This window comes from Micromonospora sp. I033, assembly GCF_053890995.1.
Genome location: NZ_JBSSLX010000007.1, coordinates 1 through 55,872, shown reverse-complemented (window position 1 = coordinate 55,872; position 55,872 = coordinate 1). Strand labels below are relative to the sequence as shown.

Below are 55,872 nucleotides of genomic sequence, written 5' to 3'. Positions count from 1 at the left end.
TCCCGGGCCGAGACGGCGTCGGACGCCCCGGCGCCCACCTCGCCCGCGCCGGACGGCCCGTTCGAGGGTGACCCGCCGGCCGAGTTCCTCTCCGCCGGGGAGGTCGCCCGGCTGGCCCGGCTCGACGGCGAGGTCCGGGTGGTCGACGGCCATCCCCGCTTCCACCTGCCCGGCTGCCCGCACCTGGTGGGCCGGGCCGACGAGCCGCTGCCGGTCGCCGAGGCGGTCGGGCTGGGCTTCACCTCGTGCGCCGGCTGCGCGCCGGCGACCACCCTGCTCGCCGAGGCCCGGCCGCACTGATCATGGTGACCATGGACGACACGCTCACCGTCGCCGTAAGGGTGAAGCCCGGAGCCTCGCGGGCCCGGGTCGGCGGCCGGTTCGACGGGCCGCACGGGCCGGCTCTGGTCATCGCGGTGAACGCGCCCGCGGTCGACGGCCGGGCCACCGAGGCGGCCCGCCGGGCCCTGGCCGACGCGCTCGGCGTCCGGCCGGCGGCGGTCGCCCTGCGGGCCGGCGCGGCCAGCCGGGACAAGCTCTTCCTGGTCGAGCACCCCGCCCCCGGGCTCGCCGAGGTGCTCCGGCGGCTGCGCGACGGATCGGCCGGGTGAGGACCCTCCGGGCCGGCCACGGATGACGCCGGGGCTCGATGTCGCGCTGCTGGTCGGCGCCGCCGTCCTGCTGGTCGCCGTGGGCGCCGTGCGGTTCTCCACCCGGCTCGGCGTGCCGAGCCTCCTGGTCTACCTGGCGCTCGGGGTGGCCATCGGCGAGGCCGGCCTGGGCATCCGGTTCGACGACGTCGAGCTGACCCGGGTGCTCGGCTTCTGCGCGCTCATCGTGATCATCGCGGAGGGCGGGCTGAGCGCCCGGTGGAGCACCCTGCGGCCGGTGCTCGGCCTGGCCGCCGTGCTCTCCACGGTCGGCGTGGCGGTCAGCATCCTGGTCGTCGGCGTGGTGGTGCACCTGCTGCTCGGCCTGGACTGGCGGCTGGCGCTGCTCTACGGCGCGGTGCTCTCGTCCACCGACGCGGCGGCCGTCTTCGCCACCCTGCGCCGGCTGCGCCTGCCGCCCCGCCTGGTGGCCACCCTGGAGGCCGAGTCCGGGATGAACGACGCCCCGGTCGTCATCCTGGTGCTGCTGCTGTCCCGGGCCGGGGTGGAGGCGGCCCACCCGTGGTGGTACGAGGTGTTCCTGGTCGGCTACGAGCTGGGCGCCGGCGCGGCGGTCGGGGTGGCCGCCGGGATCGCCGGCCGGTACGCGCTGCGCCGCGCCGCGCTGCCGTCCGCCGGCCTCTACCCGATCGCCGTGGTCGGCTTCACCGTGCTGGCGTACGCGGCCGGCTCGGTGCTGCACGCCTCGGGCTTCCTCGCCGTCTACGTGGCCGGCGTGCTGCTCGGCAACGCCCGGCTGCCGCACCGGCAGGCCATCCTGGGCTTCGCCGACGGGCTGGCCTGGCTGGCCCAGATCGGCCTGTTCGTGCTGCTCGGCCTGCTGGTGTCGCCGAGCCGGCTGGACGCGGCGGTGCTGCCGGCGGTGGTCACCGGGCTGGCCCTGCTGCTGCTCGCCCGGCCGCTGTCGGTGGCGGTCTCCGCGCTGCCGTTCCGGCTCCGGCTGCCCGAGCAGCTCTTCCTCTCCTGGGCCGGGCTGCGCGGGGCGGTGCCGATCGTGCTGGCCACCATCCCGCTCTCGCTGCGGGTACCGGGCGCCGACCGGCTCTTCGACGCGGTCTTCGTGCTGGTGGTGATCTTCACGCTGCTCCAGGCCGGGACGCTGGCGCCGGCGGCGCGCCGGCTCGGGGTGACCGCGCCGGCCGAGGCGGCGGAGATCCTGCTGGAGACGGCCCCGCTGGAACGGATGCGGGCCGACCTGCTCCAGCTGGAGGTGCCGCCGGGCTCCCGGCTGGGCGGGGTGCACGTGGACGAGCTGCGGCTGCCGGTGGGCGCCTCGGTGACCCTGGTGCTGCGCGACGGGGTGGGCTTCGTGCCCGGCGCGGACACCCGGCTGAAGGTGGGGGACAGCCTGCTCATCGTGGCCACCGCAGAGGTGCGGGACGAGGCCGAGCGGCGGCTGCGGGCGGTGAGCCGGCGGGGTCGGCTGGCCCGGTGGTTTGGCGAGTACGGCGAGGACCGGACCGGCTGATCTGCTAGCGTTCCTTTTGCCCCAATTGGTGGCTGTTCGGGGCTGAATCGCGGTGCGACGGTGCGGCACGTTGTCGGACGCCTGTACGTTCCGTATTCTTGCCACCCTCCGGAGTGCGCGGCCTCGTCGCCGCGCGCCCGTTCTGTACATGGGGGGACGCCGATGCCGGCCGTCCCCGCCCAGGCACGCTGACCGCCGCGGCACGCGGCTGAGGGAGCTGACGATGGCGAAGCCAGCCGATACCAGGACCGCCGGCCGCAAGCCGGTGGCGAAGGCCACCCGCAGCGCGGCGGAGACCGAGAAGATCCGGGCCGCCCTGGCGGCACGGCGGGACGAGCTCAGCGCCGAGTACGATCAGACGCTGAGCGAGATCACCGAGCTGCAGCGCGACCGGCTGACCGACTCGGCCGGGGACGACCAGGCCGACACCGGCACCAAGACGTTCGAGCGCGAGCAGGAGATCTCCCTCGCCAACAGCATCAAGGAGCGGATCACGCAGGTCGAGCGCGCGCTGGAGCGCCTCGACGAGGGTGGCTACGGCTGGTGTGAGAAGTGCGGCAACCCGATCCCGGTGGAGCGGCTCGCCGCCTTCCCGTCGGCGACCCTCTGCGTGAGCTGCAAGCAGCTGGAGGAGCGGCGCTGACGTCCGTTCCCCGGCGGCCGAACGGCAGACGGTGACCGCCACCGTCGCGAGCGTCGATGGGGAGCAGATGACCGCAGCACCGCCCGCCGGGTCCGGCACCGCCGAGTCGGGCACCGGCACGCCCCGCCGCAAGGCGACCGGCCTGCTGCTCGGCGTGGCCCTGGCCTCGCTCGTCGCCGACCTGGTCACCAAACAGCTCGCGCTCTCGGAGCTCACCGGGCGGGGGCCGGTGTCGCTGCTGGGCGGCGCCGTCTATCTCAGCCTGACCCGCAACAGCGGCGCGGCGTGGAGCATCGGCTCGGACCACACCTGGGTCTTCCCACTGATCACCATCGGCGTGATCGCCTGGATCGCCTGGATGGCGCTGCGGCTGCGGTCGGTGCCCTGGGCCGTGTCGCTCGGGCTGGTGCTGGGCGGCGCGCTGGGCAACCTCACGGACCGGATCTTCCGGGCCCCGGGGCACTTCGTCGGCCACGTGGTCGACATGGTCAGCCTCTTCGACCCGTACGGGCAGGTCTGGCCGGTGTTCAACCTGGCCGACAGCTCGCTGGTCTGCGGCGTGCTGCTGGCGGTGTTCCTGGAGCTGACCGGCCGGCAGCGGGACGGCTCCCGGGTCACCGCCGAGCGGTCCGGCGACGAGACCCCCGCCGAGCAGCGGGAGAGCGCGTGACCTCCGCCTTCGCCGCCGGCGGCGACCACCGGTCCCTGCCCGTACCGGACGGGCTCGACGGCATGCGCCTGGACCAGGCCGTCTCGCGGCTCTTCGGGCTGTCCCGGACGGCCGCGGCGGCGCTGGTCGACGCCGGGGACGCGCTGGTCGACGGCGCGGTCCGGCCGAACTCGCACAAGGTCAAGGCGGGCTCCTGGCTGGAGGTCACGCTGCCCGCGCCGGCCGCCCCGCCGACCGTGGTGCCGCAGGCCGTGCCCGGCCTCACCGTGGTCTACGCCGACGACGACATCGTGGTGGTGGACAAGCCGGTCGGGGTGGCCGCCCACCCCAGCCCCGGCTGGACCGGCCCGACCGTGATCGGCGGGCTGGCCGGGATCGGCCACCGGATCTCCACCAGCGGCGCCGCCGAGCGCCAGGGCGTGGTGCACCGGCTCGACGTGGGCACCACCGGGATCATGGTGGTGGCCAAGAGCGAGCAGGCGTACACCGCGTTGAAGCGGGCGTTCAAGTACCGCGAGGTGGAGAAGCGCTACCACGCGGTGGTGCAGGGCCACCCGGACCCGCTGCGCGGCACCATCGACGCGCCGATCGACCGGCACCCGCACCACGACTACCGCTGGGCCGTGGTCTCCGGCGGCAAGCCGAGCATCACCCACTACGACACCCTCGAGGCGTTCCCCTCGGCCAGCCTGCTCGACGTGCGGCTGGAGACCGGGCGCACCCACCAGATCCGGGTGCACTTCTCCACGCTGCGCCACCCCTGCGTGGGTGACCTGACCTACGGCGCCGACCCGACCCTGTCCGCCCGGCTCGGGCTGAGCCGGCAGTGGCTGCACGCCCGCTCGCTGAGCTTCCTGCACCCGCGCACCGGCGACGAGGTCACCTTCGTCAGCGACTACCCGGACGACCTGGCCCGGGCGCTGGAGATCCTCCGCGACTGACCCGCCGATGAGCACCGACACCGAGCCCCCGCGCCGGCCGCGCTCCGGCGCGCTCACCTGGCTCGCCCTGGCCTGCGCGCTGGTGGTGCTGGTGGTCGCCGTCGCGCAGCGGCGGGACGAGCCGGTGGGTGACCGGACCGTCGGCGAGGTCACCCGGGTCGGGGTGGCCGACGGCGACGCCATCCCGGCCTACCTGGGTGCCACCGCCGCCGAACTCGCCCGATCGGACGCCCCCGGCGCGTACGCCCTGGTCTCGTTCGACGCGTACCTGACGCCGGCGCAGGTGGCCACCGCGCTGGGCGGCGCCCCGGTCTCGGCGGTGGTGGCCCGGGTGCCGGTGCCCGGGCGGCAGACCGAGATCGTCCGGATCGCCGCGCTGCGCCTCCCCGACGACGTGGTCGCCGGCATGGCCGAGGTGGCCGTGCGCAAGGACCGGGAGGCCGCCGACTACCGGGCCCGCTCCGCCGCCCCCGCGGCCACCGCCGATCCCGGGCTGCGTCGGGTGTACGACACCGGGGCCGCCCTGGCGGCGCGGGAGGCGGCCAGCTACCGGGCGGCCTGCGCCTGCGTCTACGCCGCCGTGGTGCGGGACGCCCCGGACGCCCTGCGGGCGCTGGCCGCCCGCCCCGGCGTCCGCGCGGTCGACCCCGCACCGGAGGTGACCCGGTTGGACCGTGCGGTGTTCACCCCGCCGCTGCCGGAGCAGCGGGACGTGGCCCGGCCGCCGGCCGACACCGGACTCGCGCCGACCGCCGGTATGGGCGATTCGTCGGAAGCCGCACCGACGGTGACCGGATCTTCACCGGCCGCCGGCCGGCCCGCCACCGACCCGGGACCGCCCAATCCGGCTCCCACCTCCTGAGACGTGCAGGTGGGCGACGTCGGGCCCGGCCGGGCGGTGAGGAGGCCCACCGGGGGATGTGCGAACCGGGGTGTGGTCCGAATAGGGTTTCGTTCGTAGCCTGTCAGGCGGAGATCGATGGGCTGGGGGAGGGGCGAGGCCTTGGACGGCAGCGAGACCGGTTGGGGTCGGCAGGCTGAGCCGGCACCACGGTGGCGGGCGCTGCTCGACCGGGCCCGGCTCGGCGGTCGCGGCGCGGAGCACCCCGACGCCGACCATCGCGCCGAGGAGAGCCCGCCGCCGCCCCCGGAACCGCTGCCCCGGCGCGCCTCGGCCACCGGCTGGACGGGTCGGGCGCAGGCCGTCGCCCGCCCCGCCGACGGGTCGTTCGGCGCCGAGCCGGCCTACCGCGTCGAGGCGACCTACCGGGTGGAGCCCGCCTACCGCGTCGATCCGCGCTACGGCGCCGAGCCGGCGTACCGCGCGGAGCCCGCCTACCGGTCCGAGCCGGAGCCGCGTGGCGAGCCGTCCTGGCGGGCCGAGCCGGAGCCGCACGCCGAGCCTTCGTGGCGGGCCGAGCCGGAGCCGCACGCCGAGCCTTCGTGGCGGGCCGAGCCGGAGCCGCGCGCCGAGCGTTCGTGGCGGGCCGAGCCGGTGCACCAGCCGGAGCCGGGCTACCCCGAGCCCGAGGTGCGCGGCCGGGGCACCGCCGCGGTCGAGTCCCGGTACGCCCTGCTCGACGGCGGCTACCAGCCCGACCCGCCGCCGGTGGAGTCCCGCTACGCGCTGCTGGACCGCGGCCGCTACCGGCCGGAAGCCCTTCCGGCCCCGGAGCCGGCCCCGGCCCATCCGGCGCCGGTCGAGGGCTACCCGGCCCGGATCGAGGCGGCCCGGGTGGAGTGGCGGGCCCCGGAGCCGGAGACCGAGGTGGAGCGGGCCGCCGGGGTGCTCCGCCGCGAGCTGGGCGGGCCCCGGGTGCTGGCGTTCGCCAACCCGAAGGGCGGGGTGCACAAGACCACGGCCACCGTGCTGGCCGCGGCCACCGTGGGCAGCGTGCGGGGGCGCGGGGTGCTCGCCTGGGACGACAACGAGCTGCGGGGCACCCTCGGCCTGCGTGCCGGCAGCGCCCGGCACGCCCGCACCATCCGGCACCTGATCCACGACCTCGCTCAGATCGAGATCCTGGAGGGCGCCACCCTGCTGGAGCACCTCGACGACTACCTGCGGCACGCCTCCGACGGCTCGTACGACGTGTTGGCCGGCGAGGAGAGCCCGCGCTTCGCCCAGCGGCTGGACCAGTTCACCGTCAAGCGGGTGCTGGAGCTGCTGCGCCGCACCCACGACGTGGTCTGTGTGGACACCGGCAACAACGTGGAGAGCCCCAACTGGCGCACCGTCATGCAGGCCGCCGACCAGCTCGTGGTGACCACCGTGCCGCGCGAGGACGCCGCGTTCAGCGCGGACTGGATGCTCGACCTGCTGCACGAGGAGGGCATGGGCGAGCTGGCCGACAACGCGGTCACCCTGATCTCCTGCCCCACCCCCGGCCGCACGGCGCTCCAGGACGACCTGGAGCGCCACTTCGCCACCCGGACCCGGGCGGTCGCCGTGGTGCCCTACGACCCCGCGCTGGAGACCGGCTCCTCGATCGAGTACCACCAGCTCCAGGCGGAGACCCGGCAGGGCTGGCTCAAGGCCGCCGCGGTGATGCTGGAACCGTTCGCCCGCTGACCGCCACCGCCGCCCCGCGCCGCCCCGTCGCCTGAGAGGATCACCGGGTGAGTTCGGACACCCCTGATCCCGAGCGGGCCGTCGACGGCTCCGGCGCGCCCGGCGCCGCCGGCCGCCCGCCCGCCGGAGCGGAGAGCGGCACCGGCCGCCCGTCCGGTGCGGAGACCCCGCCGCGCCCCGACCGGCCGACCGACTCCGCCGCGCCCGACCGGTCCCCGGGCGAGGGGCGGGCGCCCGACCGGTCGCCCGGCGCGGGGGAGGCGCCCGGCTGGCCCGGCGGCCTGCCGGTGCCCGCCGGCACCCCGGTCACCGCGCCCGGCGCGGACCCGCTGGCCGGCTATCCCGGCATCGCCGGGGAAGTGCCCGGTGTGCCGCCCGCCACCCGGCGGGCCGGCGGGCGGGCGGCCGTGACCACCCTCGGCGGGGCGCTGCTGCTGACCCTGCTCGGCGCGCCCCTGGGTCTGCTCTGGGCGTTGGTGGCCCCCGGCACGCCCGTGCAGATGACCGCCGAGGGCGCCGTCTACGCGACGCCGCAACCGGAGCAGCCGATCGCCGCGGACGGCTGGTTCAGCCTGCTCGGGCTCTGCTTCGGGGTGCTCGCCGCGATCACCCTCTGGGTGGTGCTGCGCCGCCGGCGCGGCCCGGTCGGCCTGCTCGCCGGTACGGTCGGCGGGCTCGGCGCGGCGGTGGTGGCCTGGCAGGTCGGCCGCCGGATCGGGCTCGGCACCTACCAGCGGCTGCTGGACACCGCGCCGCCCGGGACCGACTTCACCAAGCCCGCCGACCTGCGCGCCGGCGGCATCGACTGGTACGGGCCGCTGCCCGTGCCGCACGGCACCCTGCTGCTCGCGGCGTTCGGCGCGGCCGTGACGTACACCCTGCTGGCCGGCTGGTCGCGGTGGCCGTCGCTGCGCCCGGAGCCGGAGTGGGACGGCGGCTGGGCGCCGGGCGGGCCGGGGATCAGTTCGGAGCCGGGGGACCAGCCAGCTCGCTGAGCGGCACCGGGACCGCCCGGACCTCGCGCAGCAGGGCGGCCTCCCGGTTGAGCAGGCGCAGCTCGGCCCGGAGCCGGCCGGCGGTGTCGTCGATGGCGAGCAGCCGTTGCCGGTCGTCGACGGTCAGCGCCGCGGTCGCGGCGACCAGGTGTGACAGCACCGTCGGATCCTCCGGCAGCTGCTCGGAGATCTCCTGCGGGTCGGGCCGGACCAGGCCCAGATATTGCCGGAAGACCGAGATGACCCGGGCGGCCAGCAGGCCGGTCACCTCGTCGGTGCCGGCCGGCTCGGGCAGCCACTCCACCTCGGCGGTCAGGTAGGGCGCGGCCGCGTCGTCGACCTCGGCGATGCGGAACCGCCGGCGCCCCACGGTGACGATGTCGAACCCGCCGTCGGCCAGCTCGGTGACCTGCCGCAGCTCGGCGGTGCAGCCCACCTCGTGCAGGGTGACCTCGCCGGTGCCGGCGGGACCGGACCGGCCCGGCGGCCCGGCCGGCGCGACCTCCCAGCCGGCCTGGATCGCCACCACGCCGAACTCGCGCGGCGCGCCCTCGGGCAGCCCGACCAGGTGGCGCACCAGGGCCCGGTAACGCTCCTCGAAGATGTGCAGCGGGAGGACCAGCCCCGGGAAGAGGACCGTCCCGAGCGGAAAAACCGGCAGCCGTGCGGTCACGTGATCGAGGGTATCCCGATCGCGTCCCGGCGGCGTGTCCCGGCTCACCGTCCCGGCGTACGGGCGGCTCCGGTCGGCGCGCGGGCCGGCCGCCTAGACTCTCAGGGGTGTTGAACCGGATCGACCTGCGCGGCGGGTCCCGTGACCCGCGCCGCCTGCTGCCCCGTGCCCAGCTCGACGTCTCCGTGGCCGTCGAGCGGATCCGCCCGCTCGTGGAGGCGGTCCGGGAGCATGGGTACCCGGCGATCCGCGAGGCGAGCGAACGGTTCGACGGCGTCTCCCCGGAGCGCCTGCGGGTGCCGGTCGAGGTGATCCGCGCCGCCGAGGACACCCTCGACCCGCAGGTCCGCGCCGCGCTGCTGGAGTCGATCACCCGGGCCCGCAAGGTGCACGCCGACCAGCGCCGCGCCGACCACACCACCCAGGTGGTGCCGGGCGGCACGGTGACCGAGCGCTGGGTGCCGGTCGACCGGGTCGGGCTCTACGTCCCCGGCGGCCTGGCCATGTATCCGTCGACCGTGGTGATGAACGTGGTCCCCGCCCAGGCGGCGGGGGTCCGCTCGCTGGTGGTGACCAGCCCGCCGCAGAAGGACAACGGCGGCCTGCCCGACCAGCGGGTCCTCGCCGCCTGCGCGCTGCTCGGCGTCGACGAGGTCTACGCCGTCGGCGGGGCCCAGGCGGTGGCCATGCTGGCGTACGGCGCGACCGTCGACCCGGAGGGCGCCGAGCGCTGCGACCCGGTCGACATGATCACCGGCCCGGGCAACATCTGGGTCACCGCCGCGAAGCGGCTGCTGCGCGGCGTGGTCGGCATCGACGCCGAGGCCGGTCCCACCGAGATCGCCATCCTGGCCGACGACACCGCCGACCCGGCGCACGTCGCCGCCGACCTGATCAGCCAGGCCGAGCACGACCCGCTCGCGGCCAGCGTGCTGGTCACCCCGTCGCCGGCGCTCGCCGACGCGGTCGACGCCGAGCTGGCCCGGCAGGTGCCGGCCGCCAAGCACGCCGAGCGGATCGGCACCGCGCTGCGCGGCGAGCAGAGCGGGGTGGTCCTCGTCGACGACCTCGAGGCCGGGCTGCGGGTGGTCGACGCGTACGCGGCCGAGCACCTGGAGATCCAGACCGTCGACGCCCGCGAGTGGGCGCTGCGGGTGCGCAACGCCGGGGCGATCTTCGTCGGCGCCTGGTCGCCGGTGTCGCTCGGTGACTACTGCGCCGGCTCCAACCACGTGCTGCCCACCGGCGGCTGCGCCCGGCACTCCTCGGGCCTGTCCGTGCAGTCCTTCCTGCGCGGCGTCCACCTCGTCGAATACACGCGGGACGCGCTGCGCGAGGTGGCCCCCCACGTGGTCACCCTGGCCGGCGTCGAGGACCTGCCGGCGCACGGCCAGGCGGTCAGCGCGCGCTTCCCGGGGGAGCGGCCGTGACCACCCTCGACGACCTGCCGATCCGCGACGACCTGCGGGGCCTCAGCCCGTACGGGGCGCCGCAGCTCGACGTGCCGGTGCGGCTGAACACCAACGAGAACTCCTACCCGGTGCCCGAGCCGGTGGTGGAGGCGATCGGCAAGGCCGTCGCGGCCGAGCTGCGGGACCTCAACCGCTACCCCGACCGGGACGCCGTGGCGCTCCGCGCCGACCTCGCGGAATACCTCGGCCACGGGCTCACCGCCGACCAGGTGTGGGCGGCCAACGGTTCCAACGAGATCCAGCAGCAGCTGCTCCAGGCGTTCGGCGGCCCGGGGCGCACGGCGCTCGGGTTCACCCCGGCGTACTCCATGCACCCGCTGCTGGCGCTCGGCACCGGCACCGGCTGGATCCCGGCCGCCCGCGACGCGGACTTCGGGCTGGCCGCCGCCGACGCGGTCGCCCAGGTCCGGGCGCACCGGCCCGACGTCGTCTTCCTCTGCTCGCCGAACAACCCGACCGGCACCGCGCTCGACCCGGCCATGGTCGCCGCCGTGCTGGCCGAGGCGCCCGGCATGGTGATCGTGGACGAGGCGTACGCGGAGTTCGCCCGGCCCGGCACGGTCAGCGCGCTCGCCGTGCTGCCCGGGCATCCCCGGCTGGTGGTCACCCGCACCATGAGCAAGGCGTTCGGCTTCGCCGGCGGCCGGCTCGGCTACCTGGCCGCCGACCCCGCCGTCGTGCAGGCGGTGCAGCTGGTCCGCCTGCCGTACCACCTCTCCGCGCTCACCCAGGCCGCCGCCCGCGCGGCGCTGGCCCACCGCGACGCCCTGCTCGGCACGGTCGCCACGATCATGCGGCAGCGGGACCGGATCGTCGCCGAGCTGCGCGCCCGCGGGCACCGGGTGGCCGACAGCGACGCCAACTTCGTGCTCTTCGAGGTCGGCGGCGAGCGACAACTCCGGCTCGGCGCGTCTGACGCCGCGCCCCGACCCGGAGCCGTCGACCAGACCACCGCCTGGCGCACCCTGCTCGACGCCGGGGTGCTGGTCCGCGACGTCGGCCTGCCCGGCTGGCTGCGGGTCACCGCCGGCACGCCCGCCGAGACCGACGCCTTTTTGTCTGCAATGGAGGAGCTGTAGTGGGAGCGCGAGGAGTGAGCTTGCGAGCCCCGCAGTCGCGACCGAGAGGCGAGCAATGAGCCGGACCGCCCGGGTGGAGCGGATCACCAAGGAGACCAAGGTCCTCGTCGAGATCGACCTCGACGGCACGGGCAAGGCCGACATCGAGACGGGCGTCGGCTTCTACGACCACATGCTGAACCAGATCGCCCGGCACGGCGGCTTCGACCTGACCGTGCACACGGTCGGCGACCTGGAGATCGACGCCCACCACACCATGGAGGACACGGCGCTCGCCCTGGGCACCGCGTTCGACCAGGCGCTGGGCGACAAGGCCGGCATCCGGCGGTACGGCTCGGCCACCGTCCCCATGGACGAGGTGCTGGTCCGGGCCGCCGTCGACCTCTCCGGCCGGCCGTACGTGGTGCACGACGAGCCGCCGCTCGCGCCGTACATCGGGCCGGTCTACCCGACCAGCATGACCCGGCACATCTGGGAGTCGTTCGGCCAGGCCGCCCGGGTCACCCTGCACGTGGACGTGCTGCGGGCGGCCCGGCCCGGCGGCCACCCGGACGCCCACCACGTGGTCGAGGCCCAGTTCAAGGCGGTCTCCCGGGCGCTGCGCGAGGCCACCTCGATCGACCCGCGCGCCGCCGGCGCGATCCCCAGCACGAAGGGCGCGCTCTGATGGGGCGGGCACTGCCGACGCTGCTGCTGATCCTGGCCGGGGTGCTGGTCGGCGGGACCTGGTCGCTCTACAAGCAGGGCGCCGCCCGTGGCGCGGTGGTGGTCACCGGGCTGCTGGCCGCGCTGGCCACCGCCGGCGGCCTGCTCTGGCTGTTCCCCGGGGAGGGCTGATGGGACGGCGTGTCGTGGTGCTCGACTACGGCTCGGGCAACCTGCGCTCGGCCGAGCGCGCGCTGGAGCGGGCCGGCGCCGACGTCACCGTCACCGCCGACCTGGCCGCCGCCGCCGAGGCCGAGGGCCTGGTCGTGCCGGGCGTCGGCGCCTTCGCCGCCTGCATGGCCGGCATCGAGGCGCTGGGCGCCGGCCCGGTCATCGCCGACCGGATCGCCGCCGGCCGCCCGGTGCTCGGCATCTGCGTCGGGATGCAGGTGTTCTTCGAGCACGGCGACGAGCACGGTGTGGTCACCAAGGGGCTCGGGCTGCTGCCCGGCGGGGTGACGAAGCTGCCCGCGCCGCGGCTGCCGCACATGGGCTGGAACACGGTGCACGCCCCGGCCGGCTCGGCGCTCTTCGCCGGCCTGCCGGCCGACGCCCGGTTCTACTTCGTCCACTCCTACGGGGTGACCGAACCGGCCGCGCTGGCCGCCGCCGGGGCCACCGTCACCACCGCGCACCACGGCACCGACTTCGTCGCCGGGGTCGAGCGCGGCCCGCTGTCGGCGGCCCAGTTCCACCCGGAGAAGTCGGCCGACACCGGGGCCACCCTGCTGCGCAACTGGCTGGCCACCCTTTGAGCAAGGAGCGGGCCCGGCGCCGGGAGGCGCGCCAGGCCGAGCTGGAGCGGGAACGCGCCGCGCGCGCCCGCCGGGTGGCGCGCCGGGCGCGGCGGCGCGCCGTCGTACGCCGGTTGACGCCCACGCCGCGGCGGGGCCGGACCGGCCGGCTGCGCCGGCACAGCCGGGGCGAGCGGGCGGCGATCGTGCTGCTCACCGGCGCGGCCGTGGCCGGCATCTGGAGTTTCGTCGACGACCTGGCGCTGCGGCTGGCGTTGGTCGTGTTGTTGCTGCTGGTCCTGCCGGCGATCGTGGTGATCGCCCTGGACCGCCGTTGAGGATGCGAGGAGAAGAGCGTTGACTCTCACCCTGTTGCCCGCCGTGGACGTCGCCGACGGGCAGGCCGTGCGGCTCGTCCAGGGCGCCGCCGGCAGCGAGACCGCGTACGGCGACCCGGTGGAGGCCGCCCTCGCCTGGCAGGCCGACGGTGCGGAGTGGATCCACCTGGTCGACCTGGACGCCGCGTTCGGTCGGGGCACCAACGCGCACCTGCTCGCCGAGGTGGTCCGCCAGCTCGACGTGAAGGTCGAGCTCTCCGGCGGCATCCGGGACGACGAGTCGTTGCAGGCCGCGCTGGGCACCGGGGCGGCCCGGGTCAACATCGGCACCGCCGCGCTGGAGAACCCGGAGTGGTGCGACCGGGTCTGCGGCGAGTACGGCGACCGGGTGGCGATCGGGCTGGACGTGCGTGGCCGTACCCTCTCCGCCCGTGGCTGGACCCGCGACGGCGGCGACCTCTACGAGGTGCTGGAGCGGCTGGACAAGGCCGGCGCCGCCCGTTACGTGGTCACCGACATCACCAAGGACGGCACGATGCGCGGGCCCAACCTGGACCTGCTGCGCGAGGTCTGCGCCCGCACCGACGCCCCGGTGATCGCCTCCGGTGGCGTGTCCACCCTGGACGACCTGCGTGCGCTGGCCACCCTGGAGCCGGTGGGCGTGGAGGGCGTGATCGCCGGCAAGGCGCTCTACGCCGGAGCGTTCACCGTCGCCGAGGCGCTCGCCACGCTGCGGGCCGGGGCGTGACGGCCGCCGTCGGCGGCGGTCGGGACACGGCCGTCACCCGGCTCGGCTCCGGCGGCCCGTGGGAGGCGCTCTACGGCTACTCCCGGGTGGTCCGGGCCGGGCAACTGGCGATCACCGCCGGCTGCACGTCGACGGTGGACGGCCAGGTCGCCCACGTCGGGGACGCCGCCGCGCAGACCGCCCAGGCGATCCGGATCGGCCTGGACGCGCTCGCGGAGGTCGGCGTCGAACCGGCCGACGTGGTGCGCACCCGGATGTACGTGACCGACCGGATGTACGCCGACGAGGTGGGCCGCGCGCACAACGCGGTGTTCGGCGGGGTCCGGCCGGTCGCCACGATGGTGGTGGTGGCCGGCCTGATCGATCCCGACCTGCTGGTGGAGGTCGAGCTGGAGGCGTGGATCGCCGAGGACTGATCCGGGCGCGTTTGTCGCATCAGCTCGGAAGGCGCTTCCGAGATGGCGCCGCCGCCCGCTGTGACACCGTTCACGGGACCGATTGAATTGTGCACAACTTGATTGTGGGCTACCGTTCGACGCGTGACCGATGATCTGGTGCTGCGCCGGCAGGTGTGCTTCGCCCTCTACGCGGCGTCGCGCGCCCTCACCGACGTCTACCGGCCCATCCTCGACGAGCACGGCCTGACCTACCCGCAGTACCTGGTGCTGCTGGTGCTCTGGGAGCGCGGCGACGACGCCCCCACGGTCTCCGAGCTCGGCGCGCGGCTCCGGCTCGACTCCGGCACCCTCTCCCCGCTGCTCAAGCGGCTGGAGGCGGCCGGCCTGGTGGTACGCACCCGCTCGGCGGCCGACGAGCGCCGGGTCGAGGTGGGCCTCACCGCGCAGGGCCGGGCCCTGCGGGAGCGGATGGACGAGGTGCCGCGGCGGGTCGCCCTCGCCACCGGCCTCACCGAGGCCGAGCTGGTCGCCCTGCGCGACACCCTCACCCGGGTCACCGAGACGATCCACCGACAGAAGGAGCAGTGACCACCATGCAGGTGCTCTACACCGCGTCCGCGCAGGCCACCGGCGACGGCCGGGACGGCCACGTCCGCACCTCCGACGGCGGCCTCGACCTGGACCTGGCCATCCCGAAGGAGATGGGCGGCGCCGGCGGCGCGACCAACCCGGAGCAGCTCTTCGCGGCCGGCTACGCGGCCTGCTTCCACTCCGCGCTGCGCGTGGTCGCCCGCAAGGCCAGGGCGGACGTCTCGAACTCGGTCGTCGAGGCCGAGGTGGGCATCGGCCCGAACGGCAGCGGCGGCTACGGCCTCGCGGTCACCCTGGTGGTCGACCTGCCCGCCGTCGAGCGGTCCGCCGCGCAGCAGCTCGTCGAGGCCGCCCACCAGGTCTGCCCCTACTCCAACGCGACCCGCGGCAACATCGAGGTCGCCCTGACCGTCCGGGACGCCCGATGACCGCGAACCGGGAGATCCACCTGGCGTCCCGGCCGCAGGGCTGGCCGACCGCCGACAACTTCCGGCTGGTCACCACCGAGGTGCCCACCCCGGGTCCGGGCCAGCTCGTGGTCCGCAACCGGTTCATGTCGGTGGACCCGTACATGCGCGGGCGGATGAACGACGTCAAGTCGTACGTGCCGCCGTTCGCGCTCGACGCCCCGCTCGACGGCGGCGCGGTCGGTGAGGTGGTGGCCAGCGAGGCCGAGGGCTTCACGCCCGGCGACGTCGTGCTGCACGGCCTGGGCTGGCGGGAGTACGCGCTGGTCGACGCCAAGGGCGCGCGGAAGGTCGACCCGGAGCTGGCCCCGGTCAGCGCCTACCTGGGCGTGCTCGGCATGACCGGGCTCACCGCGTACGCCGGGCTGCTCGACGTGGCGGCCATGAAGCCGGGCGAGACGGTCTTCGTCTCCGGTGCGGCCGGTGCGGTCGGCAGCATGGTCGGGCAGATCGCCAAGCTGCGCGGCGCGGCCCGGGTGGTCGGCAGCGCCGGCTCGCCGGCCAAGGTCGAGCGGCTCCGGGCGCTCGGCTTCGACGCCGCGTTCGACTACCACGACGGCCCGGTCCGGGAGCAGCTCAGGGCCGCCGCCCCGGACGGCGTCGACGTCTACTTCGACAACGTCGGCGGCGAGCACCTGGAGGCCGCCATCGGCGCCATGAAGCTGCACGGCCGGGCCGCCATCTGCGGCATGATCGCGCAGTACAACGCCACGGAGCCGCCCGCCGCCCCGCGCAACCTGGCCCTGCTCATCGGCAAGCGGCTCACCCTGCGCGGCTTCCTGGTCGGCGACCACGGGCACCTGCGGGAGCAGTTCGTCCAGGAGATGGCCGGCTGGCTGCGGGACGGCCGGATCTCCTACGACGAGACGGTGGTCGACGGCATCGAGCGGGCCCCGGAGGCCTTCCTCGGCATGCTGCGCGGCGAGAACCTCGGCAAGATGCTCGTCCGGGTGTGAGTCCCGGTCCCACACGCGGCGGTTGGATAGGCTCGCGGCATGACGGTGGCGGTACGGGTGATCCCCTGTCTGGACGTGGACGCCGGGCGGGTGGTCAAGGGGGTCAACTTCCTCGACCTGCGCGACGCCGGCGACCCGGTCGAGCTGGCGGCGGCGTACGACCGGGCCGGCGCGGACGAGCTGACCTTCCTCGACGTCACCGCCTCCAGCAGCGACCGCGGCACCATGCTCGACGTGGTGCGGCGCACCGCCGAGTCGGTCTTCATCCCGCTCACCGTGGGCGGCGGCGTCCGCCGGGTCGCCGACGTCGACACCCTGCTGCGCGCCGGCGCGGACAAGGTCGGGGTGAACACCGCGGCCATCGCCCGCCCCGAGCTGATCGCCGAGATCGCCGACCGGTTCGGCCGCCAGGTGCTGGTGCTCTCCCTCGACGTGCGCCGGGCTCCGGCCGGCACCACGCCCAGCGGGTTCGAGGTGACCACCCACGGCGGGCGCCGGGGCACCGGCCTCGACGCGGTCGAGTGGGCGGCGCGCGGCGCCGAACTGGGCGCGGGGGAGATCCTGCTCAACTCGATGGACGCCGACGGCACCAAGGCCGGTTTCGACCTGCCGCTGATCGAGGCGGTCCGCGCGGTCGTCGACGTGCCGGTGATCGCCAGCGGCGGGGCCGGCCAGGTGGCCCACTTCCCGCCGGCCATCGGCGCGGGCGCCGACGCGGTGCTCGCCGCCAGCGTCTTCCACTTCGGCGAGCTGACCGTCGGCGAGGTCAAGGACGCCCTGCGCGGCGCCGGCCACCCCGTCCGCTAGAAAGCGCGGTCAGGGGCGGCCGGAGTGGCCCTCCGGGGAGCGGCGCGGCATCGGGATCGAGCGGACCGCGTACTCCTGGACGGCGGCGGCGTGGTCGTCCTCGTCCAGTTGCCAGTCGGACTCGTCCGGGGCGGGGCGGCGGCTCAGCACGCCCTGCACGGTGTCCACCGTGGTGCCCAGCCCGGCGCTGGGCCGGGTGCGCCAGAGCCGCTCGCCGTCCGGGGTCACCCGGAACCAGCCGTCGGTGACGCTGACCAGGCCGGCGCTCACGAGCCGGCGGACCGCGCCCTCCACCTCGTGCCGCTCGGGGATGGCCTGGTTGAGGTGGTCGGCGGTGGAGAGGACGTCGGCGAGGCGCACGCCCTCCGGGCGCCGGGTGTCGGCGGCCCGGCGGTGCCGGCCGGCGCCGCTCGCGATGACCAGTGAGACGAAGATCCAGGCGTCGCTCCGACGCCAACCGTTCTCCCCCATGAACGAATGATGCCCGGCCGCGACGGCGGAGAAAACACCCGGTTTCGCGGCCGGACGTCGCCGCAGCTCAGCGCCGTCCGGACCGTCCCAGCGTGTGGCGGTCGGCGCGGCGCCGGTGACGCTGCGTGGTCGGGGCGGTTCAGGCCGCCTCGCCGGCCGGGTGCGGCGCGCCGGCCGCCACCGGCTCGTCGGCCGGTCGGGCCGGCACCGCGAAGACCGGGATGAACATCTGGGCGAGCGGCCCGATGGCCAGCGCGTAGGCCACGGTGCCGAGGCCCACGGTGCCGCCGAGCAGCCAGCCCAGGCTCAGCACGGTCACCTCGATGACGGTCCGGACGAGCCGGAGGGAGAAGCGGGGGTGGCGGGCGGTGAAGCCGGTCATCAGGCCGTCGCGCGGGCCGGGGCCGAGCCCGGCCCCGAGGTAGAGGCCGGTGGCCGCGCCGTTGGCGACGATCCCGACGACCAGCAGTGTGGCGCGGACCGGCAGGCCGTCGCCGGGCGGCAGCAGGGCCAGGGTGGCGTCGACGACCAGCCCGATCACCACGACGTTGCTGATGGTGCCGAGGCCGGGGCGTTGCCGCAGCGGGATCCAGAGCAGCAGCACCAGCGCGCCGACCGCGATGGTGACCGTGCCGAAGGAGAGGTGCGTCTGCCGGGCGAGCCCCTGGTGGAACACGTCCCACGGGTCGAGCCCGAGGCCGGACCGGATCATCAGCGCCATGCTGATCCCGTAGAGGGCGAGCCCGGCGTAGAGCTGGATGAGCCGCCGGGTCGGCCGGTGCCGGAGATTGCCAATCTGAGCCATGCATGCCACCCTAGGGGCCAATCCTGCCCGCGACAGAGCCAATTTCGGAGGGGTGGCCATGACGAGTCAGGTGCGTGGCGTCCAATTGGCTCGGCTCCTCGGGCAGTGGCATGCCCTGCCGGGTCGCCGGCGCAGCCCGGACTACGCCGCGCTCGCCGCCGCGGTCCGCGGGCTGCTCGCCGACGGCCGGCTCCCCCTCGGGGTACGCCTGCCGGCCGAGCGGGACCTGGCCGAGGCGCTGCGGATCAGCCGGACCACGGTCACCGCCGCCTACCGGGAGCTGCGGGAGACGGGCCACCTCGCCAGCCGGCGGGGCGCCGGGAGCTGGACCATGCTGCCGGGCACCCATCGGGTGGCCAGCACCGGGCTCTGGACCCCGCTGGACGACCGCGACATGATCGACCTGGGGGTGGCGGCGCTCTCCGCCCCGGCCCAGCTCGTGCCGGCCGCCCGGGCCGCCGCCGAGGACCTGCCGCGCTACCTCGGCGGGGCCGGCTACCACCCGACCGGCATCATCGAGCTGCGCGAGGCGGTGGCCCGCTCGTACACCGATCGGGGGCTGCCCACCAGCCCGGAGCAGATCATGGTCACCAGCGGCACGCAGCACGCGCTGGACCTGGTGCTGCGGCTGGCCCTGTCGCCCGGCGGCGGGGTGCTGGTCGAGTCCCCGACCTACCCGAACGCCCTCGCCGCGCTCTCCGCCCGGCGGGCCCGGATCACCACCCACGGGCTGGCCGCCGACGGGGTCGGCTGGGACGCCGACCTGCTGCTGGGCAGCATCCGGCAGACCCGGCCGAAGCTGGCGTACGTGATCCCCGAGTTCCACAACCCGACCGGCCACCTGATGGCGACCGACCTGCGCGAGCGGCTGGTCGGCGCGGCGCACGCGGCCGGCACCGACCTGGTCGTGGACGAGTCCTTCGTGGACCTGCCGCTGGACGGCACCCCGCTGCCGCCGCCGGTGGCCACCTTCGACCGGCACTCCCGGGTGATCAGCATCGGTGGGATGAGCAAGCCGTACTGGGGTGGGCTGCGGATCGGCTGGGTGCGGGCGTCCGCCCCGCAGGTGCAGCGGCTGGCCGCCGCCCGGGTCGGCGTGGACATGGCCAGCCCGGTGCTCGACCAGCTCGTCGCGGTGCACCTGCTGGCCGAGGGGCCGAGCATCGTGGCCGCCCGGCGGCTCCAGCTCGCCGCGCAGCGGGACGCCCTGGTGAAGGCGATGGCCGACCGGCTACCCGACTGGCGGGTCACCGTGCCGCGCGGCGGGGTGACCCTCTGGGTGGAGCTGGACGGCCCGATCTCCAGCGCGCTGGCCCGGGCCGCCGAGGAGGTGGGCGTACGCCTGGCACCCGGACCCCGGTTCGGTCTGGACGGCACCCTGGAGCGGTTCCTCCGGCTGCCCTTCACGCTGCCCGCCGCGGACCTGGAGGAGGCCGTCGGCCGGCTCGCCGCGGTCCGCTACGACCTGGACCGGACCGGCCGCCCCCAGTGGCGGGAGCCCTCCGTCATCGCCTGACCCGGCCCCGGACCGCGGCCCACCTTCCGGTACGGATCTTCCGATCGGCGACGCGGCGGCCACGCGGTGCGCAGACTGCGCGGGTGGGGAACGGCGAGGGTGCCCGCTGGTCGCGGATCGTGCGACCCGGCGCGCCCGGCTCCCGGACCACCCGGCTGGAGCTGTTCTACGACCTGGTCTTCGTCTTCGGGTTCATCAACGTCACCACCCTGACCGCCACCCTGCTCACCCCGGCCAACCTCTACCGCTGCCTGCTGGTGCTGGCGCTGCTCTGGTGGTCGTGGACCGGCTTCGCCCGGCTCGGCAACGCGCTCCGCGCCGACCAGGGCCTGCTGCCGCTGGCCGGCTTCGTCACGGTGGCCGCGACGTTCCTGCTGGTGCTCAGCGTGCCGAGCGCGTTCGTCGACCGTCCCGGCGGGCTGAACGGCCCGCTGGTCTTCGCGGCCTGCTACTTCGTGATCCGGATGGCCCAGCTCACGGTCTTCGCCTGGGTCGACCGGTCGGATCCGGTCCGGCGCCAGCGGCTGCTGCTGCGCGCGGTGCTGCCGAGCGTGGCCACCGTGCTGCTGGTGGTCGCCGGCACGGTCCCCCAGCGACTCGCCGACCGGATGGTCGCCGTGACGCTGCAACTGGCGCTCTGGACCGTGGCGCTGCTGGTCGAGTACCTGGGCGGGGTGATCCTGGCCCGGCGGTGGTGGGTGGTGCTCTCCGCCGGGCACTGGGCGGAACGGCACGCGCTGATGGTGCTGATCGCGCTCGGCGAGTCGATCATCGCGCTGGGGCTCGGCCCGAAGACCGGGCTGCCGCTCACCGGCCCGGTGGCGGTCGCCGCGCTGCTCGGTGTCCTGGTCGTGGCGATGCTGTGGTGGGCGTACTTCGACACCCTGGCGTACGCGCTGGAGCAGGCGCTGCACCACGCCCGCGACCCGCGTGCCCGACTCCGGCTCGCGCGGGACGTCTACACGTTCCTGCACCTGCCGTTGATCGCCGGGGTCATCCTCTTCGCCCTCGGCCTCAAGGACCTGCTCGCCGAATCGGCCAGCCCGGAAACCCCCAGCTGGGGCGAGCCGCTGGGCGGCTTCTGGGCCACCATCTTCTACGGCGGGGTGGGCCTCTACCTGCTCAGCCTGGCCGCCTGCGCGCTGGTGGCGCTCCGGGAGGTGCACTGGCCGCTGCTGATCACGGTCGTGGTGCTCGCCGCCGTCGCCCCGTTCGCCGCCCCGATCCCGGAACTGGTCGCCCTGGGCCTGCTGGCGGTGCTCACCACCATCGGGGTGATGGCGGAGACGTTCCGCGAGGACGGCCGGCGGCGCCAGGTCCGGCAGCTCGCGCTGGAGGAGCAACTCGCCACGGAGGCGGACCAGAGCCACTGGCGCCAGCGGCACCTCTGACCGGGCCGGCCGACGACGGCGGCGGCCGTGCCCCGGGACGGAGGGGCACGGCCGCCGGACGGTGCGGGCTCGCTACAGCTCGGCGAGGGTGCCCGCGTACATCTTGTCGATCTCGTCGGCGAAGTTGGTCTCCACGCTCCGGCGCTTGATCTTCAGCGACGGGGTGACCTCGCCGTCCTCGATGGTGAGGTCCCGGGGGAGGATGGTCACCTTCTTGATCGTCTCCCAGCGGTTCAGCTTGCCGTTCAGTTCGGCCACGTAGCCCTCGACCATGGCCTGCGCCTCGGGCGAGGTGACGATCGCGGTGTAGTCGCGGCCCTCCAGCGGCGTGCCGGCGGCCCAGGCCTTGATCGCGTCCGGGTCCAGCGTGACCAGCATCGTGCAGTAGTTGCGCGCCTGCCCGATCACCACGGCCTGCGAGGTGTAGGGGCAGACGGCCTTGAACATGCCCTCGATGTGCGACGGCGCGATGTACTTGCCGCCGGAGGTCTTGACCAGGTCCTTCTTCCGGTCGGTGATGCGCAGGTAGCCCTCGTCGTCGAGGGTGCCGATGTCGCCGGTGCGGAAGAAGCCGTCCTCGGTGAACGCGGCCGCGGTCTCCTCGGGCAGGTTGTGGTAGCCGCGCATGACCGGCTTGCCGCGGACCAGGATCTCGCCGTCGGTGTCGATCCGGCACTCCAGGTCGCCCATGGCCCGGCCCACGCTGCCGATCCGCAGCCCGCCGGGCGGGTTCACGAACGCGCCGGCGCTGGTCTCGGTGAGCCCGTAGCCCTCCGAGATGGGCAGGTTGGCCGCGGCGAAGAAGGTGCCGATCTCCTTGCTCAGCGGCGCCGCGCCGGAGACCAGCACCCGCATCCGGCCGCCGAGCCGGGCCTGGAGCTTGCTGAACACCAGCTTCTCGGCCAGCGCGTACTTCAGCTTCAGGCCCGTCGGCACCGGCTTGCCGGCCTGCTCCAGCGCGACCTTCTCCTTGCCCACCGCGACGCCCCAGGCGAAGATCTTCGCCTTCGCGCCGCCGGCGCTCTGGGCCGTGGTCACCGCCTTGTTGTAGACCTTCTCGAAGACCCGGGGCGCGCCGCACATGAGGGTCGGCCGGATCACGCCGAGCAGGTCGACCAGCTTGTCCACCCGGCCGTCGACGTAGGTGGGCAGGCCGACGTGGGTGGCGCCGCAGAGCAGCGTCTTGCCGAACGAGTGGGACAGCGGCAGCCACAGGTACTGCAGATCGTCGGCGTGCAGCAGGCCCAGCTCGGCCTGCGCCACGCCCTCCCAGCACCAGCCGCCGTGCAGCAGCTCGACGCCCTTCGGCCGGCCCGTGGTGCCCGAGGTGTAGATGAGGGTCGCCAGGTGATCGGGGCCGATCCCGGCGACCAGCATGTCGATCAGGTCGGGCTCGTTCTCCAGGGCCCGGGCCCCGCGCTCCTCCAGCTCGGCCAGGGTGAGCTGCGGGACGGTGGCGGCCGGGTCGGGCACGCCGTCGAAGAGCACCACGTGGGTCAGCGCCGGCACCGCCGCGCCGGCGATCTTCGCCGCCTGGGCGGGGTTCTCGGCGAAGAGCACCTTCGACCCGGAGTCGGCGACGATGTACGTCGCGTCATCCGGCTCGGTGGTCGGGTAGACGGTGGTGGTGGCCCCGCCGGCACACATGATCCCGAAGTCGGCGAGCACCCACTCCAGCCGGGTGTTGGCCAGGATCGCCACCGGGTCCTCCAGGCCGACGCCGAGCCCGTGCAACCCGGCGGCGATCGCCTTGGCGCGCTGCCCGACCTGCTGCCACGTCAGCCAGACCGGCCCGGAGTCGTCCGGGGCGGGATGGGCGAACGCGTCGCGGTCGGGGGAGTCCGCAACGCGCTTGAGGAACATGTCGGGTACGGAACGGTACGGTACATCGAGAGCCATCGCTGTAGCCGCCTTCAAGGGTGGAGGGACGTGACGGGGGTCACGCCATTCTGCGGTTACCGAAGAGTATTGCCTGGACCCGGGCAGCGGCTAGCCCCCGTGGCCTGCGGCGACCGCCGTCCCGGGAGGTGGAACGCGCTCAGGCGTACCGGGTGGCGGCGAGGGACCAGTCGTAGGTGGCCCGGATCCAGTTCCGCCGGGTGGCGAGGAAGGCCCGCACCCCCTCGTCGCCCGTCACGGCCAGCGCCGCGTCCCGCTCCGCGTAGGCCGCCAGGCCCTGGTTGAACCGGGTGGCTGCCGCGCGCAGCGCCGCCTCCTCGCCCTGCCCGGTCTCGCCGGCGATGGTGGTGACCAGGTTGTGCGCGTCCGGGCCGGTCGCCCGCTCCTTGCCGTAGGAGAAGAGGTCGTTGCACCAGCAGACCAGGTCGGCGGCGAGCGCGTCCAGGGCGGCCAGCGCCGGATCCGCCCGCCGGCCCGGGCCGGGCAGGTCCGGGTGGGCCAGGTCGGTCAGCGTGAAGCTGGGCCGGGCGCCGCCGGTGTGCCGGCGCATCTGCACGTACTCGGCCACCCCGGGCACCCGGCGGTGCTCCCGGTTGGCCGCCTCCCAGAGCAGCGCCAGCAGGTACTCGCGCAACTGGCTCACCAGGCGCAGCAGCAGCGCCGGCCGCTGCCGGTCACGGGCCCGCCGGCACAGGTCGTCCAGCGCCACGGCGAGCGGGCCGGCGCCGGTCGGGACGGGCGCGGCCCGGTCGCCGTGCCGGTCCAGCACCTCCAGCAGGGCCGCCACGGTCGGCGCCAGCCGGGTGGGGTCGGCACCCAGGCCGTCCTCGTCGCACGCGTCGTCCATCACGAACAGCCAGCTGATCAGGTCGGCGAGCAGTCGCAGGCCGCCGACCGACGCGTCCGGGCAGGCCCGCCCGGCCAGCTCCACGGGGTGGGCGCCGGCCAGCCGGCGCAGCCCGTCCGGGGTGTCGATCAGGCCCAGGTCGCGTACCCACCCGGCGCTCTCCCCGACGACCAGCTCGACGGCGGCGTGGCGGCGCGCCGGGAAGGGAGGTTCGTGCAGTGCCGAGAGCGCGAAGCCTCGCATCCGTCTCCCCTGTCCCGCCGCTCAGGGTTGGGCGGCGGCAAAGGAGCGTACGGCAGCCGGGATCGGCCACCGTCGCTGGGCCGAGGCCGTTCCCACCGGGCCCGGTGGCCGGGCCGGCGCAATCCGTCAGAAGCCCAGGCCGGCCGATCGCAGCCGCTCCGCCGGCGCGGTCGGGCCGTCCACCTGGACCCGGGCCACCCGCTGCCGGCCGGAGATGAACAGCACCAGCTCGCCCGGGGCGCCGACCACCCGCAGCCGCTCGCCGCCGCGACCGACGGCGCGCTCGCCGTAGCCGGGGGCCTGGATCAGCAGGTCGGCCGGGAAGCGCCGCAACGCCACCCGGGCCAGCACGGAGGCCCGCTTCCAGAGCGCCGCCTGCTGCCCGGCCGGCAGGTCGCGGGGGAGCCAGTCCGGCCGGGCCCGGCGCACGTCCTCGTGGTGGATGAAGAACTCCAGCCCGTTGACCAGTTCGTCGGTGAGCGGGTTGCTCACCGGGCTCCACAGCGGCGGGCGGCGGACCCGGGCCACCAGGTCCGCGTACGGTCCGGCGGCCACCCGCCGGCGAACCCCCTCGCCGTGCCCGCGCAGCGGCGGCAGCAGGATGCCGCCGGCCGCGTCCGGCCGGCGCTCCCGCACCAGCAGGTGCGCCGCCAGGTCGCGGGTGGTCCACCCCTCGTTGACCGTCGGCGCGTCCGGTCCCAGCTCCAGCATCAGGTCGGCGAGCGCCTCGCGCTCCGCCCGGGCGTACCGCGGCATGGCCCGATCGTAGGCCCGGCGGGGCCGGTCGGCGGGCCCGCACCGGACGCGGCGCGCCGCGCCCGGCCGCCGGTCGGCCGGCGCCCGGGGTGTCCGCCCTGCTCGGCGGGGGTCCACCGGGAGGAGTGACGGTCGACATATCGGGGCCGGGTCGGCGGAGGCGGCGTCGAGCAGTAAGGATGAGGGGAAGAACTGCGGCTTACGGCGGGGGAGAGCGTGGCGAGCGGGACAAGTCGGGACGTCCTCGGCAGAGGGCTACGGGTGCTCGGCCGGGCCATCCGGGAACAGCCGCGCATCTTCGCGGTCGCGGTGGCCGGCAGCGTGCTCTTCGGCCTCATGGTGATCGCCAGCGCGTACGTGGTCGGCGCGGTGGTCGGCAAGGTGGTGGTCCCGGCGGTCGCCCGCGGCTCGGTGACAGGCAGCGCCCTGGCGCTCGCCGCGGCCGCGCTGTTCGGGATCAGCGTGCTGCGGGTGGTCGGCATCTTCGGCCGCCGGCTCGGCGCCGGCTACATGCAGTACCGGCTCCAGGCCGCCTACCGCCGCCGGGTCACCCGCCGCTACCTCGACCTGCCGCTGGCCTGGCACCACCGCAACGCCACCGGCACCCTGCTCTCCAACGCCAACTCGGACGTCGAGGCCGCCTGGTATCCCATCGCGCCGCTGCCCTTCGCCGTCGGCACCCTGGTGATGCTGGTCGGCGCCGTGATCTCGCTGTTCATCACCGACTGGGCCCTCGCGCTCGTCGGCCTCGCCGTCTTCCCGGCGCTGTTCGCGCTCAACGTGGTCTACTCCCGCCGGATGGCGCCCCGTCAGGCCCGCGCGCAGCGGCTGCGCGCCGAGGTCAGCGGCATCGCGCACGAGAGCTTCGACGGCGCCCTGGTGGTCAAGACGATGGGCCGGGAGGCCCAGGAGACCGCCCGGTTCGCCTCCCGCGCCGGCGACCTGCGCGACGCGCTGATCTCGGTGGGCAAGCTGCGCGGCGTCTTCGACCCCATGCTGGAGACGCTGCCCAGCCTCGGCACGCTCGCCGTGCTGGTGGTCGGCGCGATCCGGCTCCGGCAGGGCGCGATCACCGTGACCGAGCTGGTCAGCGTGGCCTTCCTCTTCACCGTGCTGGCCTTCCCGGTCCGGGCCATCGGCTGGGTGCTGGCCGAGCTGCCGCGCAGCGTCGCCGGCTGGGACCGCGTCCGCCGGGTCCTCGACGCCACCGGCGAGATGCCGTACGGCGAGGTGACGCTCGACCCGGCCACGCCGGCGCCGGCCACCCTCGCCTTCCACGACGTGCACTTCGGGTACGAGCCGGCCGAGGCGCACCTGCCCGGCGCCCAGGTGCTCGGCGAGGTCACCTTCACCGTGCCGGCCGGGAAGACGGTCGCCCTGGTCGGGCCGACCGGCGCGGGCAAGTCCACCATCGCCTCGCTGGCCGTGCGGCTGGTCGACCCGGACAGCGGCACGGTCACCCTGGACGGGGTCGACGTGCGCGAGCTGACCGCCGCCTCGCTGGCCTCGACCGTGGCCCTGGTCGCCCAGGTGCCGTTCGTGTTCGACGACACCGTGCGGGCCAACATCGCCCTCGACCGTCCCGGGATCGGCGACGAGGAGGTCTGGGCGGCGCTGCGGCTGGCCGAGGCGGACGGCTTCGTGGCCGCGCTGCCCGACGGGCTGGACACCATGGTCGGCGAGCGGGGCACCTCGCTCTCCGGCGGGCAGCGGCAACGGCTGACCCTGGCCCGGGCGGTCGCCGGCCGGCCCCGGCTGCTGGTGCTCGACGACGCCACCAGCGCCGTCGACCCACGGGTGGAGGCGGCCATCCTGGCCGGGCTGCGCGCCCCGGCGGACGGGGGAGCGCCCGCCTCGATCCTGGTGGTCGCCTACCGGCGGGCCACCATCGCGCTCGCCGACGAGGTGATCTACGTCGAGCACGGCCGGGTGGTCGCCCGCGGCTCGCACGCCGACCTGCTCGCCACCGTTCCCGGCTACGCCGACCTGGTCACCGCCTACGAACAGGCCGAGCAGGAACGCGAGCAGACCCGCACGTACGACGAGGTCACCCCGCTGACCTCCGGCCTGGAAGTCGAGGTTGACCGGTGACCAGTGTGGCTGCCGAACAGCGGACCGAGTCGACCTGGCGGACGCTGCGGCGCGGGCTGGCGCTCTCCCCGGAGCTGAGGACCGGGCTGGCCGGCACCGTGGCGCTGGCCCTGGTCTACATGATCGGCCGGGTCGCCGTGCCGGTGGCCGTGCAGCGCGGCATCGACCACGGCATCGTCGGCGGCCTCGACCTGGACGTGGTCACCCTGACCGTGCTGGCCACCGCCGCCGTGCTGGTGGTCACCACCGCCTGCGGCTACCTGATGATGCGCCGGCTGTTCACGGTCAGCGAGACCGCGCTGGCGGGGGTGCGCACCCGGGCCTTCCGGCACGTGCACGACCTGTCCATGCTGCACCAGCAGTCCGAGCGGCGCGGCTCGCTGGTCTCCCGGGTCACCAGCGACGTCGACCAGATCACCCAGTTCCTCCAGTGGGGCGGCGTGATCCTGATCGTCAACCTCGGCCAGCTCGTGGTGACCACGGCCGTGATGCTCGCGTACTCCTGGCAGTTGACCCTGGTGGTGCTCGTGGCGTTCGCGCCCGCGGTGCTGGTGATCCGGCTGCTCCAGCGCCGGCTGGCCGGTGCCTACGGGCTGGTCCGGCAGCGGATGGGCACCCTGCTCGGCACCATCGGCGAGAGCGTGGTGGGCGCCCCGGTGATCCGGTCGTACGGGATCGCCGGACGCACCGCCCGGCGGCTGGACGCGGCGATCGAGGGGCAGCGGCGGGCCCAGCAGAAGGCCATCCGGATCAGCATCCTGGGCAGCTCCGTCGGCGAGCTGGCGGCCGGCCTGGCGCTGGCCGCGGTGGTGGTGGTCGGGGTCAACCTCGGCGTCGACCGCACCCTGTCCATCGGCCAGCTCACCGCGTTCCTGTTCCTCGTGACGCTCTTCATCCAGCCGGTGCAGATCGCCACCGAGGTGCTCAACGAGGCGCAGAACGCGATCGCCGGCTGGCGCCGGGTGCTCGACGTGCTGGACGTCGCGCCGGACGTGGCCGACCCGGGGGAGCGGGGCCGGGAGTTGCCGCCCGGCCCGCTGGACGTCCGCTTCGCCGAGGTGACCTTCGCCTACCCGGGCGGGCCGCCGGTGCTGCACGACGTGACGCTGGAGATCCCGGCGAAGAGCCGGGTGGCCGTGGTCGGCGAGACCGGCAGCGGCAAGACCACCTTCGCCAAGCTGCTCACCCGGCTGATGGACCCGACCGAGGGTGAGGTGCTGCTCTCCGGCGTCTCGCTGCGCGAGGTGCGCTTCGAGTCGCTGCGCTCCCGGGTGGTGATGGTGCCGCAGGACGGCTTCCTCTTCGACACCACGGTCGGGGAGAACGTCCGCTTCGCCCGCCCGGAGCTCACCGACGCGCAGCTCGGCGCCGCCTTCTCCGAGCTGGGCCTGGCCGACTGGCTGGACGGGCTGCCGGCCGGGCTGGACACCCCGGTCGGCGAGCGCGGCGAGGCGCTCAGCGTCGGCGAGCGGCAGCTCGTCGCGCTGGCCCGGGCCTACGTGGCCGACCCCGACCTGCTGGTGCTGGACGAGGCGACCAGCGCGGTCGACCCGGCCACCGAGGTACGCCTACAGCGCACCCTGGACGCGGTCACCCGGGGCCGGACCACGCTGGCCATCGCCCACCGGCTCTCCACGGCCCAGGCCGCCGACGAGGTGATTGTGGTGGACCGGGGCCGGATCGTGCAGCGCGGCCCGCACGACGAGCTGCTGCGGGACCCGGAGTCGGTCTACGCCCTGCTCTACGCCTCCTGGCTGGAGCAGACCCGCTGATCCTGGCGGGTCAGCGGGAGTAGAACTCCACCACCAGCTGCTCGTCGCAGACCACCGGCACCTCGTTCCGGGCCGGCTCGCGCAGCAGGGTGGCCCGCAGCCCGCTCAGCTCCACCGACAGGTACGGCCGGGGGTTCTCGTCGGCGTGCGCGCCGGCGGCGGCGAGCTGGAACGGCGGCAGCGCCCGGCTGCGCTCGCGGACCGCGACCACCTGGTTGGGGCGCAGCCGGTACGAGGGCCGGTCCACCTTGCGCCCGTCGACGGTGAAGTGGCCGTGCGCCACGAGCTGGCGGGCCTGGTAGATGCTGCGGGCCAGCCCGGACCGGAGCACCACCGCGTCGAGCCGCCGCTCCAGGAGCGCGACCAGCGTCTCGCCGGTCTTCCCGGTGCCCCGGGCCGCCTCGTCGAAGGCGCGGCGGAGCTGGCCCTCGCTGACGTTGTACTGGTGGCGCAGCCGCTGCTTCTCCAGCAGCCGCACCTGGTAGTCCGACGTGCCGCGCCGGGACCGACCGTGCACGCCCGGCGGGTAGGGGCGCCGCTCGAAGTACCGCACGCACTTGCGGGTCAGCGGGATGCCGAGGGAGCGGGAGAGCCGGGCCTTGGGCCGGGGGTGGTTCACGTCGACGTCTCCGATCGGATGGTCTAGCCTGCTACTTAGGTAAGCCTAACCTACTATCAGGAGGTCGGGATCATGCGGCCCAGCCCGGCGGAGATCGTCCGTACCCTCGTCGCGGGCCGACTGCCCGCCCTCGTCCACCTCGCCCGGCGGCCCGGTCCGCACCAGGTCCGGCACGTCACCGACCCGGACGGGCGGGTCCTGCTGCTGGTGCCGGTGGTCAGCGACCTGGCCGCGGCGCTGGTCCCGCCGGACGGCGACACCGACGTGGCCACCGTGCTCGACGTGCTCGACCTCCCGCCGGCCGCCGGCGCGCCCTCGCTCGGCCGCGCCTGGGTCTCCGGCTGGGCGTCCCGCCTCGACGGCGACGAGGCTCGCCACGCGGCGGTGGAGTTCGCCACCGTCCAGCCGACCGGCGACCTGCTCGACGTGGGCACCCGTTTCCACCTGCACCGCTTCGAGGTGGTCGAGGCCCGCTGGGAACGCGCCGGCGCCACCCGCCGGATCGACCCCGACGCGTACGCCGAGGCCGAGCCCGACCCGCTGCACGCGGTCGAGGCGGAACTGCTGGCCGACCTGGCCGACCACCACGGCGACCAGGTGGGCGCCTACCTGCGCGGGCGGCTGGGCCTGACCGGCTCCGAGGCCGGCGGCCCGCCCCGGGTGGTCCGCATCGACCGGTACGGGCTGCTGGTCTCCCACGGCAGGCCCGGCGCCCGCCGCCGCACCCGGCTCGCCTTCGCTTCTCCGGTCGCCGACCCGGCCGAGCTGGCCCGGCTGCTGCACCCGATGCTCTGCTCGCGCGCCGCCGGACGCGCCTGAGTCAGTCCAGGTCTCCGGTGAGGTAGCGCTGGACGGTCGGACCGATCGCGGCGACAAGCGTCTCCGGGTCGGCCGAGGCGACCGGTTCGAGGCGGATGACGTACCGCATCATGGCCAGGCCGGCGATCTGGCTCGCCACCAGCGCTCCCCGCAGCGGCAGTTGCGCCGGGTCGACGTCGAGCTGGTCGAGGACCCGCCGCAGCACCTGGGTGGTCAGGAACTCGCGCAGCAGCCGGGCGGTCCACTCGCTGCTCACCGCCGACCGGAGCAGGGCCACGGCGGCCCCGCCCACGGGCGAGTCCCAGACGGTCAGGAACGTGCGGACCAGGCGCTCGCCCACCCCGTCCGGGCCGCCGGCCAGCACCGCCGGCAGCAGCCGCGCCGGGTCGACGGGGATCGCCACGGTGGCCCGGAACAGCTCCTCCTTGGTGCCGAAGTAGTGGTGCACCAGCGCCGGGTCCACCCCCGCGGCGGTGGCGATCGCCCGGATCGAGACGGCGTCGAAGCCGCGCTCGGCGAACGCCGCCCGGGCCGCCGCGAGGATGGTCTCCCGGGTGTCCGGATTGCCGGGCCGCCGGCCCGTGCGCCGCGCCATCAGCCGCTGCGCCGCCGCAGCGTCGCCGCGGCCAGCACCAGCGCCGCCACCGTCGCCCCGGCGACGATCGCCACGTCCCGCCACATCGTCGCCGTCGGGTCGGCGTGCGCGCCGACCTCCTGGAGCGCCTCGACGGCGTACGACAGGGGCAGCACGTCGCTGATCGCCTGGAGCCAGCCGGCCATCTCGCCCCGCGGCACGAAGAGCCCGCAGAGCAGCAGCTGCGGCAGGGCCACCACGGGCAGGAACTGCACGGCCTGGAACTCGGTGCGGGCGAACGCGGAGCAGAGCAGGCCGAGCGCCACCGCCAGCACCGCGTTGAGGCCGGCGATCAGCACCACCAGCCACTGGCTGCCGGCGGTGTCCAGCCCGAACACCTGGTACGCCACCAGCGAAGCGATGGTCGACTGGAGCACCCCGGCGAGCCCGAACGCGATGCCGTAGCCGAAGAGCAGGTCGATCTTGGCCAGCGGCGTGGTGAGCAGCCGCTCCAGGGTCCCGGTGGTGCGCTCGCGCAGCATGGCGATGCTGGTGATCAGGAACATGATGATGAACGGGAAGAAGCCCAGCATGATCAGCGCGACCCGGTCGAAGACGCTCGGCCCGCCGGGCGGGGTGGGCTGGTCGACGTACATGAAGTAGACCAGGGTGAGCAGCACGGTGGGCACGGCCACCAGCATCGCCACGGTGCGCCGGTCGTGCCGGAGCTGGCGCAGGATCCGCCCGGTGGTGGCGGCGAGGATGCGCGGATTCACTTGTCGCCCTCCGGTTCGCTCGCCTTGATCAGCCGGAGGAACGCCTCCTCCAGGTCGTCCACGCCGGTGGTGGCGCGGACCGCGTCCGGGGTGTCGTCGGCGACCAGCCGGCCGTCCCGGATGAGCAGCAGCCGGTCGCACCGGGCCGCCTCGTCCATCACGTGGCTGGAGACCAGCAGCGTGGTGCCGGCGGCGGCCATGGCGTGGAACCGGGCCCACAGGTCGGCGCGGAGCACCGGGTCCTGGCCGACCGTGGGCTCGTCGAGGATGACCAGCTCCGGGTCCCCGACCAGGGCGCAGGCCAGCGAGGCGCGGCTGCGCTGACCGCCGGAGAGGGTGCCGACCAACTGATCGGCGGCGCTCGCCAGCCCGACGTCGGCGACCGCCCGGTCGGCCTCGGCCCGGCCCCGGCCCTGGAGCACCGCGAAGTAGCGCGCGTTCTCCCGGACGGTGAGGTCGGCGTAGACGCTGGGCGCCTGGGTCAGGTAGCCGACCCGGCGGCGCAGCTCCGCCGCCCCGGCCGGCCGGCCCAGCACGCTGACCGTGCCCGAGTCGACCGTCTGCACCCCGACGATCGCGCGCATCAGGGTGGTCTTGCCGCTGCCGCTCGGCCCGAGCAGCCCGGTGACCGCGCCGCGGGGCACCGCGCAGGAGATGCCCTGGAGCACCCGCCGCCGGCCCCGCTCGACCACCAGGTCACGGACCGACACCGCGTCGTCCATGCCCGCCTCCAAAACTCATCAGGTGTTGAACTCAACGCTAGATGAGTTACCGGCCCCCGCACAAGGTTGACTTCGAGTGCCCTCGAACTGGAAGCCTGGGTGCGTGGACATCAGCACGCGGGAGATGAGCCTCACCGTCGGTGAGGCGGCGGAACGGGTCGGCCTGACCACCTACACGCTGCGCTGGTACGAGCAGGAGGGCCTGGTCGCCCCGGTCGGCCGGGACTCCGCCGGCCGCCGGCGCTACACCGAGTCCGACGTCAACTGGCTGTTCCTGCTCACCCGGCTGCGCCGCACCGGCATGCCGGTCCGGGACATGCGGCGCTACGCCGAACTGGCCCGGCAGGGGGACCGCACGCTCGGCGCCCGGCGAGCGCTGTTCGAGGCGCACCGGAGCCGGGTGCTGGCCCGGATGGCCGAGCTGGAGGAGGACCTCAAGGTCCTCGACTACAAAATCGACGCGTACCGCCGGGCGGAGGAGGAGCTGGCATGATCAAGCGACGGGTGGGCGCGAGCGGCCCGGAGGTCTCGGCGATCGGCCTGGGCTGCATGGGCATGAGCTTCGCCTACGGCGGCGCCGACGACGCCGAGTCGACCCGGACCCTGCACCGGGCCCTCGACCTCGGGGTCAACCACCTCGACACCGCCGACATGTACGGCTTCGGGGCGAACGAGCGGCTGCTCGGCCCGGTGGTCCGCGCCCGCCGCGACGAGGTCTTCCTGGCCACCAAGTTCGGCAACCGCACCACCGGCGACAGCTTCGGGGGCACCGGCAGCCCGGGCGCCTACGTGGACAGCAGCGCCGCCTGGGCGAAGCAGGCCTGCGACGCCTCGCTGGCCCGGCTCGGCATCGACACCATCGACCTGTACTACCTGCACCGGCGCGACCCCCGGACCCCGATCGAGGAGACCGTCGGCGCGCTGGCCGAACTCGTCCAGGCCGGCAAGGTACGCCTGATCGGCCTCTCCGAGGTCAGCCCGGCGACCCTGCGGGCGGCGCACGCGGTGCACCCCGTCTCGGCGGTCCAGATGGAGTACTCCCTGTTCACCCGGGACGTCGAGGGGGAGATGCTGGCCACCTGCCGGGAGCTGGGCGTGGCCCTGGTGGCGTACTCGCCGGTCGGGCGGGGCCTGCTCACCGGGGCGATCACCAGCCGGGAGCAGCTCGCCGAGGACGACTGGCGGCGCACCGTCCCCCGGTTCGCCGACGGCAACCTCGACGCCAACCTGAAGCTGGCCGAGGCGGTCCGCGCGGTCGCCGGCGAGCTGGGCTGCACCCCGGCCCAGGCGGCGCTGGCCTGGCTGCTCGCCCAGGGCGACGACATCCTGCCGATCCCCGGTACCAAGCGGGTCCGCTACCTGGAGGAGAACGCCGCCGCGGCCGACCTGCGGCTCACCCCGGAGCAGCGGGACCGGCTGCGCGACGTGGTGCCGGCCGGGGCGGTCGCCGGGGAAAGGTACACCCCGGCAGGAATGCGAACGGTCGGTCACTAGCCCCTCGCATCGGACACCCGGTCCGCCATCGGTCATTGCGCCAAGATCGGACGTCCGGCACCATGACGCCGTGGGTCCCGCTCCGTTGCCCGAGACCGGCGGCGGCTCCGGGTCGCAGCGCGGCGCCGGACGCGTCGCGCTGGAGTTGCCGGAGTTCCTCGACGACTGGGCCGCCCGCCTCCGACAGGCCGCCGACCGTCCCGTCGTCGGGATCATGCTGCGTGGCAGCCACGCCCGGCGGGCCGCCACCGAGCACAGCGACGTCGACGTGGACGTGCTGGTCGCCGTCGACGGCGATCGGCCCGGCGGCACCGGCGAGCCACCCGCCGCCCCGGAAACCGGGGCGGCGGGACCGGCCCGCCCCGGCACCCTCTTCACGGCACCCGGGTCGGCGGATCCGGCCGCCGACGGCACCCCGTACGTGGCCCGCCGGGCCTACCTGGCCGAGCTCGACGGCCGGCTGGTGCACGTCTCGGTGGCCGCCCGCGACGTCCGCTCCTGGGTGCACCGGCTGGGCCAGCCCGCCGACTGGGCGTTCGGGCTGCCGGTCACCGCGCCGGCCCGGCTGCTCTGGGCGACGCCGGAGTGGCGGCGCCGGATCGACCTGCCGGTGCTCTGCCAGCCCGCCGACGAGCCCCGCCTGGAGGAGCTGGTCGCCACCCTCGGCAAGGTGGCCGGCGCCCGCTGGGCCGGCGACGCGGTGGGCGTCCGGCTCGCCGCCGCCGACCTGGCCCGGCTCTGCCCGTCGGTGCTGCGGCTGGCCAACCCCTCGGTGCGGGTGGTGTCCCGCCGGGCGGCCCTGGCCGCCGCGCTGGACCTGCCGGTCGCGCCGCCCGGCTACCGCGAGGACATGCTGCGCTGCCTCGGGCTCCGCCCCGGCGGCACCGCCGAGGTGGGCGCCGCCGCCGGCCGGCTGGTGACCGGCATCGTCCCGCTCGTCCGCCCGTACGCCGGGGAGATCGCCGCGGTGGGCGGCGCGGACCTCGCCGAGGCCCTGGTGGACGGCCGGCTGGACCGCTATCTCGGCCAGCTCACCCGGGCCCTGGACCGTCCCGCGCCCGCCCTCCGGGACACGTCGGCGGTGCCGGCGCCCCGTGCGGGAGAATGGTCAACCGTGCCCGCCTCTGACGCGCCGGTGACCGGCGCACCCGCCAGCTCCGGCGGCGCCGCGGCCCCCGGCCCGGCCCGTCCCTCCCGGCTCGACCCGGCCATCGCGGCCCGGCTGCGCCGCACCCCCGACGGCCTGGTGGCCGCCGTGGTCCGGGCGCACGACTCGGGCGAGGTGCTGATGGTCGCCTGGATGGACGACGAGGCGCTGCACCGCACCCTGACCACCGGCCGGGCCACCTACTGGTCGCGCAGCCGCCAGGAGTACTGGGTCAAGGGCGCCACCTCCGGCCACCACCAGTACGTCCGCTCGGTCGCTCTGGACTGCGACGGCGACGCGCTGCTGGTCAGCGTCGAGCAGGTCGGCGCGGCATGCCACACCGGGCACCGCACCTGCTTCTTCACCGAGCTGCCGGTCAGTTCCCCGGAGGCGACGTCATGACCGACGGCACCGTGAGCCCGGACCAGGGCACCTTCGCCGACCTGGCGGCCCGCTGGCGGGTCGTGCCGGTCACCCGGCGGCTGCTCGCCGACGCGGAGACCCCGGTCGGCGTCTACCGCAAGCTCGCCGGCGGTCCCGGCACGTTCCTGCTGGAGTCGGCCGAGCAGGGCGTCGGCTCGGCCGGGATGGCCTGGTCGCGCTACTCCTTCATCGGGGTGCGCAGCAGCGCCACGCTGACCGAGCGGGACGGCGCGGCGGTCTGGGCCGGCGAGCCGCCCGCCGGGGTGCCGGCCGGCGGCGACCCGGTGACCGCGCTCCGGGAGACCGTCGCCGCGCTGGCCGGCCCGGCCTGGGACCCGGCCAGCGGCATGCCGCCGCTCACCGGGGGCATGGTCGGCTACCTCGGGTACGACCTGGTCCGCCGCTTCGAGCGGCTTCCCGAGCTGACCGAGGACGAGCTCGACGTGCCCGAGCTGGGCATGATGCTCGCCACCGACCTGGTGGTGCTCGACCACTACGACGGCTCGGCGATCCTGGTCGCCAACGCGGTGCTGCCCCCGCTCGACGCGCCGGACCGGGAGTCGCTGGTCGCGGCCGCGTACCACCACGCGGTGGGGCGGCTGGACGCGATGACCACCGCGCTGTCCCGACCGATTCCGCCCATGATCTCGACCGTCGCGCGGCCCGGCGTCGGCGAGGTGGTCAGCCGGACGCCGGAGGGCGGCTACCCGAAGGCGGTGGAGGCCGCCAAGGAGGCGATCCGGGCCGGCGAGTGCTTCCAGATCGTGCTCAGCCAGCGCTTCGAGCGGCCCACCCACGCCGACCCGCTCGACGTCTACCGGGTGCTGCGCACCACCAACCCCAGCCCGTACATGTACCTGCTGCGCTTCGACGGCTTCGACATCGTCGGCTCCTCGCCCGAGGCGCACCTCAAGGTGAGCACCGCCGCGGACGGGCGGCGCCGCGCGCTGCTGCATCCGATCGCCGGCACCCGGCCGCGCGGCGGCTCCCCGGAGGCGGACGCCCGGCTCGCCGCCGAACTGCTCGCCGACCCGAAGGAGCGCGCCGAGCACGTCATGCTTGTCGACCTGGGCCGCAACGACCTGGGCCGGGTCTGCCGGCCGGGCACGGTCGAGGTGCCGGAGTTCGCCACCATCGAGCGGTACAGCCACGTCATGCACATCGTCTCCACGGTCGTCGGTGAGCTGCGGGAGGACCGCACCGCCTTCGACGCGCTCGCCGCGACCTTCCCCGCCGGCACCCTGTCCGGCGCCCCGAAGGTGCGGGCCATGGAGATCATCGAGGAGCTGGAGCCGGTCCGGCGCGGCCTCTACGGCGGCACCGTCGGCTACTTCGGCTTCGGCGGCGACCTGGACATGGCGATCGCCATCCGCACCGCGCTGATCCGCGAGGGCCGGGCCTACGTCCAGGCCGGGGCCGGGGTGGTGGCCGATTCCGATCCCGCCGCCGAGGACCAGGAGACCCGCAACAAGGCCGCCGCCGTGCTCGCCGCCATCGCCGCCGCCGAGACCCTCCGGCCCGCGCGATGAGCGCGTCGACCGGCGCGTCCGCCGGGCGGGGCCGGCGCGAGCTGACGTACGCCGTGCTGCTCTGCCTGGCGGGCGCGGGCCTGGCGTTCTGGGCGGTGACCCGGACCTGGTCGGTCGAGCTGACCGCCCGCGGCTCGCTGCCGCCCACCCGGCACACCCGCACCGGGGCGGAGCTGCTGCCCTGGGTGTCGGCGCTGGCCCTGGTCGGGCTGGCCGGCGGCGGCGCGGTGCTGGCCACCCGGGGGCGGGTCCGGCGGCTGCTGGGCGCCCTGCTGACCCTGCTCGGGCTGGGTGTGGCGGCCGGCGGCGGCTACGGCCTGACCGGGTCCGGGGTGAGCCGGCAGTGGCCGGCGCTGGTGCTGGTGGGTGGGCTGGTCCTGCTGGCCGGCGGGCTGCTCACCGCGGTGCGCGGCGCCGGCTGGCCGGCGATGGGCGCCCGCTACGAGCGGCGGGCGGCGCGACCGACCGAGCCGACCGGCGCGCGGCGGCCGGCGGTCGAGCGGGGCACCCGGGACGCCTGGGAGGCGCTCGACCGGGGCGAGGACCCGACGGTCAGCTGACCGGCTGGGCGTCCCGCGCTTCGCGGCGCTCCCGGACCGCGGCTCCGGCCGCGGCGCGGGCGGCGGCCAGCTCGGCCACCAGGCGGTCCAGTTCGCGGCGCTGCGCGGCCCGGGCCCGGTCGGCGCAGACCGCCTCCCAGGCGTTGCCCCGGGCGGTGCGCGTCCGGCCGTCGCCGGCCATGGCTTCGAGGGTGTGCACCACGCCGACGGCGAGCGACGCGACGCTCCGGGAGATGGTGGTGATTCCGAGGGTCTGGCTCGGCCCGTTGGCGCTCATGGTCACCCCGCACGAGATCGTTGGCGACGGTCGGCAGCCGCCTCATCGAGTCTGCCCGAGGAAGATGCTGCCGGGCTCACGTTTCGCCCCCGTGAAACCCAGGTCAACTCTGTGGCACCCGGGCCGACCTGGGCAGGGCCGTTCGTCCTTGAGCTTGCTCACACCATCGACGACCGTCACGGTCCTGCGGGGAGCGGGTCGCCGTGGTGAGATGGGTCATGGTCGGCGGTCGATGTGGCGGCCGGGGGCGCGGAGCGCGCCCGGGTGACGCCGGTCGATGGGCGCGGTGGCGCTGCGTGACACCGTGTTCACCCGAAGTCGGTCATCATGCCACAGCCCATTTCGTGAGGAGCGCCATACCCCCGGCACTTGTCTCCAGGTGGCGCCCCCTAGCATCGGCCCATGACACCCGGAGAGGGGAGTCCGTTGGTGACTGCTGAGCATGCGCACGCGGAGGGGGACGAGGCCGGATCGGCGGCGTCCGCAAGCGTGCTCGACGAGATCCTGGCCGGCGTGCGCGAGGACGTGGCCCGGCGGCAGGAGCAGGTTCCGCTGGAGCGGATCCGCGAGCTGGCCGCCGCCGCGCCGCCGCCGCTGGACGCGTACGCGGCGCTGCGCCGGCCCGGCGTGGCCGTGATCGCCGAGGTGAAGCGCTCGTCGCCGTCCAAGGGGCGGCTGGCCGAGATCGCCGACCCGGCCGACCTGGCCAGCGACTACGCGGCCGGCGGCGCCCGGGCGATCAGTGTGCTCACCGAGGGCCGCTGGTTCGGCGGGTCGCTGGACGACCTGGCGGCGGTCCGCGCCGCGGTCAACGTGCCGGTGCTGCGCAAGGACTTCGTGGTCTCCAGCTACCAGGTGCACGAGGCCCGCGCGCACGGCGCCGACCTGGTGCTGCTGATCGTGGCCGCGCTGGAGCAGAACGTCCTGGTCGGGCTGCTGGAGCGGATCGAGTCGCTGGGCATGTGCGCGCTCGTCGAGGTGCACACCGAGGAGGAGGCCGACCGGGCCATGGAGGCCGGCGCGCAGGTGATCGGGGTCAACGCCCGCGACCTGCGTACCCTGGAGGTCGACCGCTCGGTGTTCGAGCGGATCGCGCCCGGCCTGCCGAGCAGCGTCGTCAAGATCGCCGAGTCCGGCGTGCGCGGCCCGCACGACCTCATCCGCTACGCCTCGGCCGGCGCCGACGCGGTCCTGGTGGGCGAGGGCCTGGTCACCCAGAAGAGCCCCCGCGAGGCGGTCGCCGAGCTGGTCAACGCCGGCAACCACCCGGCCACGCCCCGCCCGGTGCGCTGACCCGCGCCCGGGGCCCGACACGTCGAGAGGACTCCCGCGATGAGCACTGACGCCGCGGCCCCGGCCGGCCAGCTCCCCGACGCCGCCGGTCACTTCGGCCGGTTCGGTGGCCGGTTCGTCCCCGAGGCCCTGGTCGCCGCGCTCGACGAGCTGGACGTGGCATACCGCAAGGCGATGACCGACGAGAGCTTCCTCGCCGAGTTCGACGCCCTGCTGCGCGACTACGCCGGCACCCCGTCGCTGCTCTACGAGGCCCGGCGGCTCTCCGCCGAGCTCGGCGCCCGGGTCCTGCTCAAGCGGGAGGACCTCAACCACACCGGCGCGCACAAGGTCCGCAACGTGCTCGGCCAGGCGCTGCTCACGAAGCGGATGGGCAAGCGGCGGGTCATCGCGGAGACCGGCGCCGGCCAGCACGGCGTGGCCACCGCCACCGCCGCCGCCCTGTTCGACCTCGAGTGCGTGGTCTACATGGGCGAGGTGGACACCGAGCGGCAGGCGCTCAACGTGGCCCGGATGCGGATGCTCGGCGCCACCGTCGTCCCGGTCACCGCCGGCTCGCGGACCCTCAAGGACGCGATGAACGAGGCGATGCGGGACTGGGTCGCCAACGTCGACAGCACCCACTACCTGATCGGCACCGCCGCCGGCCCGCACCCGTTCCCGGAGATGGTCCGGGACTTCGTGCGCGGCATCGGCGTGGAGGCCCGCCAGCAGTGCCTCGACCTCACCGGCGCGCTGCCGGACGCCGTCGCGGCCTGCGTGGGCGGCGGCTCCAACGCGCTGGGCATCTTCCACGCCTTCGTGCCCGACACCGGCGTGCGGCTCTACGGCTTCGAGGCCGGCGGCGAGGGCGTGGCGACCGGCCGGCACGCGGCAAGCATCACCGGCGGCTCCGCGGGTGTGCTGCACGGCACCCGCACGTACGTCCTGCAGAACGAGGACGGCCAGACGATCGAGTCGCACTCGATCTCGGCCGGCCTCGACTACCCGGGAGTCGGGCCGGAGCACGCCTGGCTGCACGACAGCGGCCGGGCCACCTACCTGCCCGTCGACGACGACGAGGCGATGGCCGCCTTCGAGCTGCTCTGCCGCACCGAGGGCATCATCCCGGCGATCGAGAGCTCGCACGCGCTCGCCGGCGCGCGCAGGATCGCCCCGCAGCTCGCCGCCGAGCTGGGCCGCGAGCCGGTCATCGTGGTCAACCTGTCCGGCCGGGGCGACAAGGACGTGCACACGGCCGGCGGCTACTTCGGCATCCTCGACAAGGAGTGAGAGCGTGAGCCGGATCGGGGTCGCCTTCGACAAGGCCCGGGCCGACGGGCGGGCGGTGCTGGTCGGCTGCATGCCGGCCGGCTTCCCGACCGTCGAGGGCAGCATCGCCGCGATGACCGCCATGGTCGAGGCCGGCGTGGACGTCATCGAGGTGGAGATCCCCTACTCCGACCCGGTGATGGACGGCCCGGTCATCCAGAAGGCCAGCGACATCGCCCTGGCCGGCGGCGTACGCACCGCCGACACGCTGCGCATCATCGAGGCGGTCGCCGCGACCGGCGCGCCGGTGGTCACCATGACCTACTGGAACCCGATCGAGCAGTACGGCGTCGACGCGTTCGCCCGCGACCTGGCCGCCGCCGGCGGCACCGGCCTGATCACTCCGGACCTGATCCCCGAGGAGGCCGGCGAGTGGCTGGCCGCCTCCGAGGCGCACGGCCTCGACCGGACCTTCCTGGTCTCCCCGTCCTCCACCGACGCTCGGGTCAAGATGACCGCCGAGCACTGCCGCGGCTTCGTCTACGCCACCGCCCTCATGGGTGTGACCGGCGCGCGGACGCAGACCTCCGAGGCGGCGCCGGTCCTGGTCTCCCGGCTGCGCGAGGTCACCGACCTGCCGGTCGGCGTCGGGCTGGGAGTGGGCACCGGCGCCCAGGCCGCCACCGTCGCCGGCTACGCCGACGCGGTGATCGTGGGCAGCGCCCTGGTCCGCTGCGTGCTCGACGCCCCCGACCAGGCCGCCGGCCTCACCGCCCTGCGCGCCCTCAGCGCCGAACTCGCCGACGGCGTCCGCAACCCGGCCCACTGACGACCGGCCCCGCCGGGCGGTTGATCCACTCCACCTCGCCGAGGTGGTGGTATCCGGCGCTCGCCGATGCCCCCACCTCGCCGTGGTGGAGTGAGTGTTTTGGTCGGTCCACGCCGGGCGGGCGCCCTGGTGACTCTGTGGGACTGCCTGTCGAGCTGAGTCGTCTGTGACGTCGGAGCCTCGCCTCCGCCCCGCGGCCACCCGCCATCGGTCTCGCACGGCCACCGGCCATCTGTCTCGCGCGGCCACCGGCCACCGGCCTCGGGCTGTCACCGCCATCGGCCCCGGCCGGTCATCGCCGTCGGCCTCGCGCGGTCACCGCCATCGGCCCCGCTGCCACCCGCCACCGGCCCCGGGGCCCCGCTACCGGCCTGGCGGACGCCCCGCCAGCGGTCGGCGTCGTCCCCCTGAGTCGTTTGCGTCATCAGCTCGACAGGCGCTCGTGGACCTACCCCGGGTGGGCGTGCCCGGGCGAATCGCCCCGTCTTCAACGTCAGTTGCCGAGGGCGCGGGGCCAGTTTCCCCCCGGTCATCCGCTCCGGTCACCGAGTTGGTTGGTGTTCGACCTCCGCCGACGCCCGCACGCCGGCGGGCTGGCGTCGACCATGATGGTCGTCGGCCGGCCCCCGGCGAAGTCAGCGCCGGGTTGTGCCCAGCCCGCCGCCGGCCCGCTGCTCGGGCGGGGCCGTCGCCTCACCGGCCCGCGGCGTCTCGTCGCCGCTCCGGGTCGCCTCGCGCAGGACGCCGGAGCGGCCGGCCAGGGCATCGGCGACGGCGGTGCGGGTGGTCGGCGTGAGCGCCTCGGGCAGCGCGTCCGGTGCGTGCCAGTCGAGGTGGCAGCCGCCCGTCGGGGCAGCGGCCGGCGCATCGCCGAGCGCGCGGGCCCGGAACACGTGCACCAGCACGTCGGGCAGGGCGCCGCAGTGGCCGGCCGGCGGCCGGGGAGCGGCGGGGTCGCCGAGCCGGTAGAGGCCGACCAGATCGACCAGCTCGACCTCCAAGCCGGTCTCGGCGCGGATCTCCCGGCGCGCGGCGGCGGCCGGGCTCTCGTCGCGGCGCAGCCGCCCGCCGGGCAGCGCCCAGCGCCGGCCGCCGCCGGACTGCCGGCAGAGCAGCACCCGGCCGGACGGATCGGTGACGACCGCGGCGACCGCCCAGGTGAGCGCGCTCATGGACAAAGAGCCTACGACCGCGCAAACCAGAAGTCAGCCGAGCCGCGAACCCGGCCGGACCGGGGTGCCGCGAGCACGGTCCGCACCGGTACCGTGTGCACCCGTGACCCTCGCCCCGATGACCCCACTGGCGGCCCTGCCCAGCCCCGGCACCGCCGTCTGGCAGCTCGGACCGGTTCCGATCCGGGCCTACGCGCTCTGCATCATCGTCGGCATCGTGGTGGCCTGCGTGGTCACCGAATACCGGCTGCGCCGCCGCGGCGTCGCACCGGGCGCCGTGCTCGACATCGCCGTCTGGGCGGTGCCCGCGGGCATCATCGGCGCCCGGATCTACCATGTGATCACCTCGCCGGAGAAATACTTCGGGGCCGACGGCCAGCCGCTCAAGGCGTTCGCCATCTGGGAGGGCGGGCTCGGCATCTGGGGCGCGGTGGCCGGCGGCGCGGTCGGCGCCTGGTTCGCCGCCCGGCAGCTGGGCATCCCGTTCGCCGTGGTGGCCGACGCGCTGGCGCCGGGCCTGCCGCTGGCCCAGGCGGTCGGCCGGCTCGGCAACTGGTTCAACAACGAGCTCTACGGCGGGCGCACCAGCCTGCCCTGGGGTCTGGAGGTCCACGTGATGGACCCGGACAACCCGGGGCACGCGCTGCGCGACGACGCCGGCAATCCGGTCCTCCAGCCGGGGCTCTACCACCCGGCCTTCCTCTACGAGGCGCTCTGGAACATCGGCGTCGCCGCACTGGTCGTGGTCCTCGACCGGAAGCTGCGGCTGGGCCGGGGCCGGGCCTTCGCGCTCTACGTGATGGGCTACACGGCGGGCCGGTTCTGGATCGAGCTGATGCGCACCGACGAGGCCAACCACATCCTCGGCGTGCGGCTCAACGTGTGGACCGCGGCGCTGGTCTTCCTCGGCGCGCTGGTCTACTTCCTGCGGGTACGCGGGCCGCGCGAATACCTCATCCCGGTCGGGGAGCCGGCCGCCCCGGTCCCGCCCGCGGGCGGCGACGTGTCGCAGGTCGACCTCTCCGCGCGGGAGGCCGGGGCGCGCCCGGTCGCGCCGGAGGGCTACCGGGTGGTCTCCGAGGAGCAGTTCCGCGCGTACCGGGAGACCGGCGAGGTTCCGGCCGAGGAGCCGGCGGCGACCGGCGAGGCCGACCAGAACGACGCCGACGAGGCCGCGACCGACGAGTCCACGGCTGCCGGGGCGGCGACCGACGAGGGCGCGGCTGCCGGGGCGGCGACCGACGCGGGCACCGCGGAGCGTGAGTCGGCGGACGTGCCGGCCGGTGAGGCGCGGCCCGACCCGGACCGGACGGACGAGGACCGGGCCGGCGCCGGCGGCGCCCGCCCCGCCGACCGGGACAGCTGAGCGGGGGAGTCATGCGGAGCGCGGTGGTGGTCGGCGCCGGCCTCGGCGGGCTGGCGGTGGCCGGCACGCTGGCCCGGTCGGGCTGGCGGGTCACCCTCCTCGAACGGGCCGACCGGGTCCGTCCGGAGGCGACCGCCGTGGTGCTCTGGCCCAACGGGGTACGCGCGCTGCGCGCCCTCGGCCTCGGCGCCGGGCTGGACGCGATCGCCACTCCGCTGCCCGACGGTGGGGTACGCCGCCCCGACGGGCACTGGCTGGTGCAGCCCCGCCCCACCCCGGCCGAGCGGATGCCGGTCGTGGTGCACCGGGAGGACCTGCACGACGCGCTGATCGCCGGCCTGGGCGACCAGGTGGAGCTGCGCACCGGGGTGACCGTGCGGACGGTGCGGGCGGCGGCCGGTGAGCGTCCCGCGGTCGGCGACGGCCGGCACACGGTCGAGGCGGACCTGGTCGTCGCAGCCGACGGCACCGACAGCGAGATCCGCCGGCAGCTCGCCCCGGAGACGGCGGTGGTCAGCTCCGGCTGCGCCGCCTGGCGGGCCGTCATCCCCTGGTACCGGGCCCCGCAGCTCCCCGACGACCAGCCGGTGCACGGCGAGACGCTGGGCGCGGGCTACCGCTTCGTGGCCGCCTCGCTCGGCGACCGGGGCACCGCCGGCGCCTCCCGCCGGGGCGGCATCTACTGGGTGGCCACCGCCGCGGGGGCGCCCCGCCCCGAGCCGCCGGAGACCCAGCTCGCCCTGCTCAAGCGCTGGTACGCGGGCTGGCCGGCACCGATCGCCACGCTGCTCGATGCGACCGACCCGGCCGACCTGGTGCAGCAGGAGATCCGCGAGCTGCGCCCGCTGCCCCGGGCCTACGGCTTCCCGGCCGGGCCGGGCGGGGTGGTGCTGCTCGGCGACGCCGCGCACGCCATGCCGCCGCACCTCGGTCAGGGCGCCTGCCTCGCCTTCGAGGACGCGGCCACCCTGTCGGCGCTGCTGCGGGAGTCCCGGCTACCCGACGCGGTGGCCGCCTACGACCGGCTGCGCCGTCCCCGCGCCGCCACCATGGTGCGGCAGACCCGCCGGATGTCGGCGGTCCTGCAGACCCGCGGCCGGCTGGCGTTGCGGGCCCGCGACGCCGCGCTGGGCACGATCAGCCCTCGACTGCGCAGCACGGCCGCGGCCGCCGCCGCCTCCTGGCACCCGCCGGCCTGACCACGCCGCTCCCGCGGGTGACGCACGGCGTCGTCCCCCGGCCGGGCCGGGCGCCCGGGCGAGCGGGAGTCAGCCGACCACGGCGGTGGGCTCGGCGATGCAGGCCGTGCCGACGCGGCGGAAGCCCACCCGCAGGTAGACCCGGGCGATCTCCTCGCTGCCGGCGGAGAGGAAGATCAGATCGGTGCCGGCGGCGAGCAGCCGGTGGGCGAGGGTGGCGGTGACCGCCGCGCCGAGGCCGCGCCGGCGGGCGGCCGGCAGCGTGGCCACCCCGGCGATCTCCGCCACGTCGTCGACCCGCATGGCCATCCCGCTGGCCAGCGCCCCCTCGGCGGCGGTCTCGGCGAGCACCGAGATGCGCCGGCCGTCGACGATGCGGACCGCCTCCTCGTCGAGCGCGGCCACGTCGAGCCGGGAGACGGCGGCGTCCCGTTCCGCCGGGCCGGCCTCGCCGCGACCGGTGCCCCCGTGCGAGAAGCCGACCGCGGCGACGGCGCGGCGCAGCGCCACGTCCGCGGCGAAGCTCGGGTCGGCGGGGTCGAGGACCCGCACCGGTACGTCGCTGAGCGTCGCCGGGTCGGGCAGGCGGTCCGGCTCCAGCACCATGAGCGGCGCCTCCAGCACGCTCAGCCCGGCCGAGCGGGCCACCGCCAACAGGTCCGGGGTGACCTCGTGCACCCACTCGAACGCCTCCGGCAGGCCCAGCTCGCGCTGCCGGGCCCGGACGGCGGTCACGTCGGCCAGCGAGGGCGGCTCGGTGGCGTCCAGCCGGGGTCGGGCGTAGAACGGCCAACCGGCCCCGTCCCGGACGAACAGCACGAGCGCGCCGTGTTCCTCCGCCCGTGCCCCGTCCCGGGGCACCGCGTCGTAGAAACGCTCCAACCGGTCGAGCACGTCAGCGCGTACGACATCCACCGCGCGAGACTACACGTCCCAGATTCTGGAAGTGTGATCAATCTGAACTGGCCTTGCGCCGGAAGCCCTAACGTAGACTCAATAAAACCCCCGAGGGCCGACGTCGTCCCCACCATGTTCCAACCTGAGTGACGACAGGAGGCCCGGTGGCCTTTCCGTACCCTCACAGCCCCCAGCCGGCCCCGCGGACGACGGGGCTCTACGACCCCGCGCACGAGCACGACGCCTGCGGTGTGGCCTTCGTGGCCGACCTGCACGGTCGCCGCTCGCACGAGGTCGTGGCGAACGGTCTCGGGGCGCTCTGCCGGCTGGACCACCGGGGCGCCCGGGGCGCGGAGCACAACACCGGTGACGGCGCCGGGATCATGATCCAGGTGCCGGACGCGTTCCTGCGCGCGGTCGTCGACTTCCCGCTGCCGCCCGCCGGCCAGTACGCCACCGGCCTGGTCTTCCTGCCCGACGACGACGCGGCCGAGGCCCGGGCGCGCCAGGTGGTGGAGAAGTACGCGCTGGTCGAGGGGGCCGACATCCTCGGTTGGCGGGACGTGCCCACCGACCCGTCCGACCTCGGCGAGACCGCCCTCGCGGCGATGCCCCGGGTCCGGCAGCTCTTCCTGGCCGCGCACCGGCTCACCGACGCCCCCGCCGGGCCGGCCGGCTCCCCGCTGACCGGGCTCGACCTGGACCGGGTGGCGTTCTGCCTGCGCAAGCAGGTCGAGCGGGAGACCGCCGAGCGCGGTGTGCCGGCGTACTTCCCGTCGCTGAGCGGCCGGACCATGGTCTGGAAGGGCATGCTCACCCCGGACCAGCTCCCGGCGTTCTACCCGGAGCTGACCGACGAGCGGGTGGTCAGCGCGATCGCGCTGGTGCACTCGCGGTTCTCCACCAACACCTTCCCGTCCTGGCCGCTGGCCCACCCCTACCGGTTCATCGCGCACAACGGCGAGATCAACACGATCCGCGGCAACCGGAACTGGATGCAGGCCCGGGAGGCGCTGCTGCGCAGCCCGCACCTGCCGGGCAACATCCGCCGGGTCTTCCCGGTCTGCACCCCGGCCGCCTCCGACTCGGCCAACTTCGACGAGGTGCTCGAACTGCTGCACCTGGCCGGGCGGAGCCTGCCGCACGCGGTGCTCATGATGATCCCCGAGGCCTGGGAGAACGACCCGGAGATGCGCGCCGACAAGCGCGCCTTCTACCGCTTCCACGCCAGCCTCATGGAGCCGTGGGACGGCCCCGCCTCGGTCGCCTTCACCGACGGCGAGATCGTCGGCGCGGTGCTGGACCGCAACGGGCTGCGCCCGGGCCGCTGGTGGCGGACCGCCGACGGCCTGGTGGTGCTGGGCAGCGAGGCGGGCGTGCTCGACCTCGACCCGGCCACCGTGGTCGCCAAGGGCCGGCTCCAGCCCGGCAAGATGTTCCTGGTCGACACGGTGAACGGCCGGATCGTCTCCGACGACGAGATCAAGACCGAGCTGGCCGCCGCCCGGCCGTACGAGGAGTGGCTGCACGCGGGCCTCATCGAGCTGGACGAGCTGCCCCCGCGCGAGCACATCGTCTACACCCACGACTCGGTACGCCGCCGGCAGCAGACCTTCGGCTACACCGAGGAGGAGCTGAAGGTCCTGCTCGCCCCGATGGCCCGCAGCGGCGCGGAGCCGATCGGGTCGATGGGCACGGACACCCCGATCGCCCCGCTCTCCACCCGCCCGCGGCTGCTCTACGACTACTTCCACCAGCTCTTCGCCCAGGTCACCAACCCGCCGCTGGACGCCATCCGCGAGGAGCTGGTGACCAGCCTGGCGTCCACCATCGGGCCGGAGGGCAACCTGCTCGACCCGGGCCCGGCGAGCTGCCGGCAGATCGTGCTGCCCTACCCGGTGATCGACAACGACGAGCTGGCCAAGATCCTCTCCATCGACGAGGACGGCGACCTGCCCGGCTTCAAGGCGGTCCGGGTCTCCGGGCTGTACCGGGTCCGCGACGGCGGGGCCGGCATCAAGGCCCGGCTCACCGAGATCTGCCGGCACGTCTCCGAGGCGATCGAGGACGGCGTGCGCATCCTGGTGCTGTCGGACCGGGACTCCAACGCCGACCTGGCCCCGATCCCGTCGCTGCTGCTCACCGCCGCGGTGCACCAGCACCTGGTGCGGGAGCAGACCCGGACCCAGGTGGCGCTCATCGTCGAGTCCGGCGACTGCCGCGAGGTGCACCACGCGGCCGTGCTGATCGGCTACGGCGCGGCGGCGGTCAACCCGTACCTGGCCTTCGAGTCGGTCGAGGACATGATCTCCACGGGCGCGCTTGTCGGCATGGAACCGGCCAAGGCCATCCGCAACTACGTCAAGGCGCTCGGCAAGGGCGTCCTGAAGATCATGTCGAAGATGGGCATCTCGACGGTCTCGTCGTACTGCGGCGCGCAGGTCTTCGAGGCGGTCGGCCTGGACACCCGGCTGGTCCAGCGCTACTTCCGGGGCACGCCAAGCACGATCAGCGGCATCGGGCTGGCCGAGATCCACGCCGAGGTGGCCGCCCGGCACGCCCTGGCCTGGCCGGCCCCGGGCGCGCGGGCCACCGACCGGCTGGAGGTCGGCGGCGAGTACCAGTGGCGCCGTGAGGGCGAGCTGCACCTGTTCAACCCGGAGACGGTCTTCCTGCTGCAGCACGCCACCCGCAGCCGCCAGTACGACGTCTTCCGGCAGTACACGGCCAAGGTCGACGAGCTGGCCGGGAAGGCCGGCTCGCTGCGCGGGCTGTTCACGCTGCGTACCGGGGTGCGCCCGCCGGTGCCGCTGGACGAGGTGGAGCCGGCCGGCGAGATCGTCAAGCGGTTCGCCACCGGCGCCATGTCGTACGGGTCGATCTCGGCGGAGGCGCACGAGACCCTGGCCATCGCGATGAACCGCCTCGGCGGCAAGTCGAACACCGGCGAGGGCGGCGAGGACGTCGCGCGGCTGCACGACCCCGAGCGGCGCTCGGCGGTCAAGCAGATCGCCAGCGGCCGGTTCGGCGTGACGAGCGAATACCTGGTCAACGCCGACGACCTCCAGATCAAGATGGCCCAGGGCGCGAAGCCCGGCGAGGGCGGCCAGCTGCCCGGCAACAAGGTCTGGCCGTGGATCGCCCGGACCCGGCACGCCACCCCGGGCGTCGGCCTGATCTCCCCGCCGCCGCACCACGACATCTACTCGATCGAGGACCTGGCCCAGCTCGTCCACGACCTGAAGTGCGTCAACCCGGCCGCCCGGGTGCACGTCAAGCTGGTCAGCGAGGTCGGGGTGGGCACCGTGGCGGCCGGCGTGGCCAAGCTCAAGGCGGACGTCATCCTGATCTCCGGCCACGACGGCGGCACCGGCGCCTCGCCGCTCAACTCGCTCAAGCACGCCGGCACCCCCTGGGAGCTGGGCCTGGCCGAGGCGCAGCAGACGCTGCTGCTCAACAAGCTCCGCGACCGGGTCACGGTGCAGGTCGACGGCCAGCTCAAGACCGGCCGGGACGTGCTGATCGCGGCGCTGCTCGGCGCGGAGGAGTTCGGCTTCGCCACCGCCCCGCTGATCGTCGAGGGCTGCGTGATGATGCGCGTCTGCCACCTGGACACCTGCCCGGTCGGCATCGCCACCCAGAACCCGGTGCTGCGCGAGCGTTTCACCGGCCGGCCCGAGTTCGTGGAGAACTTCTTCCTCTTCCTGGCCGAGGAGGTCCGCGGCTACCTGGCCGAGCTGGGCTTCCGCAGCATCGAGGAGGCGATCGGGCACACCGAGCTGCTCGACGTCACCGGCGCGATCGACCACTGGAAGGGCCACGGGCTCGACCTCAGCCGGGTGCTGCACCTGCCCGAGCTGCCCGAGGGCGCCGCCCGGCGCGGGATCCGGGCCCAGGACCACGGCCTGGAGCTGGCGCTGGACAACCAGCTCGTCGCCCTGGCCGAGCCGGCGCTGCGCGACGGCACCCCGGTCCGGGTCCAGGTGGCCGTGCGCAACGAGCACCGCAGCGTGGGCGCCATGCTCGGCGGCGAGGTGACCCGCCGCTTCGGCGGCGCCGGGCTGCCCGACGACACCGTCGAGTTCCTGCTGCGGGGCACCGCCGGCCAGTCGTTCGGGGCGTTCCTGCCGCGCGGGGTCACCCTGCGCCTGCACGGCGACGCCAACGACTACGTCGGCAAGGGCCTCTCCGGCGGGCGGCTCGTCGTCCGCCCGGACGCCGCCGCGCCGTTCGCCGGCGCGGACGCCGACCCCGGCCGGCGCGCCGAGGACCAGATCATCGCCGGCAACACGATCCTCTACGGCGCCACCGGCGGCGAGGTCTTCCTGCGTGGCCGGGTCGGCGAGCGGTTCGCCGTGCGCAACTCCGGGGCGGTGGCCGTCGTCGAGGGCGTCGGCGACCACGGCTGCGAGTACATGACCGGCGGGACCGTCGTGGTGCTCGGGCCCACCGGGCGCAACTTCGCCGCGGGCATGTCCGGCGGCACGGCGTACGTGCACCGGCTCGACCGGCGGCTGGTCAACGCCGAGCTGGTCGACCTGTCGCCGCTGCGCGAGGAGGAGCGGGAGCGGTTGCACGAGCTGGTCCAGCGGCACTTCGCCGAGACCGACTCGGCGGTCGCCGAGGAGCTGCTGAAGCGCTGGCCGGAGGCGGTGGAGGAGTTCACCGCCGTGGTGCCCCGGGACTACCGCCGGGTGCTGGAGATCATGCGGGCCGCCGAAGCCGCCGGCCACGACGTCGACGACGCGGTGATGAGCGCCCTGGCGGCCTCCTCCACCGCGCCGGTGCCGCCCGCCCCGCGGGCGGTCGCCCAGGAGGTGGCTCGTGCCTGACCCGAACGGTTTCCTGCGCTACGACCGGCGGCTGCCCGCCCGCCGCCCGGTCCCGGTGCGGATCATGGACTGGCGGGAGGTCTACCCGCCGGCCGGCGAGGAGCTGATCCGCGAGCAGGCCACCCGCTGCATGGACTGCGGCATCCCGTTCTGCCACGACGGCTGCCCGCTCGGCAACCGGATCCCGGACTGGAACGACCTGGTCCGCACCGGCGGCTGGGACGCCGCGGTGGAGTCGCTGCACGCCACCAACAACTTCCCCGAGTTCACCGGCCGGCTCTGCCCGGCGCCCTGCGAGGCGGCCTGCGTGCTGGGCCTGGGCGGCCAGCAGCCGGTCACCATCAAGCAGGTCGAGGTGGAGATCGCCGAGGCCGCGGTGGCCCGGGGTGGGCTGCGCCCGCAGCCGGCGCCGGCCCCGACCGGGCGGTCCGTCGCCGTGGTCGGCTCGGGCCCCGCCGGGCTCGCCGCCGCGCAGCAGCTCGCCCGGGCCGGCCACGCCGTCACCGTGTACGAGCGGGACGACGCGCTCGGCGGCCTGCTCCGCTACGGCATCCCCGACTTCAAGCTGGAGAAGCGGCACATCGACCGGCGGCTGGCCCAGCTCGCCGCCGAGGGGGTGCGCTTCCGCACCGGGGTCGACGTCGGCGTCGACGTCACCGCCGAGCAGCTGCGCGCCGAGCACGACGCGGTGCTGCTCGCCTGCGGCGCGCTCCAGGGCCGGGACACCCCGGAGACGCCGGGGCGGGCGCTGCGGGGCGTACACCAGGCCATGGCGCACCTGGTGGCGGCGAACCGGGTGGTGGCGGCGGCGGGTGAGGGCCGGCCCGCCCTGGCCACGCTCCCGGACGGCACCCCGATCGACGCGGCCGGCAAGCACGTGGTGATCATCGGCGGTGGCGACACGGCCGCCGACTGCCTCGGCGTGGCCCACCGGCAGGGTGCGGCCGGCGTGCACCAGCTCGACCTCTACCCGGAGCCGCCGGCCGACCGGGACGCCGCCCGCGACCCGTGGCCGACCTGGCCGTGGGTGCTGCGCAACTACCCGGCGCACGAGGAGGGCGGCGAGCGGGTCTTCGCCGTGGCGGTGCAGGAGTTCGTCGACGACGGCACCGGCCAGGTCCGGGCGGTCCGGATCGCCGAGGTGACCGTCGAGAAGGTGGACGGCCGGCGGATCGTCACCGCGCTGCCCGGGTCCGAGCGGGAGATCCCGGCCGACCTGGTGCTGCTCGCCATCGGCTTCGAGGGCACCGAGGAGCAGCCGCTGCTGACCCAGTTCGGGGTCACGCGCAACGGCCGCGGCGCGGTCGACGCCCGTCCCGACTGGCAGACCGACGCCGACGGCGTGTTCGTGGCCGGCGACATGCACCGGGGCGCCTCGCTTATCGTCTGGGCGATCGCCGAGGGCCGGGCCGCCGCGGCGGCCATCCACGACCACCTGGGCGGGGTCGGTTCGCTTCCCGCGCCGGTCGACCCGGCCCGGCAGCCGCTCGCCGCCCGCTGACCCGGCGCGTTCACCGACACCCCGGTCCCCCGGCGGACCGGGGTGTCGTTACGTCCGGGTCCGGTTCGTGCCCGCCCGCCCCGGGCGTCCGACCTCCGTGGTGAACCCTCTCACCAACTGTCGTCGGGAGGTTTGACCGCCGCCAGACTTGTGCGCTGGCCGGACCCGCGGGGGTCCGGCTTCGTCGTGTCACCGTCTGGACGGGGAAACACTCATGGCCCTCGGCGCCACGTTCGCCGCGCTGCGCCACCGCAACTACCGGATCTGGGCCGCGGCCGGATTCGTGTCGGTCATCGGGACCTGGATGCAGGTCCTCGGCGTCAACTGGTACGTGCTGGCGGAAACCGGATCGGCCACCTCGATGGGGTTCACCGTCCTGCTCCAGGCGCTGCCCACCCTGGTGCTAAGCGTCTGGGGTGGCGCGCTGGCCGACCGGGTGCCCGCCAAGCCGCTGCTGATCGCCGCCCAGGCCGCGCACGCGCTGCTCGCCGCCGGGCTGGCCGTGGTCGCGGTCACCGGCGCCGGCGGCCTCCCGGCCATCTACGTGATCTCGCTGGTCACCGGCGCGGTGTCGGCCATCGAAGGGCCGGTGATGGGCCGCTGGGCCTCCACCCTGGTGGACCGGGAGACCCTCGGCAACGCCCTCGCCCTCGGCTCGCTCACCAACTCCGCCGGGCGGATCCTCGGCATGAGCCTCGGCGCCGTCGTGGTCGCCGCCGTCGGTCCCGCCCTGCTCTTCGCCGCGAACGCCGCCAGCTTCGTCGCGGTCGTCGTGGCGCTGTTCGCCGTACGCGAGGGGGAGCGGCACGGCGGCGTGGCCGCGCCGGCCGACGCGGCCCCGGCCGACGGCGGCATCCGGGCCGGCTTCCGCTACCTGCTGGGCCAGCCGGTGGTGCTGGTGGCCCTGGCGCTCTCCTTCGTGCTCGGCAGCCTGGGCCGCAACTACCAGGTCACCATGGCCGCCATGAGCGACGGGCCGCTGCACGGCGGCGCGTCCGGCTACGGCTTCCTCTCCACCGTCTTCGCGGTCGGCACGGTCCTCGGCGCCCTGTTCGCGGCCCGTCGCCCGGAACTGAGCTACGCGGTGCTGGTCGGGGCGGGCCTGCTGGCCAGCGGGCTGCAGATCGTCGCCGGGCTGGCCCCCGGCACGCTGAGCTTCGCCGCGGTGATCCTGCCGGTGGCGGCCGCGGCGGTGGTCATCGACACCACGGTCGGCGCCCGGGCCCAGCTCGACACCGACTACGCCATGCGCGGCCGGGTGCTGGCCGCCCTGGCGGTCACCGGCTCGGTCTCCGCGGCCGTGGGGGCGCCGCTGCTCGGCTGGCTCGCCGAGCACGCCGGCCCGCGGCAGACCCTGGTGCTGGCCGGCGCGGTCACCGCGGTGACCACCGCGGCGGCCGGGGTGGCCCTGGACCGCCTGCGCGAGCGCCGGCTGCGCCACCGGCTCACCCTGGTGCTGGCCGCGTCCGCCGCCCGCCCGGTCCGCCGGGTCGCCGCCACCGCCGTCCGGGTCGTCCGGCCCGCCGGTGCGGGGCTGGCCGCCGCGACCGCCTCCGCCGCCCGGGTCGTCCGCCCGGCCGGCACGGGACTGGTCGCTGCGGCCGCCGTGCCCGCCGTGGCGCTGTCCCGTCCGACGGTGCTGGCCGGTGCCTCCCCGGTGGCGCTCCCCGGCGCCGCCGCCGGCGCGCGGCCCGGCGCGGGCCGGCTCCGGTCGAGCCGATCCGCCCGGGCGGCCCAGGACTGCGCGGCCTGCGCGCCCCACCGGGGCCGGCGCCGCTCCCGGTGGACCAGCCTCCGGTCGCCGTACGCGCACCGCGACGGCTGCCCCGCCGCCTGATCGGGCACCGCGCGCCCGGTGAGCGAGGTCATGCCGCGGCGGGGCCGCGCGGGGCCCAACGGCGCGAAGATCGTCACTACGCTGCGGGTATGGACGTCGAGGTACGCCTGCGGCGAATCCGCCGGTGGCTCTGGGTCGTGGTGGTGGGTCTGTTCCTCAGCGGGGTGACCGCGTTCCCGCTGGAGCTGGAGGTGCGCTGGCTGCTCCGGGCACTCGACCCGCTCGCCGGCCAGTTCCCGGCCCTGGTGAGCTGGATCGAGCGGGTCCACACCGGACTGGTCGAGACCGGCGGGCGCTATCCGTTCATGCTCTACGGCACCGACTGGCTCGCCTTCGCGCACCTGGTGCTCGCCGTGGCGTTCTGGGGTCCGCTGCGCGACCCGGTGCGCAACGTCTGGGTGGTGCAGCTCGGCATGATCGCCTGCGCCGGCATCGTGCCGCTCGCGCTGATCTGCGGGCCGCTGCGGGACATCCCGTGGTTCTGGACGCTTGTCGACCTCTCCTTCGCGGTCGGCGCGTTCCCGCCGCTCTGGTTCGCGTACCGGCACATCCGGGCGATCGAGGCGGCGACCCCGGCCGCCGCCACTCCCGTGCCGGCCTGACCGGCCGGGCCCGCTCCCCGGGTGGCGGAGCGACCCCGGCCGGCGCCGGTCAGTGCTCCAGCAGCTGGTGTGCCGCCCGGATCCCGGCCCACGACTTCGGCTGCGCCGGGGCGAGCGCGGCCCGCGCGGTGGTGGCCGGCTCCGGCCGCCCGGCGGTGAACAGCCAGGTGGTGAGGACCGCGTCGAGGTCCCGGCCGGAGATCCGCTCGGCGAGCGCCTGGAACTGGGCGATGGTGCCGTTGCCGTACCGGTGCTCGGCGGTCCAGGCCGGCAGGATCCGGAAGAACGCCTCGTCGCCGACGGCCAGCCGGAGCTGGTGCAGCGCCATGGCGCCCCGGTCGTAGACCGCGTCGGCGAAGACGTTGCCGGGCCCTGGGTCGCCGGGGAGGACCTGCCAGAACTCCGCGTCGGCCGGGTAGCCGGCGTAGGTGAAGTCGAACAGCTCCTGGGCGGTGCCCTCGCCCTGCTCCTCCGACCAGAGCCACTCGGCGTACGAGGCGAAGCCCTCGTTCAGCCAGATGCCGCTCCAGTCGGCCACCGAGACCGAGTCGCCGAACCACTGGTGGGCGTTCTCGTGCACCACCACGTAGGTGTTCGCGCCGCGTCGCCAGAAGCGGGGGCCGTAGACCGGGCGGCTCTGCGTCTCCAGGGCGAAGCCGATGCCGTCGACCGGGCCGGCCACGCCGCCCTGCGCCTCGAACGGGTACGGCCCGAACAGCCCGGTCGCCCAGTCGACCACCTCGGCGGTGCGTTCGATGCTGGCCCGGGCGGCCGGCCCCCGCTCGCCCAGCGTGGTGCTGTACGCGTTCAGCACCGGCTGCCCGTTCGGCGCGGTGTCGGTGACGATGTCGTACTGCCCGATGGCCAGGAACGCCTGGTACGTGGCGCCCGGCTTGACGCTGCGCCAGCTCCACCGGGTGCGGTCGCCGGCCTCGGGCAGCGGGGCGCGCGGCTGCACCCCGTTGCTGATCACCTCGACGCCGGTCGGCACCGAGACGGAGATGTCCCAGGTGGCCTTGTCCGTCGGGTGGTCGTTGCTCGGATACCACCACCAGGCCGACTCGGGCTCGTTGACGGCGAGCGCGCCGTCGGCGACCCGGGTCCAGCCGGTGTAGCCCTGGACCAGCGTCTCCGACGGGATGCCGGCGTATCGCACCACGACGGTGAGCTGCTGTCCCTTGAGGACCGGCCGGGGCGTGGTGACCACCAGCTCGTGCGCGCCCTCGCGGGCGAAGCCGGCCGGCCAGCCGTTGACCCGCACCGACTCGACGTCGAGGGCGAAGTCGAGGTTGAACCGGGACAGGTCCTGGGTGGCGGTGGCCAGGACGGTCGTGGTGCCGCTGAGCCGGTCGGTGGTCGGTTCGTAACGCAGCCGGATGTCGTAGTGGCCGACGTCGTAGCCGCCGTTGCCGTAGTCGGGGAAGTAGCTGTCGC

Annotated in this window: 54 protein-coding genes and 1 pseudogene (1 of these 55 only partly in view); 41 read left to right on the top strand and 14 right to left on the bottom strand. The window is 75.2% G+C overall.

What is annotated here, in order from left to right:
- The 9 genes from ACW0Q9_RS02545 to ACW0Q9_RS02505 form a co-directional block, all read left to right on the top strand.
- A protein-coding gene (locus ACW0Q9_RS02545; RefSeq protein WP_456178219.1) for a hypothetical protein crosses the window boundary here: on the top strand, nucleotides 1–300 show its 3' end. Its footprint begins 462 nt before the window's first position; 300 of the gene's 762 nt are visible here — the last part of the coding sequence; its start codon lies off the left edge, out of view; it ends in the stop codon at nucleotides 298–300.
- 2 nt (nucleotides 301–302) lie between these two features.
- Nucleotides 303–611, top strand: coding sequence for a DUF167 domain-containing protein (locus ACW0Q9_RS02540; RefSeq protein ID WP_456178218.1), 309 nt, complete (start codon nucleotides 303–305; stop codon nucleotides 609–611).
- Nucleotides 612–633: 22 nt separating this feature from the next.
- A complete protein-coding gene (locus tag ACW0Q9_RS02535) occupies nucleotides 634–2,139 on the top strand; it encodes a potassium/proton antiporter (RefSeq protein WP_456178217.1) in 1,506 nt (501 codons plus the stop codon).
- A 223-nt stretch (nucleotides 2,140–2,362) separates the two neighbouring features.
- On the top strand, nucleotides 2,363–2,782 hold the full coding sequence (locus ACW0Q9_RS02530) for a TraR/DksA family transcriptional regulator (RefSeq protein ID WP_456178216.1): 420 nt from the start codon (nucleotides 2,363–2,365) through the stop codon (nucleotides 2,780–2,782).
- 67 nt (nucleotides 2,783–2,849) lie between these two features.
- Nucleotides 2,850–3,452, top strand: coding sequence for a signal peptidase II (lspA, locus tag ACW0Q9_RS02525; protein ID WP_456178215.1), 603 nt, complete (start codon nucleotides 2,850–2,852; stop codon nucleotides 3,450–3,452).
- On the top strand, nucleotides 3,449–4,393 hold the full coding sequence (locus ACW0Q9_RS02520; RefSeq protein ID WP_456178213.1) for an RluA family pseudouridine synthase: 945 nt from the start codon (nucleotides 3,449–3,451) through the stop codon (nucleotides 4,391–4,393). The genes lspA and ACW0Q9_RS02520 overlap by 4 nt, the downstream gene beginning before the upstream one ends.
- Nucleotides 4,394–4,400: 7 nt before the next feature.
- Complete coding sequence (locus ACW0Q9_RS02515; protein WP_456178211.1) at nucleotides 4,401–5,255, top strand: hypothetical protein; 855 nt, start codon at nucleotides 4,401–4,403, stop codon at nucleotides 5,253–5,255.
- A 141-nt stretch (nucleotides 5,256–5,396) separates the two neighbouring features.
- Nucleotides 5,397–6,965, top strand: a complete 1,569-nt coding sequence (locus ACW0Q9_RS02510; RefSeq protein WP_456178209.1) for an AAA family ATPase — start codon at nucleotides 5,397–5,399, stop codon at nucleotides 6,963–6,965.
- Nucleotides 6,966–7,012: 47 nt separating this feature from the next.
- Nucleotides 7,013–7,960, top strand: a complete 948-nt coding sequence (locus ACW0Q9_RS02505; protein WP_456178208.1) for a DUF2567 domain-containing protein — start codon at nucleotides 7,013–7,015, stop codon at nucleotides 7,958–7,960.
- Here ACW0Q9_RS02505 and ACW0Q9_RS02500 read toward each other — a convergent pair.
- Nucleotides 7,926–8,633: an LON peptidase substrate-binding domain-containing protein gene (locus ACW0Q9_RS02500; protein WP_456178206.1), complete on the bottom strand. Its 708-nt coding sequence runs from the start codon at nucleotides 8,631–8,633 to the stop codon at nucleotides 7,926–7,928. The two genes, ACW0Q9_RS02505 and ACW0Q9_RS02500, sit on opposite strands and share 35 nt — an antisense overlap.
- 107 nt (nucleotides 8,634–8,740) lie before the next feature.
- Between ACW0Q9_RS02500 and hisD the strand changes: the two genes are divergently transcribed.
- From hisD to hisF, 12 genes are all read left to right on the top strand, one after another.
- Nucleotides 8,741–10,063, top strand: a complete 1,323-nt coding sequence (hisD, locus tag ACW0Q9_RS02495; RefSeq protein WP_456178204.1) for a histidinol dehydrogenase — start codon at nucleotides 8,741–8,743, stop codon at nucleotides 10,061–10,063.
- Nucleotides 10,060–11,184, top strand: a complete 1,125-nt coding sequence (locus tag ACW0Q9_RS02490; RefSeq protein WP_456178203.1) for a histidinol-phosphate transaminase — start codon at nucleotides 10,060–10,062, stop codon at nucleotides 11,182–11,184. The genes hisD and ACW0Q9_RS02490 overlap by 4 nt, the downstream gene beginning before the upstream one ends.
- Before the next feature lie 55 nt (nucleotides 11,185–11,239).
- Nucleotides 11,240–11,851: an imidazoleglycerol-phosphate dehydratase HisB gene (gene hisB / locus ACW0Q9_RS02485; protein WP_456178201.1), complete on the top strand. Its 612-nt coding sequence runs from the start codon at nucleotides 11,240–11,242 to the stop codon at nucleotides 11,849–11,851.
- A complete protein-coding gene (locus tag ACW0Q9_RS02480) occupies nucleotides 11,851–12,021 on the top strand; it encodes a hypothetical protein (protein ID WP_456178199.1) in 171 nt (56 codons plus the stop codon). The genes hisB and ACW0Q9_RS02480 overlap by 1 nt, the downstream gene beginning before the upstream one ends.
- The gene (hisH, locus tag ACW0Q9_RS02475; protein ID WP_456178197.1) at nucleotides 12,021–12,644 is read left to right on the top strand and encodes an imidazole glycerol phosphate synthase subunit HisH; all 624 of its coding nucleotides are present in this window, start codon (nucleotides 12,021–12,023) and stop codon (nucleotides 12,642–12,644) included. Before ACW0Q9_RS02480 ends, hisH begins: the two co-directional genes overlap by 1 nt.
- Nucleotides 12,641–12,961, top strand: a complete 321-nt coding sequence (locus ACW0Q9_RS02470) for a hypothetical protein (RefSeq protein WP_456178195.1) — start codon at nucleotides 12,641–12,643, stop codon at nucleotides 12,959–12,961. Before hisH ends, ACW0Q9_RS02470 begins: the two co-directional genes overlap by 4 nt.
- A gap of 19 nt (nucleotides 12,962–12,980) precedes the next feature.
- The gene (gene priA / locus ACW0Q9_RS02465) at nucleotides 12,981–13,709 is read left to right on the top strand and encodes a bifunctional 1-(5-phosphoribosyl)-5-((5-phosphoribosylamino)methylideneamino)imidazole-4-carboxamide isomerase/phosphoribosylanthranilate isomerase PriA (protein WP_456178193.1); all 729 of its coding nucleotides are present in this window, start codon (nucleotides 12,981–12,983) and stop codon (nucleotides 13,707–13,709) included.
- Nucleotides 13,706–14,125, top strand: coding sequence for a Rid family hydrolase (locus ACW0Q9_RS02460; protein ID WP_456178191.1), 420 nt, complete (start codon nucleotides 13,706–13,708; stop codon nucleotides 14,123–14,125). The genes priA and ACW0Q9_RS02460 overlap by 4 nt, the downstream gene beginning before the upstream one ends.
- A 123-nt stretch (nucleotides 14,126–14,248) precedes the next feature.
- Nucleotides 14,249–14,695 carry a MarR family winged helix-turn-helix transcriptional regulator gene (locus ACW0Q9_RS02455; RefSeq protein WP_151465274.1) on the top strand — a complete coding sequence of 149 codons (447 nt, stop codon included), beginning with the start codon at nucleotides 14,249–14,251 and terminating at the stop codon, nucleotides 14,693–14,695.
- A gap of 5 nt (nucleotides 14,696–14,700) precedes the next feature.
- Entirely contained in the window at nucleotides 14,701–15,126 is a 426-nt protein-coding gene (locus ACW0Q9_RS02450; protein WP_456178229.1) for an organic hydroperoxide resistance protein, read from the top strand.
- On the top strand, nucleotides 15,123–16,121 hold the full coding sequence (locus ACW0Q9_RS02445; RefSeq protein ID WP_456178189.1) for an NADP-dependent oxidoreductase: 999 nt from the start codon (nucleotides 15,123–15,125) through the stop codon (nucleotides 16,119–16,121). The genes ACW0Q9_RS02450 and ACW0Q9_RS02445 overlap by 4 nt, the downstream gene beginning before the upstream one ends.
- 39 nt (nucleotides 16,122–16,160) lie before the next feature.
- Nucleotides 16,161–16,928: an imidazole glycerol phosphate synthase subunit HisF gene (gene hisF / locus ACW0Q9_RS02440; protein ID WP_456178187.1), complete on the top strand. Its 768-nt coding sequence runs from the start codon at nucleotides 16,161–16,163 to the stop codon at nucleotides 16,926–16,928.
- A 9-nt stretch (nucleotides 16,929–16,937) separates the two neighbouring features.
- On the opposite strand, the gene ACW0Q9_RS02435 is transcribed toward hisF, so the two are convergent.
- Together ACW0Q9_RS02435 and yczE are read right to left on the bottom strand one after the other, a co-directional pair.
- The gene (locus ACW0Q9_RS02435) at nucleotides 16,938–17,399 is read right to left on the bottom strand and encodes a hypothetical protein (protein WP_456178185.1); all 462 of its coding nucleotides are present in this window, start codon (nucleotides 17,397–17,399) and stop codon (nucleotides 16,938–16,940) included.
- Nucleotides 17,400–17,538: 139 nt separating this feature from the next.
- Entirely contained in the window at nucleotides 17,539–18,204 is a 666-nt protein-coding gene (gene yczE, locus ACW0Q9_RS02430) for a membrane protein YczE (RefSeq protein WP_456178184.1), read from the bottom strand.
- A gap of 58 nt (nucleotides 18,205–18,262) precedes the next feature.
- Here yczE and yczR point away from each other — a divergent pair, with 58 nt between their 5' ends.
- A complete protein-coding gene (gene yczR, locus ACW0Q9_RS02425; RefSeq protein ID WP_456178182.1) occupies nucleotides 18,263–19,720 on the top strand; it encodes a MocR-like transcription factor YczR in 1,458 nt (485 codons plus the stop codon).
- A 119-nt stretch (nucleotides 19,721–19,839) separates the two neighbouring features.
- Entirely contained in the window at nucleotides 19,840–21,111 is a 1,272-nt protein-coding gene (locus ACW0Q9_RS02420; RefSeq protein WP_456178228.1) for a low temperature requirement protein A, read from the top strand.
- 72 nt (nucleotides 21,112–21,183) lie between these two features.
- On the opposite strand, the gene ACW0Q9_RS02415 is transcribed toward ACW0Q9_RS02420, so the two are convergent.
- The 3 genes from ACW0Q9_RS02415 to ACW0Q9_RS02405 all read right to left on the bottom strand — a co-directional run bounded on the left by ACW0Q9_RS02415 (nucleotide 21,184) and on the right by ACW0Q9_RS02405 (nucleotide 24,856).
- The gene (locus tag ACW0Q9_RS02415) at nucleotides 21,184–23,010 is read right to left on the bottom strand and encodes an AMP-dependent synthetase/ligase (protein ID WP_456178181.1); all 1,827 of its coding nucleotides are present in this window, start codon (nucleotides 23,008–23,010) and stop codon (nucleotides 21,184–21,186) included.
- Nucleotides 23,011–23,149: 139 nt separating this feature from the next.
- Nucleotides 23,150–24,100 carry a terpene synthase family protein gene (locus ACW0Q9_RS02410; RefSeq protein WP_456178179.1) on the bottom strand — a complete coding sequence of 317 codons (951 nt, stop codon included), beginning with the start codon at nucleotides 24,098–24,100 and terminating at the stop codon, nucleotides 23,150–23,152.
- A 126-nt stretch (nucleotides 24,101–24,226) separates the two neighbouring features.
- The gene (locus ACW0Q9_RS02405) at nucleotides 24,227–24,856 is read right to left on the bottom strand and encodes a TIGR03085 family metal-binding protein (RefSeq protein ID WP_456178177.1); all 630 of its coding nucleotides are present in this window, start codon (nucleotides 24,854–24,856) and stop codon (nucleotides 24,227–24,229) included.
- 216 nt (nucleotides 24,857–25,072) lie between these two features.
- On the opposite strand from ACW0Q9_RS02405, the gene ACW0Q9_RS02400 reads away from it, so the two are divergent.
- Both ACW0Q9_RS02400 and ACW0Q9_RS02395 read left to right on the top strand, forming a co-directional pair.
- On the top strand, nucleotides 25,073–26,947 hold the full coding sequence (locus tag ACW0Q9_RS02400) for an ABC transporter ATP-binding protein (protein ID WP_456178175.1): 1,875 nt from the start codon (nucleotides 25,073–25,075) through the stop codon (nucleotides 26,945–26,947).
- Nucleotides 26,944–28,719, top strand: a complete 1,776-nt coding sequence (locus ACW0Q9_RS02395; RefSeq protein ID WP_456178174.1) for an ABC transporter ATP-binding protein — start codon at nucleotides 26,944–26,946, stop codon at nucleotides 28,717–28,719. The genes ACW0Q9_RS02400 and ACW0Q9_RS02395 overlap by 4 nt, the downstream gene beginning before the upstream one ends.
- A gap of 10 nt (nucleotides 28,720–28,729) precedes the next feature.
- Here ACW0Q9_RS02395 and rpsD read toward each other — a convergent pair whose 3' ends face one another.
- Nucleotides 28,730–29,338: a 30S ribosomal protein S4 gene (rpsD, locus tag ACW0Q9_RS02390; RefSeq protein ID WP_456178172.1), complete on the bottom strand. Its 609-nt coding sequence runs from the start codon at nucleotides 29,336–29,338 to the stop codon at nucleotides 28,730–28,732.
- A gap of 72 nt (nucleotides 29,339–29,410) precedes the next feature.
- Between rpsD and ACW0Q9_RS02385 the strand changes: the two genes are divergently transcribed.
- Nucleotides 29,411–30,157, top strand: a complete 747-nt coding sequence (locus ACW0Q9_RS02385; RefSeq protein ID WP_456178170.1) for a DUF2470 domain-containing protein — start codon at nucleotides 29,411–29,413, stop codon at nucleotides 30,155–30,157.
- Nucleotide 30,158: 1 nt separating this feature from the next.
- On the opposite strand, the gene ACW0Q9_RS02380 is transcribed toward ACW0Q9_RS02385, so the two are convergent.
- From ACW0Q9_RS02380 to ACW0Q9_RS02370, 3 genes are read right to left on the bottom strand one after another with little or no spacing between them, the layout of a single operon-like run.
- On the bottom strand, nucleotides 30,159–30,752 hold the full coding sequence (locus ACW0Q9_RS02380; RefSeq protein ID WP_456178168.1) for a TetR/AcrR family transcriptional regulator: 594 nt from the start codon (nucleotides 30,750–30,752) through the stop codon (nucleotides 30,159–30,161).
- Entirely contained in the window at nucleotides 30,752–31,507 is a 756-nt protein-coding gene (locus ACW0Q9_RS02375; protein WP_456178166.1) for an ABC transporter permease, read from the bottom strand. Before ACW0Q9_RS02375 ends, ACW0Q9_RS02380 begins: the two co-directional genes overlap by 1 nt.
- Nucleotides 31,504–32,229 carry an ABC transporter ATP-binding protein gene (locus tag ACW0Q9_RS02370; protein ID WP_456178164.1) on the bottom strand — a complete coding sequence of 242 codons (726 nt, stop codon included), beginning with the start codon at nucleotides 32,227–32,229 and terminating at the stop codon, nucleotides 31,504–31,506. Before ACW0Q9_RS02370 ends, ACW0Q9_RS02375 begins: the two co-directional genes overlap by 4 nt.
- A gap of 103 nt (nucleotides 32,230–32,332) precedes the next feature.
- On the opposite strand from ACW0Q9_RS02370, the gene ACW0Q9_RS02365 reads away from it, so the two are divergent.
- From ACW0Q9_RS02365 to ACW0Q9_RS02340, 6 genes and pseudogenes are all read left to right on the top strand, one after another.
- Complete coding sequence (locus tag ACW0Q9_RS02365; RefSeq protein WP_262282487.1) at nucleotides 32,333–32,722, top strand: MerR family transcriptional regulator; 390 nt, start codon at nucleotides 32,333–32,335, stop codon at nucleotides 32,720–32,722.
- Nucleotides 32,719–33,723, top strand: a complete 1,005-nt coding sequence (locus tag ACW0Q9_RS02360) for an aldo/keto reductase (protein ID WP_456178161.1) — start codon at nucleotides 32,719–32,721, stop codon at nucleotides 33,721–33,723. Before ACW0Q9_RS02365 ends, ACW0Q9_RS02360 begins: the two co-directional genes overlap by 4 nt.
- A 214-nt stretch (nucleotides 33,724–33,937) precedes the next feature.
- Nucleotides 33,938–34,657 (top strand): annotated as a pseudogene (locus ACW0Q9_RS02355) (phosphoribosyl-AMP cyclohydrolase); the annotation flags it as partial.
- A 180-nt stretch (nucleotides 34,658–34,837) separates the two neighbouring features.
- Nucleotides 34,838–35,272, top strand: coding sequence for a phosphoribosyl-AMP cyclohydrolase (hisI, locus tag ACW0Q9_RS02350; protein WP_456178227.1), 435 nt, complete (start codon nucleotides 34,838–34,840; stop codon nucleotides 35,270–35,272).
- A complete protein-coding gene (locus ACW0Q9_RS02345; RefSeq protein WP_456178159.1) occupies nucleotides 35,269–36,822 on the top strand; it encodes an anthranilate synthase component I in 1,554 nt (517 codons plus the stop codon). Before hisI ends, ACW0Q9_RS02345 begins: the two co-directional genes overlap by 4 nt.
- Nucleotides 36,819–37,382 carry a Trp biosynthesis-associated membrane protein gene (locus ACW0Q9_RS02340; RefSeq protein ID WP_456178157.1) on the top strand — a complete coding sequence of 188 codons (564 nt, stop codon included), beginning with the start codon at nucleotides 36,819–36,821 and terminating at the stop codon, nucleotides 37,380–37,382. The genes ACW0Q9_RS02345 and ACW0Q9_RS02340 overlap by 4 nt, the downstream gene beginning before the upstream one ends.
- Here the strand turns inward: ACW0Q9_RS02340 and ACW0Q9_RS02335 are convergent.
- Nucleotides 37,375–37,659: a hypothetical protein gene (locus ACW0Q9_RS02335; protein ID WP_456178156.1), complete on the bottom strand. Its 285-nt coding sequence runs from the start codon at nucleotides 37,657–37,659 to the stop codon at nucleotides 37,375–37,377. The genes ACW0Q9_RS02340 and ACW0Q9_RS02335 overlap by 8 nt on opposite strands.
- 489 nt (nucleotides 37,660–38,148) lie before the next feature.
- On the opposite strand from ACW0Q9_RS02335, the gene trpC reads away from it, so the two are divergent.
- The 3 genes from trpC to trpA are packed head-to-tail and all read left to right on the top strand — an operon-like array spanning nucleotide 38,149 to nucleotide 41,032.
- A complete protein-coding gene (trpC, locus tag ACW0Q9_RS02330; protein ID WP_208863091.1) occupies nucleotides 38,149–38,952 on the top strand; it encodes an indole-3-glycerol phosphate synthase TrpC in 804 nt (267 codons plus the stop codon).
- Between the two features lie 39 nt (nucleotides 38,953–38,991).
- Nucleotides 38,992–40,224, top strand: coding sequence for a tryptophan synthase subunit beta (gene trpB / locus ACW0Q9_RS02325; RefSeq protein ID WP_456178154.1), 1,233 nt, complete (start codon nucleotides 38,992–38,994; stop codon nucleotides 40,222–40,224).
- Nucleotides 40,225–40,228: 4 nt separating this feature from the next.
- Nucleotides 40,229–41,032: a tryptophan synthase subunit alpha gene (gene trpA, locus ACW0Q9_RS02320; RefSeq protein ID WP_456178152.1), complete on the top strand. Its 804-nt coding sequence runs from the start codon at nucleotides 40,229–40,231 to the stop codon at nucleotides 41,030–41,032.
- Nucleotides 41,033–41,667: 635 nt separating this feature from the next.
- Here trpA and ACW0Q9_RS02315 read toward each other — a convergent pair.
- Entirely contained in the window at nucleotides 41,668–42,204 is a 537-nt protein-coding gene (locus ACW0Q9_RS02315; RefSeq protein WP_456178150.1) for an NUDIX hydrolase, read from the bottom strand.
- Nucleotides 42,205–42,307: 103 nt separating this feature from the next.
- On the opposite strand from ACW0Q9_RS02315, the gene lgt reads away from it, so the two are divergent.
- A complete protein-coding gene (gene lgt / locus ACW0Q9_RS02310) occupies nucleotides 42,308–43,570 on the top strand; it encodes a prolipoprotein diacylglyceryl transferase (RefSeq protein ID WP_456178148.1) in 1,263 nt (420 codons plus the stop codon).
- 11 nt (nucleotides 43,571–43,581) lie between these two features.
- Nucleotides 43,582–44,769: an FAD-dependent oxidoreductase gene (locus ACW0Q9_RS02305; protein ID WP_456178146.1), complete on the top strand. Its 1,188-nt coding sequence runs from the start codon at nucleotides 43,582–43,584 to the stop codon at nucleotides 44,767–44,769.
- 69 nt (nucleotides 44,770–44,838) lie between these two features.
- Here the strand turns inward: ACW0Q9_RS02305 and ACW0Q9_RS02300 are convergent, their stop codons facing one another.
- Nucleotides 44,839–45,684: a GNAT family N-acetyltransferase gene (locus ACW0Q9_RS02300; RefSeq protein ID WP_456178145.1), complete on the bottom strand. Its 846-nt coding sequence runs from the start codon at nucleotides 45,682–45,684 to the stop codon at nucleotides 44,839–44,841.
- A gap of 146 nt (nucleotides 45,685–45,830) precedes the next feature.
- Between ACW0Q9_RS02300 and gltB the strand changes: the two genes are divergently transcribed.
- From gltB to ACW0Q9_RS02280, 4 genes are all read left to right on the top strand, one after another.
- Nucleotides 45,831–50,498 (top strand): glutamate synthase large subunit, encoded by a 4,668-nt coding sequence (gene gltB, locus ACW0Q9_RS02295; protein WP_456178143.1) that lies wholly within the window; start codon nucleotides 45,831–45,833, stop codon nucleotides 50,496–50,498.
- A complete protein-coding gene (locus ACW0Q9_RS02290) occupies nucleotides 50,491–51,999 on the top strand; it encodes a glutamate synthase subunit beta (RefSeq protein ID WP_456178141.1) in 1,509 nt (502 codons plus the stop codon). The genes gltB and ACW0Q9_RS02290 overlap by 8 nt, the downstream gene beginning before the upstream one ends.
- A gap of 214 nt (nucleotides 52,000–52,213) precedes the next feature.
- Nucleotides 52,214–53,836 (top strand): MFS transporter, encoded by a 1,623-nt coding sequence (locus ACW0Q9_RS02285; protein ID WP_456178139.1) that lies wholly within the window; start codon nucleotides 52,214–52,216, stop codon nucleotides 53,834–53,836.
- 89 nt (nucleotides 53,837–53,925) lie between these two features.
- Nucleotides 53,926–54,438, top strand: a complete 513-nt coding sequence (locus ACW0Q9_RS02280) for a hypothetical protein (protein ID WP_456178138.1) — start codon at nucleotides 53,926–53,928, stop codon at nucleotides 54,436–54,438.
- 49 nt (nucleotides 54,439–54,487) lie between these two features.
- On the opposite strand, the gene ACW0Q9_RS02275 is transcribed toward ACW0Q9_RS02280, so the two are convergent.
- Nucleotides 54,488–55,872, bottom strand: a 1,385-nt coding sequence (locus ACW0Q9_RS02275) for a M1 family metallopeptidase (RefSeq protein WP_456178136.1), incomplete at its 5' end; no start/stop codon positions are given.

Bases quoted from the DNA above. Each gene is read 5' to 3' on its own strand.
- ACW0Q9_RS02410 (WP_456178179.1), bottom strand. From the start codon at position 24,100: ATGCGAGGCTTCGCGCTCTCGGCACTGCACGAACCTCCCTTCCCGGCG.
- ACW0Q9_RS02345 (WP_456178159.1), top strand. From the start codon at position 35,269: ATGACCGACGGCACCGTGAGCCCGGACCAGGGCACCTTCGCCGACCTG.
- yczE (WP_456178184.1), bottom strand. From the start codon at position 18,204: ATGGCTCAGATTGGCAATCTCCGGCACCGGCCGACCCGGCGGCTCATC.
- hisB (WP_456178201.1), top strand. From the start codon at position 11,240: ATGAGCCGGACCGCCCGGGTGGAGCGGATCACCAAGGAGACCAAGGTC.
- ACW0Q9_RS02380 (WP_456178168.1), bottom strand. From the start codon at position 30,752: ATGGCGCGGCGCACGGGCCGGCGGCCCGGCAATCCGGACACCCGGGAG.
- lspA (WP_456178215.1), top strand. From the start codon at position 2,850: ATGACCGCAGCACCGCCCGCCGGGTCCGGCACCGCCGAGTCGGGCACC.
- ACW0Q9_RS02540 (WP_456178218.1), top strand. From the start codon at position 303: ATGGTGACCATGGACGACACGCTCACCGTCGCCGTAAGGGTGAAGCCC.
- ACW0Q9_RS02480 (WP_456178199.1), top strand. From the start codon at position 11,851: ATGGGGCGGGCACTGCCGACGCTGCTGCTGATCCTGGCCGGGGTGCTG.
- trpB (WP_456178154.1), top strand. From the start codon at position 38,992: ATGAGCACTGACGCCGCGGCCCCGGCCGGCCAGCTCCCCGACGCCGCC.
- ACW0Q9_RS02335 (WP_456178156.1), bottom strand. From the start codon at position 37,659: ATGAGCGCCAACGGGCCGAGCCAGACCCTCGGAATCACCACCATCTCC.
- yczR (WP_456178182.1), top strand. From the start codon at position 18,263: ATGACGAGTCAGGTGCGTGGCGTCCAATTGGCTCGGCTCCTCGGGCAG.
- ACW0Q9_RS02370 (WP_456178164.1), bottom strand. From the start codon at position 32,229: ATGGACGACGCGGTGTCGGTCCGTGACCTGGTGGTCGAGCGGGGCCGG.
- ACW0Q9_RS02360 (WP_456178161.1), top strand. From the start codon at position 32,719: ATGATCAAGCGACGGGTGGGCGCGAGCGGCCCGGAGGTCTCGGCGATC.
- ACW0Q9_RS02285 (WP_456178139.1), top strand. From the start codon at position 52,214: ATGGCCCTCGGCGCCACGTTCGCCGCGCTGCGCCACCGCAACTACCGG.
- ACW0Q9_RS02535 (WP_456178217.1), top strand. From the start codon at position 634: ATGACGCCGGGGCTCGATGTCGCGCTGCTGGTCGGCGCCGCCGTCCTG.
- ACW0Q9_RS02280 (WP_456178138.1), top strand. From the start codon at position 53,926: ATGGACGTCGAGGTACGCCTGCGGCGAATCCGCCGGTGGCTCTGGGTC.
- hisF (WP_456178187.1), top strand. From the start codon at position 16,161: ATGACGGTGGCGGTACGGGTGATCCCCTGTCTGGACGTGGACGCCGGG.
- ACW0Q9_RS02445 (WP_456178189.1), top strand. From the start codon at position 15,123: ATGACCGCGAACCGGGAGATCCACCTGGCGTCCCGGCCGCAGGGCTGG.
- hisH (WP_456178197.1), top strand. From the start codon at position 12,021: ATGGGACGGCGTGTCGTGGTGCTCGACTACGGCTCGGGCAACCTGCGC.
- ACW0Q9_RS02415 (WP_456178181.1), bottom strand. From the start codon at position 23,010: ATGGCTCTCGATGTACCGTACCGTTCCGTACCCGACATGTTCCTCAAG.
- ACW0Q9_RS02385 (WP_456178170.1), top strand. From the start codon at position 29,411: ATGCGGCCCAGCCCGGCGGAGATCGTCCGTACCCTCGTCGCGGGCCGA.
- ACW0Q9_RS02340 (WP_456178157.1), top strand. From the start codon at position 36,819: ATGAGCGCGTCGACCGGCGCGTCCGCCGGGCGGGGCCGGCGCGAGCTG.
- ACW0Q9_RS02305 (WP_456178146.1), top strand. From the start codon at position 43,582: ATGCGGAGCGCGGTGGTGGTCGGCGCCGGCCTCGGCGGGCTGGCGGTG.
- ACW0Q9_RS02315 (WP_456178150.1), bottom strand. From the start codon at position 42,204: ATGAGCGCGCTCACCTGGGCGGTCGCCGCGGTCGTCACCGATCCGTCC.
- ACW0Q9_RS02435 (WP_456178185.1), bottom strand. From the start codon at position 17,399: ATGGGGGAGAACGGTTGGCGTCGGAGCGACGCCTGGATCTTCGTCTCA.
- ACW0Q9_RS02530 (WP_456178216.1), top strand. From the start codon at position 2,363: ATGGCGAAGCCAGCCGATACCAGGACCGCCGGCCGCAAGCCGGTGGCG.
- ACW0Q9_RS02405 (WP_456178177.1), bottom strand. From the start codon at position 24,856: ATGCCGCGGTACGCCCGGGCGGAGCGCGAGGCGCTCGCCGACCTGATG.
- ACW0Q9_RS02515 (WP_456178211.1), top strand. From the start codon at position 4,401: ATGAGCACCGACACCGAGCCCCCGCGCCGGCCGCGCTCCGGCGCGCTC.
- ACW0Q9_RS02450 (WP_456178229.1), top strand. From the start codon at position 14,701: ATGCAGGTGCTCTACACCGCGTCCGCGCAGGCCACCGGCGACGGCCGG.